This window comes from Streptomyces sp. NPDC088747, from assembly GCF_044751025.1.
GTDB lineage: Bacteria > Actinomycetota > Actinomycetes > Streptomycetales > Streptomycetaceae > Streptomyces.
The window spans coordinates 56,482-111,930 of the sequence record NZ_JBIVKZ010000018.1 but is presented as its reverse complement, the minus strand read 5'-3'; the positions used below and the strand labels follow the sequence as shown (position 1 = coordinate 111,930).

The 55,449-nt window shown below is 70.6% G+C and carries 54 protein-coding genes, 1 tRNA gene, 2 pseudogenes and 1 riboswitch (2 of these 58 cut by a window edge); of the genes and pseudogenes, 30 read left to right on the top strand and 27 right to left on the bottom strand.

Going from position 1 to position 55,449, the window contains the following annotated elements; all coding sequences use genetic code 11:
• Positions 1-426: the 5' portion of an AraC family transcriptional regulator gene (locus ACIP79_RS33725; protein ID WP_401229482.1), read on the bottom strand. Its footprint begins 387 nt before the window's first position; 426 of the gene's 813 nt are visible here — the first part of the coding sequence; it begins with the start codon at positions 424-426; its stop codon lies beyond the left edge, outside the window.
• Between ACIP79_RS33725 and ACIP79_RS33720 the strand changes: the two genes are divergently transcribed.
• Entirely contained in the window at positions 425-910 is a 486-nt protein-coding gene (locus ACIP79_RS33720) for a DUF2000 family protein (RefSeq protein ID WP_401229479.1), read from the top strand. The two genes, ACIP79_RS33725 and ACIP79_RS33720, sit on opposite strands and share 2 nt — an antisense overlap.
• 168 nt (positions 911-1,078) lie before the next feature.
• Here ACIP79_RS33720 and ACIP79_RS33715 read toward each other — a convergent pair whose 3' ends face one another.
• The 3 genes from ACIP79_RS33715 to ACIP79_RS33705 form a co-directional block, all read right to left on the bottom strand.
• A complete protein-coding gene (locus ACIP79_RS33715; protein WP_401229476.1) occupies positions 1,079-2,032 on the bottom strand; it encodes an N-acetylmuramoyl-L-alanine amidase in 954 nt (317 codons plus the stop codon).
• Positions 2,033-2,212: 180 nt separating this feature from the next.
• Complete coding sequence (locus ACIP79_RS33710) at positions 2,213-2,695, bottom strand: hypothetical protein (RefSeq protein ID WP_401229474.1); 483 nt, start codon at positions 2,693-2,695, stop codon at positions 2,213-2,215.
• Between the two features lie 189 nt (positions 2,696-2,884).
• Positions 2,885-4,198 (bottom strand): MDR family MFS transporter, encoded by a 1,314-nt coding sequence (locus ACIP79_RS33705; protein WP_401229471.1) that lies wholly within the window; start codon positions 4,196-4,198, stop codon positions 2,885-2,887.
• 172 nt (positions 4,199-4,370) lie between these two features.
• Here ACIP79_RS33705 and ACIP79_RS33700 point away from each other — a divergent pair, with 172 nt between their 5' ends.
• A complete protein-coding gene (locus ACIP79_RS33700; RefSeq protein ID WP_401229468.1) occupies positions 4,371-5,132 on the top strand; it encodes a phosphoglyceromutase in 762 nt (253 codons plus the stop codon).
• Positions 5,133-5,296: 164 nt separating this feature from the next.
• On the opposite strand, the gene ACIP79_RS33695 is transcribed toward ACIP79_RS33700, so the two are convergent.
• Positions 5,297-6,913 (bottom strand): serine/threonine protein kinase, encoded by a 1,617-nt coding sequence (locus tag ACIP79_RS33695; protein WP_401229466.1) that lies wholly within the window; start codon positions 6,911-6,913, stop codon positions 5,297-5,299.
• A 94-nt stretch (positions 6,914-7,007) separates the two neighbouring features.
• Positions 7,008-7,706 carry an SDR family NAD(P)-dependent oxidoreductase gene (locus tag ACIP79_RS33690; protein ID WP_401229463.1) on the bottom strand — a complete coding sequence of 233 codons (699 nt, stop codon included), beginning with the start codon at positions 7,704-7,706 and terminating at the stop codon, positions 7,008-7,010.
• 156 nt (positions 7,707-7,862) lie between these two features.
• On the opposite strand from ACIP79_RS33690, the gene ACIP79_RS33685 reads away from it, so the two are divergent.
• Positions 7,863-8,705: a helix-turn-helix transcriptional regulator gene (locus ACIP79_RS33685; protein ID WP_401229460.1), complete on the top strand. Its 843-nt coding sequence runs from the start codon at positions 7,863-7,865 to the stop codon at positions 8,703-8,705.
• Positions 8,706-8,834: 129 nt separating this feature from the next.
• Here the strand turns inward: ACIP79_RS33685 and ACIP79_RS33680 are convergent, their stop codons facing one another.
• The 4 genes from ACIP79_RS33680 to phoU form a co-directional block, all read right to left on the bottom strand.
• Positions 8,835-10,076 carry a serine hydrolase domain-containing protein gene (locus ACIP79_RS33680; RefSeq protein WP_401229457.1) on the bottom strand — a complete coding sequence of 414 codons (1,242 nt, stop codon included), beginning with the start codon at positions 10,074-10,076 and terminating at the stop codon, positions 8,835-8,837.
• A 133-nt stretch (positions 10,077-10,209) separates the two neighbouring features.
• Complete coding sequence (locus ACIP79_RS33675; RefSeq protein ID WP_401229454.1) at positions 10,210-11,211, bottom strand: SMP-30/gluconolactonase/LRE family protein; 1,002 nt, start codon at positions 11,209-11,211, stop codon at positions 10,210-10,212.
• A 222-nt stretch (positions 11,212-11,433) separates the two neighbouring features.
• A complete protein-coding gene (locus ACIP79_RS33670) occupies positions 11,434-11,586 on the bottom strand; it encodes a hypothetical protein (RefSeq protein ID WP_383680608.1) in 153 nt (50 codons plus the stop codon).
• Between the two features lie 208 nt (positions 11,587-11,794).
• Positions 11,795-12,484 carry a phosphate signaling complex protein PhoU gene (phoU, locus tag ACIP79_RS33665; protein ID WP_401229451.1) on the bottom strand — a complete coding sequence of 230 codons (690 nt, stop codon included), beginning with the start codon at positions 12,482-12,484 and terminating at the stop codon, positions 11,795-11,797.
• A gap of 237 nt (positions 12,485-12,721) precedes the next feature.
• On the opposite strand from phoU, the gene ACIP79_RS33660 reads away from it, so the two are divergent.
• Both ACIP79_RS33660 and ACIP79_RS33655 read left to right on the top strand, forming a co-directional pair.
• Positions 12,722-13,996 (top strand): sensor histidine kinase, encoded by a 1,275-nt coding sequence (locus tag ACIP79_RS33660; protein ID WP_383680605.1) that lies wholly within the window; start codon positions 12,722-12,724, stop codon positions 13,994-13,996.
• A complete protein-coding gene (locus ACIP79_RS33655) occupies positions 13,993-14,673 on the top strand; it encodes a response regulator transcription factor (protein ID WP_009340348.1) in 681 nt (226 codons plus the stop codon). The genes ACIP79_RS33660 and ACIP79_RS33655 overlap by 4 nt, the downstream gene beginning before the upstream one ends.
• Positions 14,674-14,804: 131 nt before the next feature.
• Here ACIP79_RS33655 and ACIP79_RS33650 read toward each other — a convergent pair whose 3' ends face one another.
• Positions 14,805-15,497 carry a DUF461 domain-containing protein gene (locus ACIP79_RS33650; protein ID WP_401229447.1) on the bottom strand — a complete coding sequence of 231 codons (693 nt, stop codon included), beginning with the start codon at positions 15,495-15,497 and terminating at the stop codon, positions 14,805-14,807.
• Between the two features lie 734 nt (positions 15,498-16,231).
• Here ACIP79_RS33650 and ACIP79_RS33645 point away from each other — a divergent pair.
• The 6 genes from ACIP79_RS33645 (at position 16,232) to ACIP79_RS33620 (ending at position 22,828) form a co-directional block, all read left to right on the top strand.
• Positions 16,232-16,714 carry a CarD family transcriptional regulator gene (locus ACIP79_RS33645; protein ID WP_003953493.1) on the top strand — a complete coding sequence of 161 codons (483 nt, stop codon included), beginning with the start codon at positions 16,232-16,234 and terminating at the stop codon, positions 16,712-16,714.
• 427 nt (positions 16,715-17,141) lie between these two features.
• Entirely contained in the window at positions 17,142-17,894 is a 753-nt protein-coding gene (ispD, locus tag ACIP79_RS33640) for a 2-C-methyl-D-erythritol 4-phosphate cytidylyltransferase (RefSeq protein ID WP_401229444.1), read from the top strand.
• Entirely contained in the window at positions 17,884-18,390 is a 507-nt protein-coding gene (gene ispF / locus ACIP79_RS33635) for a 2-C-methyl-D-erythritol 2,4-cyclodiphosphate synthase (RefSeq protein WP_401229442.1), read from the top strand. The genes ispD and ispF overlap by 11 nt, the downstream gene beginning before the upstream one ends.
• A gap of 183 nt (positions 18,391-18,573) precedes the next feature.
• Positions 18,574-19,974: a cysteine--tRNA ligase gene (gene cysS, locus ACIP79_RS33630; protein ID WP_401229439.1), complete on the top strand. Its 1,401-nt coding sequence runs from the start codon at positions 18,574-18,576 to the stop codon at positions 19,972-19,974.
• 121 nt (positions 19,975-20,095) lie between these two features.
• Entirely contained in the window at positions 20,096-21,040 is a 945-nt protein-coding gene (gene rlmB, locus ACIP79_RS33625; RefSeq protein WP_401229436.1) for a 23S rRNA (guanosine(2251)-2'-O)-methyltransferase RlmB, read from the top strand.
• A 117-nt stretch (positions 21,041-21,157) separates the two neighbouring features.
• The gene (locus ACIP79_RS33620) at positions 21,158-22,828 is read left to right on the top strand and encodes a DoxX family membrane protein (RefSeq protein ID WP_401229434.1); all 1,671 of its coding nucleotides are present in this window, start codon (positions 21,158-21,160) and stop codon (positions 22,826-22,828) included.
• A gap of 94 nt (positions 22,829-22,922) precedes the next feature.
• Here ACIP79_RS33620 and ACIP79_RS33615 read toward each other — a convergent pair whose 3' ends face one another.
• The 3 genes from ACIP79_RS33615 to ACIP79_RS33605 form a co-directional block, all read right to left on the bottom strand.
• Positions 22,923-23,654, bottom strand: a complete 732-nt coding sequence (locus ACIP79_RS33615; RefSeq protein ID WP_383680594.1) for an NDP-sugar synthase — start codon at positions 23,652-23,654, stop codon at positions 22,923-22,925.
• Between the two features lie 84 nt (positions 23,655-23,738).
• Entirely contained in the window at positions 23,739-24,197 is a 459-nt protein-coding gene (locus ACIP79_RS33610) for a hypothetical protein (RefSeq protein WP_383680592.1), read from the bottom strand.
• A 321-nt stretch (positions 24,198-24,518) separates the two neighbouring features.
• Complete coding sequence (locus tag ACIP79_RS33605; RefSeq protein WP_383680591.1) at positions 24,519-25,655, bottom strand: ABC transporter ATP-binding protein; 1,137 nt, start codon at positions 25,653-25,655, stop codon at positions 24,519-24,521.
• A 282-nt stretch (positions 25,656-25,937) separates the two neighbouring features.
• Here ACIP79_RS33605 and ACIP79_RS33600 point away from each other — a divergent pair.
• Positions 25,938-26,014 (top strand) — tRNA-Thr (locus ACIP79_RS33600).
• A 40-nt stretch (positions 26,015-26,054) separates the two neighbouring features.
• Here ACIP79_RS33600 and ACIP79_RS33595 read toward each other — a convergent pair.
• Complete coding sequence (locus tag ACIP79_RS33595; RefSeq protein ID WP_401229709.1) at positions 26,055-26,702, bottom strand: aminoglycoside phosphotransferase family protein; 648 nt, start codon at positions 26,700-26,702, stop codon at positions 26,055-26,057.
• On the opposite strand from ACIP79_RS33595, the gene ACIP79_RS33590 reads away from it, so the two are divergent.
• The 4 genes from ACIP79_RS33590 to ACIP79_RS33575 all read left to right on the top strand — a co-directional run bounded on the left by ACIP79_RS33590 (position 26,641) and on the right by ACIP79_RS33575 (position 29,223).
• Positions 26,641-26,832: a hypothetical protein gene (locus tag ACIP79_RS33590; RefSeq protein ID WP_401229430.1), complete on the top strand. Its 192-nt coding sequence runs from the start codon at positions 26,641-26,643 to the stop codon at positions 26,830-26,832. The genes ACIP79_RS33595 and ACIP79_RS33590 overlap by 62 nt on opposite strands.
• Before the next feature lie 100 nt (positions 26,833-26,932).
• Entirely contained in the window at positions 26,933-27,244 is a 312-nt protein-coding gene (locus ACIP79_RS33585) for a rhomboid-like protein (protein WP_401229427.1), read from the top strand.
• Between the two features lie 10 nt (positions 27,245-27,254).
• Complete coding sequence (locus tag ACIP79_RS33580; protein WP_401229425.1) at positions 27,255-28,652, top strand: NAD(P)/FAD-dependent oxidoreductase; 1,398 nt, start codon at positions 27,255-27,257, stop codon at positions 28,650-28,652.
• 43 nt (positions 28,653-28,695) lie between these two features.
• Positions 28,696-29,223 (top strand): GNAT family N-acetyltransferase, encoded by a 528-nt coding sequence (locus ACIP79_RS33575; RefSeq protein ID WP_401229422.1) that lies wholly within the window; start codon positions 28,696-28,698, stop codon positions 29,221-29,223.
• A gap of 19 nt (positions 29,224-29,242) precedes the next feature.
• Here ACIP79_RS33575 and ACIP79_RS33570 read toward each other — a convergent pair.
• Both ACIP79_RS33570 and ACIP79_RS33565 read right to left on the bottom strand, forming a co-directional pair.
• Positions 29,243-29,404: pseudogene (locus ACIP79_RS33570) on the bottom strand (MFS transporter); the annotation flags it as partial.
• A 24-nt stretch (positions 29,405-29,428) separates the two neighbouring features.
• Positions 29,429-30,415, bottom strand: coding sequence for a zinc-binding dehydrogenase (locus ACIP79_RS33565; RefSeq protein WP_401229419.1), 987 nt, complete (start codon positions 30,413-30,415; stop codon positions 29,429-29,431).
• Positions 30,416-30,606: 191 nt separating this feature from the next.
• Here ACIP79_RS33565 and ACIP79_RS33560 point away from each other — a divergent pair, with 191 nt between their 5' ends.
• Complete coding sequence (locus ACIP79_RS33560) at positions 30,607-31,296, top strand: pentapeptide repeat-containing protein (protein WP_401229416.1); 690 nt, start codon at positions 30,607-30,609, stop codon at positions 31,294-31,296.
• 141 nt (positions 31,297-31,437) lie between these two features.
• Here the strand turns inward: ACIP79_RS33560 and ACIP79_RS33555 are convergent, their stop codons facing one another.
• Positions 31,438-31,938: a hypothetical protein gene (locus ACIP79_RS33555; protein WP_401229414.1), complete on the bottom strand. Its 501-nt coding sequence runs from the start codon at positions 31,936-31,938 to the stop codon at positions 31,438-31,440.
• Positions 31,939-31,945: 7 nt separating this feature from the next.
• Here ACIP79_RS33555 and ACIP79_RS33550 point away from each other — a divergent pair, with 7 nt between their 5' ends.
• Entirely contained in the window at positions 31,946-33,460 is a 1,515-nt protein-coding gene (locus ACIP79_RS33550; protein WP_401229411.1) for a M1 family metallopeptidase, read from the top strand.
• An 83-nt stretch (positions 33,461-33,543) separates the two neighbouring features.
• Here the strand turns inward: ACIP79_RS33550 and ACIP79_RS33545 are convergent, their stop codons facing one another.
• Positions 33,544-34,119 (bottom strand): TerD family protein, encoded by a 576-nt coding sequence (locus ACIP79_RS33545; protein ID WP_306938732.1) that lies wholly within the window; start codon positions 34,117-34,119, stop codon positions 33,544-33,546.
• 207 nt (positions 34,120-34,326) lie between these two features.
• On the opposite strand from ACIP79_RS33545, the gene arfB reads away from it, so the two are divergent.
• Positions 34,327-34,764, top strand: a complete 438-nt coding sequence (gene arfB / locus ACIP79_RS33540; protein ID WP_401229407.1) for an alternative ribosome rescue aminoacyl-tRNA hydrolase ArfB — start codon at positions 34,327-34,329, stop codon at positions 34,762-34,764.
• Between the two features lie 46 nt (positions 34,765-34,810).
• On the opposite strand, the gene ACIP79_RS33535 is transcribed toward arfB, so the two are convergent.
• Positions 34,811-35,398, bottom strand: coding sequence for a flavin reductase family protein (locus ACIP79_RS33535; RefSeq protein ID WP_401229404.1), 588 nt, complete (start codon positions 35,396-35,398; stop codon positions 34,811-34,813).
• Between the two features lie 396 nt (positions 35,399-35,794).
• Here ACIP79_RS33535 and cdgB point away from each other — a divergent pair, with 396 nt between their 5' ends.
• Both cdgB and ACIP79_RS33525 read left to right on the top strand, forming a co-directional pair.
• Positions 35,795-37,504, top strand: coding sequence for a diguanylate cyclase CdgB (cdgB, locus tag ACIP79_RS33530; RefSeq protein WP_401229401.1), 1,710 nt, complete (start codon positions 35,795-35,797; stop codon positions 37,502-37,504).
• A gap of 115 nt (positions 37,505-37,619) precedes the next feature.
• A complete protein-coding gene (locus tag ACIP79_RS33525; RefSeq protein ID WP_401229398.1) occupies positions 37,620-38,636 on the top strand; it encodes a carbohydrate-binding protein in 1,017 nt (338 codons plus the stop codon).
• Here the strand turns inward: ACIP79_RS33525 and ACIP79_RS33520 are convergent.
• The 3 genes and pseudogenes from ACIP79_RS33520 to ACIP79_RS33510 all read right to left on the bottom strand — a co-directional run.
• Positions 38,626-38,964 (bottom strand): annotated as a pseudogene (locus ACIP79_RS33520) (PfkB family carbohydrate kinase); the annotation flags it as partial. The gene ACIP79_RS33525 and the pseudogene ACIP79_RS33520 overlap by 11 nt on opposite strands.
• Before the next feature lie 117 nt (positions 38,965-39,081).
• Entirely contained in the window at positions 39,082-40,227 is a 1,146-nt protein-coding gene (gene nagA, locus ACIP79_RS33515) for an N-acetylglucosamine-6-phosphate deacetylase (protein ID WP_401229395.1), read from the bottom strand.
• Positions 40,227-41,279 (bottom strand): ROK family protein, encoded by a 1,053-nt coding sequence (locus tag ACIP79_RS33510; RefSeq protein ID WP_401229392.1) that lies wholly within the window; start codon positions 41,277-41,279, stop codon positions 40,227-40,229. The genes nagA and ACIP79_RS33510 overlap by 1 nt, the downstream gene beginning before the upstream one ends.
• 128 nt (positions 41,280-41,407) lie before the next feature.
• Between ACIP79_RS33510 and ACIP79_RS33505 the strand changes: the two genes are divergently transcribed.
• From ACIP79_RS33505 to otsB, 3 genes are all read left to right on the top strand, one after another.
• Entirely contained in the window at positions 41,408-42,652 is a 1,245-nt protein-coding gene (locus tag ACIP79_RS33505; protein WP_401229706.1) for an extracellular solute-binding protein, read from the top strand.
• 32 nt (positions 42,653-42,684) lie between these two features.
• The gene (locus ACIP79_RS33500; RefSeq protein WP_401229389.1) at positions 42,685-42,927 is read left to right on the top strand and encodes a DUF3263 domain-containing protein; all 243 of its coding nucleotides are present in this window, start codon (positions 42,685-42,687) and stop codon (positions 42,925-42,927) included.
• 229 nt (positions 42,928-43,156) lie between these two features.
• A complete protein-coding gene (gene otsB / locus ACIP79_RS33495; RefSeq protein ID WP_401229386.1) occupies positions 43,157-44,002 on the top strand; it encodes a trehalose-phosphatase in 846 nt (281 codons plus the stop codon).
• Positions 44,003-44,020: 18 nt separating this feature from the next.
• On the opposite strand, the gene ACIP79_RS33490 is transcribed toward otsB, so the two are convergent.
• Together ACIP79_RS33490 and ACIP79_RS33485 are read right to left on the bottom strand one after the other, a co-directional pair.
• Entirely contained in the window at positions 44,021-45,433 is a 1,413-nt protein-coding gene (locus ACIP79_RS33490; RefSeq protein ID WP_401229383.1) for a trehalose-6-phosphate synthase, read from the bottom strand.
• A gap of 77 nt (positions 45,434-45,510) precedes the next feature.
• Positions 45,511-46,485 carry a glucosyl-3-phosphoglycerate synthase gene (locus ACIP79_RS33485; protein ID WP_401229381.1) on the bottom strand — a complete coding sequence of 325 codons (975 nt, stop codon included), beginning with the start codon at positions 46,483-46,485 and terminating at the stop codon, positions 45,511-45,513.
• A gap of 177 nt (positions 46,486-46,662) precedes the next feature.
• Positions 46,663-46,810: riboswitch (SAM riboswitch) on the top strand.
• Positions 46,811-46,827: 17 nt separating this feature from the next.
• On the opposite strand from ACIP79_RS33485, the gene thrC reads away from it, so the two are divergent.
• The 6 genes from thrC to ACIP79_RS33455 all read left to right on the top strand — a co-directional run bounded on the left by thrC (position 46,828) and on the right by ACIP79_RS33455 (position 53,876).
• Positions 46,828-48,156, top strand: a complete 1,329-nt coding sequence (gene thrC / locus ACIP79_RS33480) for a threonine synthase (RefSeq protein ID WP_401229379.1) — start codon at positions 46,828-46,830, stop codon at positions 48,154-48,156.
• A 72-nt stretch (positions 48,157-48,228) separates the two neighbouring features.
• The gene (locus tag ACIP79_RS33475; RefSeq protein WP_383682382.1) at positions 48,229-48,504 is read left to right on the top strand and encodes a MoaD/ThiS family protein; all 276 of its coding nucleotides are present in this window, start codon (positions 48,229-48,231) and stop codon (positions 48,502-48,504) included.
• Positions 48,505-48,967: 463 nt separating this feature from the next.
• The gene (locus tag ACIP79_RS33470) at positions 48,968-49,174 is read left to right on the top strand and encodes a cold-shock protein (RefSeq protein ID WP_164304865.1); all 207 of its coding nucleotides are present in this window, start codon (positions 48,968-48,970) and stop codon (positions 49,172-49,174) included.
• A gap of 333 nt (positions 49,175-49,507) precedes the next feature.
• Positions 49,508-51,133 (top strand): chaperonin GroEL, encoded by a 1,626-nt coding sequence (gene groL, locus ACIP79_RS33465; RefSeq protein WP_401229374.1) that lies wholly within the window; start codon positions 49,508-49,510, stop codon positions 51,131-51,133.
• Between the two features lie 284 nt (positions 51,134-51,417).
• Positions 51,418-52,536, top strand: coding sequence for an NADH:flavin oxidoreductase (locus tag ACIP79_RS33460; RefSeq protein WP_401229371.1), 1,119 nt, complete (start codon positions 51,418-51,420; stop codon positions 52,534-52,536).
• Positions 52,537-52,973: 437 nt separating this feature from the next.
• Positions 52,974-53,876 (top strand): metallophosphoesterase family protein, encoded by a 903-nt coding sequence (locus tag ACIP79_RS33455; protein WP_401229368.1) that lies wholly within the window; start codon positions 52,974-52,976, stop codon positions 53,874-53,876.
• A gap of 48 nt (positions 53,877-53,924) precedes the next feature.
• Here the strand turns inward: ACIP79_RS33455 and ACIP79_RS33450 are convergent, their stop codons facing one another.
• Positions 53,925-54,512: a hypothetical protein gene (locus ACIP79_RS33450; RefSeq protein WP_401229365.1), complete on the bottom strand. Its 588-nt coding sequence runs from the start codon at positions 54,510-54,512 to the stop codon at positions 53,925-53,927.
• Positions 54,509-55,449, bottom strand: the 3' portion of a protein-coding gene (locus tag ACIP79_RS33445; protein WP_401229363.1) for a PTS transporter subunit EIIC. 622 nt of this gene lie beyond the right edge of the window; the window shows 941 of its 1,563 coding nt (coding positions 623-1,563); its start codon lies off the right edge, out of view — the gene reads right to left on this strand; its stop codon occupies positions 54,509-54,511. Before ACIP79_RS33445 ends, ACIP79_RS33450 begins: the two co-directional genes overlap by 4 nt.

The following is a 55,449-nucleotide window of genomic DNA, read 5'->3' as shown; positions in this document are numbered from 1 at the left end:
CGTCAGCCTGCTCTCGGCCTCCAGTTCGTCCCCGGGGTGCGCGAGGGCCGCGTGCAGTTGCCCGACCCGCCGTCGCAGCACAGGATCCACCAGGTCCGGCCCGTCCACCGCGGGCCCGATGAGGCTCTCGTCGAGCCGGCTCAGGTCCAGATACAGGACGCGCTTGCGGAAACCGTGCTCGGTGACCGGGGAGCCGTTGTGCGGGACGTACGGCGGGAGCAGCGAGACCGTGTCGTGCGGCGTGCCGTGCTCGTGCCGGTCGAGGTCGTACCGTACGGCCCCGTCGTCGACGATCAGCAGCGTCCACGCGTCGTGCACGTGCATCGGGTACGCGTACTCCGTGTAGTGGGCGTGGAACACCTCCACGACGCCCGGGATGCCCGGGCGCCATGCGGAGATCTCCCGCTGGGGACGCACAGAGGCCATGCAAAGAACGTACAAGACGATGTCGTACCGCGGTCGGCAGTCTCGAGGCATGAACGACTCGACCCCTGAACCCATCCGCTTCGACACCAAGATCGCCGTCCTGCTGCGGGACGACCTGGAGCCCTGGCAACGACTCAATGTGACCGCGTTCCTGGTCAGCGGCCTGGGAACGGAGGTTCCCGAGGTGGTCGGCGAGCCGTACGTCGACGCGGACGACGTCGCCTACCTGCCGATGTTCCGCCAGCCGGTGCTGATCTTCGAGGGCTCGAAGGAGACCCTGACCGCCGCGCACGGCAAGGCCGTCGCACGGGCGCTGCCGCGGGCCCTCTTCACCTCGGACCTGTTCGCCACCGGCAACGACCGGGACAACCGCGCGGCCGTACGGGCCGTGCCGACCGGGCAGCTGGATCTCGTGGGCCTCGCGGTCCACGGGCCGCGGAACGCGGTGGACAAGGTGTTGAAGGGGGCATGGATGCATCCGTGACCAGGGTGTATCCGGGGGGCCAGGGCCGCGTACCGGGGGGGCTTGGGCCGCGTATCCGGGGGTGCCGGGCGGTCCCGCTCCGCCCGCCCCGCTGATTCCGCCCTCTGTCCTGCCCTGCTCTGCCCTGTGCTGTCCTGCCCTGTGCTGTTCAGCCCGCTCGGCTCCGCCTCAGGCGACGACCTCGAACAGCCCCGACTGGGAGCCGAGTTTGGCGAGGGAGATCTTGCCGGGGATGCCGTTGGCGTCGTCGCCCGCGTAGCCGAGGTGGCGCTGCCACTTGGCGTACGCGGCGATGGTCGTGGAGCCGAAGGACCCGTCGCCCGCGTAGGTCTTGGCGAGATAGCCGAGCTTGACCAGCGCGGCCTCGGTGAGGTTCGTGCCCGCCATGTAGCTGACGTGGCCCTGCTTGGCGGCGGGGTCCTTCTTCGCCGCGCCGATCAGCCGGGACAGATCGACGCGGGGCTTGGACGCGCTGCCGGTGCCGGGCTTGGTCGGCTTGGTGGTGCCCGGCTTGGCCGGGGTGGCCTTGACCGGCGTGTCCGCGAGCCGCTTCCGCACGTCGGCCCGGAAGTCGTCCATGTCGAAACTGGGGTCGATCTTGCCCGGCTGGACCTCCTTGTGCCCGGCGATCGACTTCTCCGTCCAGCCGTGCGCCCGGCACAGGGCCGCCGCCCACAGCACGGCCCTGCGGTACTGCGCGTCCGGGTAGGGGTCCTTGCCGTTGCCGAGGTTCTCGATCTCCAGGCCGTACAGGACGTCGTTGCCGTCGGCGTTGGCCTGGTTGTCGTGTGGAAGCGGGGTCTCCGCACGGAGCGCGTTGAGCACGTCGAGGTCGACGGAACCGGCGTGGTTGGCGCGGCCGTGGCCGATCAGCCACAGACCGTCGGTCTTGCCCAGCCAGGCGTGGCAGAGCGGGCCGGGGAGGTCGGACCTGCCCTTGTAGCAGAGCTCTTTGTCGTTGTGGCCCGCGGTGTGGTGGATCAGCACGCCGATCACGGGGCCGAACTTCTTGCCCGTCGCCGAGTCCCTGTTGTGGGTCTTCCATCCGGCGTGCTCATGGACGGTGAGACCTTCGGTCTTCAACGCGGCGAGGGTCGCGGCCGCGGTCAGAGGTGTGGCCATTGCTCTGGTCCTTTCGATCGGCGTGGTCAGCAGGCAGTAGGCGGTAGGCAGCAGGGGCCAGCCGGCGGTCGGCGGGTGCGGGCCTGCCTCCGAGCCGGCAATTGGTCGCCCTTCAAAGGGAGTTGAGGCACCTTTGCCTGCGACCAGGGCGGTGTCGCGCCCCGCTCAGCATGGCTGAACCTATGCGTTTCGCGGGGCGAAACCGGCCCACTGACCCTCCGTGGGGTGATGGGTCGCCAGCCACACACCGCGACCCGCGGCCCACAGCACCAGCCCGGCCACCGCCGGCGCCATGACGAGAATGACCAGCCCGGCACCGATGTTGGCGCCGACCACGCCGGCCGTCAGCACCCGCCAGCCCGCCCCGACCAGCAGCCCGGCCATGACCAGCGGCGTCAGCACTCCCCACCAGCGCTTGTCCAGGCCCCCGCCGGTCTGCGAGGCGCGTATCAGCAGCGCCGTGCAGACTCCCGCCAGCAGCAGCGCACCGGCGCCGAGCGCGGTCTCCACGCCGCTCGAAATGTCCAACGGCTGGTAGGCGTAGTCGAGTTGCGACGCCGGAACCTCTGTGGCGTCCTGCCGGCCCAGCAGGCCCCACGTGGCGACCGGTACGGCCGCGACCAGGGCGGTGGCGGCGGTCAGAAGCGTTCCTCGGTTTGTCATGGGTCCAGCGTGGCGGCACGGTGGGTGGCGGACATGAGCACGCGTACTCATCCCGCCGGGGGCGGCGGGCTCAGGTGCGGCGGTCGTACGTCGTACACCGTTGTCGCGGACGGTCGTACGCCGTTCTCGCGGACGGTCGTACGCCGTTCTCGCGGGTGTACGACGTGCAGGGCGGGCCCGTGACCGGGTTCAGGCGGGGCTGACCTTGGCGTCGATGCCGGTGCCGGTGCCGGTGCCGATGTCGGTGACGATGCCGGCGTCGGACTTGGTGGCGGCGGGCACCGGCGTGCCCCACGGCTCCTCCGCCGGAAGGCTTCGCATCAGCACCCCGTACCCGATCCCCGCCACCGTGCCCACCACCGCGCACAGCCCCCACAGCCACTCCGCGCCGAACCGGTCGATGACGACGCCGGACATCAGCGGCGCGATGAGCGCGGCGAGCGCCCAGGACAGGGTGTACATGCCCTGGTAACGGCCGCGGCCCCGCACGGGGGAGAGCCGCACGACGAGCCCCGTCTGGGTCGGGGCGTTGACGACCTCCGCCAGGGTCCACACGCACACGGTGAGCGCGAAGACGCCGATGGACCCGGCGAAGGCGGTGAGCCCGAAGCCGTAACCCGCCAGGAGCGAGGAGACGACGAGCAACCGCATCGGATCGCGGTGCTCGATGAACCGGGTGACGGGGATCTGGAGGACGACGATGAGTACGCCGTTGACGCCGATCGCGAAGCCGTAGTCGGCCGGGGTGAAGCCGGCCTCGCCCATCGCGACGGGGAGGCCCACGAACCCCTGCTGGAAGATGAGGGCGACGAGGAAGGACAGGCCGACGACGCTCATGAAACGCCGGTCGCGCAGTACGGTCCCGAGCCCGACCCCGTCTCCCTTCCGGGCCTCCTCGGGGGCCTGGACCGGCCTGGACTCCGGGAGCTTCGCGAAGACGACGAGCGCGCAGGCGAGGGTCATGCCGGCCTCGATGAGGAAGCCGGCGAGGTAGCTGAACTCGGCGATGAAACCGGCGGCCATGGAGGAGACGGCGAAGCCGAGGTTGATGGCCCAGTAGTTGAGCGAGAAGGCTCGTACGCGGTCCTCGGGCCGCACGATGTCGGCCATCATCGCCTGCACGGCGGGCCGCGAGGCGTTCGAGGTGGCGCCCACCAGGAAGGCGACGGCGGCGATGGCGACCGGGTCGTGCATGAACCCGAGCAGCGCGACGGAGAACGCCGTGGACACCTGGGCGATCAGCAGGGTGGGCCGCCGCCCGAGCCGGTCGGTCATCACCCCCGCGCCGAGCGAGGAGACGACCCCGCCGAGGCCGTGCAGGGAGGCGACGAGACCGGCGTACGAGGCGGAGTAGCCGCGGTCGAGGGTCAGATACAGCGCCATGAACGTGGCGACGAAGGCCCCGAGCCGGTTGACGAGGGTGCTGATCCACAGCCACCAGAACTCGCGGGGGAGCCCGGAGACGCTCTCACGGACGGCGCGTCTCATGACGGCGAATGGCATGGGGACCCCACGGAGGTAAGCGCGGATGTAGCGCAGATGTAAGCGGCTCGGCTGTTCAGTGCAACTTACGAACGACCGGCCCCGCGGGGCCACTCAATTAACAGATGCCGTCAACTGTCCGGCCTCCGGGCGGGCGCGCGAGGTGGTGAGGGCTTCCATTACGCTCGGACCCATGGCCGACGCACCGTACAAGCTGATCCTCCTCCGCCACGGCGAGAGCGAATGGAACGCGAAGAACCTGTTCACCGGCTGGGTGGACGTCAATCTCAACGAGAAGGGCGAGAAGGAGGCAGTGCGCGGCGGTGAGCTGCTCAAGGACGCCGGCCTGCTGCCCGACGTGGTCCACACCTCGCTCCAGAAGCGCGCGATCCGCACCGCGCAGCTCGCGCTGGAGTCTGCGGACCGCCTCTGGATCCCGGTCCACCGCTCCTGGCGCCTGAACGAGCGTCACTACGGCGCCCTCCAGGGCAAGGACAAGGCCCAGACGCTCGCCGAGTTCGGCGAGGAGCAGTTCATGCTCTGGCGCCGCTCGTACGACACGCCGCCGCCGCCGCTCGACCGCGACGCCGAGTACTCCCAGTTCGACGACCCGCGCTACGCGACGCTGCCGCCGGAGCTGCGCCCGCGGACGGAGTGCCTCAAGGACGTCGTCGTCCGCATGCTTCCGTACTGGTTCGACGCCATCGTCCCCGACCTCCTCACCGGCCGTACGGTCCTGGTCGCGGCCCACGGCAACAGCCTCCGCGCCCTGGTCAAGCACCTCGACGGCATCTCCGACGCCGACATCGCAGGCCTCAACATCCCCACCGGCATCCCCCTCTCCTACGAACTGGACGCCGACTTCAAGCCGACCAACCCGGGCGGCACGTACCTCGACCCGACCGCCGCCGCGGCGGCGATCGAGGCGGTCAAGAACCAGGGCAAGAAGAAGTAACCAGACGTCAAGGAAGCCCCCGACCTGCGAGTTCCTCGCGGGGCGGGGGCTTTTTGGTGGGGTGTGCGTATGGCTTCAAGCCCCACGCGTCCGACTGAGAGGTCGGACCGGGGTCGCAGGAACGCGGGCGTCGTCAAGGTGCGCACGGTTCCCGCGTCGGTCGTTCAGTCGTTGCGGTTCAGGGAGCCCACCACCGTGGCGGGGTCGGTGATCTCGTAGAAGAGCTGGTCGCTGCCGGAGCGGGTCAAGCGGATATCCACCTCGGTGATGCAGTTGGAGTTCTTGGTGATCTCCTCCCGGACCCGGACGCCACCGGGCGACTCCTCGGTGAGGATCCAGTGACCGCTACAGCCGAGGGACGGGTAGTCGACTGTCGCCACCCGCTCTCCGACCTTCCCATCGGTGTAGCTCGCCTTCACCGTGTACTCCTGCGAGCCGTCCTGCCGCAGCAGTCCGCTCCACTGTCCCTCGTAGGTGAACGACTTCCCCGACGGTGACTTCGTGGGTGACTCCGTGGGCTCCGGTGAGCTGCCGTCGCTCGGGGGCGACGACGCGGTGGCCGTTCCGGGATCCGCTGCCCGGTCGTCGTTCCGCCCGTTGTCACCCGGATTCACGAGCATCAGGACGACGGCCAAGACCACGATCGCGCCAGCGGTGAGCAGAACCGGTGCGAGCACGCGGTTACGGCCGCCTCCGCCGTTCGGCGGAACGACGGTCTGTCCCCATGGAGTTCGAACCGGAGTAGGCATCGGCATCGGCGCCAAGGTCGGCTTGGGGGGCGGCGTGGGCCATTGCCGGGGCTGACCGTATGCGGGAGCGTGCGTCGTCGGCATGGCGTGCAACCCCTGCGGAGTGTCGACCTGGGTCCGCGGCGGGGCCTGCGGGTCGTCGAGATCGAGCAGGCGGGCGCTCCTGCGCCCGATCTCCGCCGTCAAAGCCGGTGGGAGCCATGTGCTCCGCGGCTCACCGGCCGTCGCCGCGGCCGCCATCTCGGCGATCGCACGCAACGGCGGGCGCTGCCCGGGGTCCTTCGCCATGCAGCGTCGCACGAGATCAGCCAGCGTTTCCGGCAGTCCCTCCAGGTCCGGATCGTCCTCCACGACACGCATCATCAGCGCGTAGCTGCCGCTGTCGGAGTCGCCGAACGGATGCCGGCCCGTGGCGGAGAACGCGAGCACCGAACCGAGGCTGAAGACATCGCTGACCGCGGTGACATGCCTCCCCCTGACTTGCTCCGGGGACATGTAGCCCGGCGAGCCGATCACCGCTCCGGTCCGGGTGGCGACGCTGGCGTCGGCCGCCCGCGCCACCCCGAAGTCGATCACCCGGGGGCCGTCGAGGGTGAGCATCACGTTCGACGGCTTGAGATCCCGGTGCACCAGTCCGCTGCCGTGGATGTTCTGAAGCGCCCCGACCAGCCCGGCGGCCAACGACCACACCGACTTCTCCGGCAGCCGCCCGTCGTGCCCTGTCACCGCCTCGTGCAGGGTGAGACCGGGAACGTAGCCCGTGGCGAGCCAGGGAGTGGAGGACTCGGTGTCGAAGTCGAGGACGGGAGCCGTCCACGCACTGTCGACGCGCTGCGCCGACCGCACCTCGGCAAGGAACCGCCGCCGGAACTCCTGATCGTGGGCCAGCTGCGCATGGATCACCTTGACCGCGGCCATCCGCCCCTGGGCCCCGCGCCCCAGATACACCAGCCCCATGCCGCCCGCGCCGAGCCGGCCGAGTAGCAGGTAGTTGCCGATCCGGGACGGATCCTCGGCCCTGAGTGCTTCCACGCTGATCCGCCTCCCCCGAAGCAATCGATCAATGGGTACCCACATTCTGGACCGTTGACCGCCCCCGTGGAGCCGACTCGGCCATGCTCGTGTTTCACGACCAGGGCAGTGGGCCCTCGCGGTCGATGAGGCGGCCCGACGCTGCGTCGGGGCCCTCGGTCGCGAGGTGGACGATCGCGTCGGTGCCCTCGGTGACGGTCTGGGGGCCGGTGTGGGCGTTGAGGTCGGTGGCTGTGTAGCCGGGGTCGGCGGCGTTTACGCGGATGTCCTTCAGGGACTTGGCGTATTGAGTGGTCAGCATCGTGAGGGCCGCCTTCGAGGCGGTGTAGAGCGGGGCGATCACGGAGGACTCGATCCGGGCCGGGTCGTGGGTGATGGCGAGCGACCCCATGCCGCTGCTGACGTTGATGATGACCGGGTCCGGCGACCGGCGCAGCAGGGGGAGGAAGGCGGTGGTCGTGCGGACCACGCCGAAGACGTTGACGTCGAAGACACCGAGGGCGTCCGTGCCGGTCAGCTCGCCGGGATCGCCGTGCGGGCCGTGCACGCCGGCGTTATTGATCAGTACGTCGATGCCGCCCTCGTGCTCGGCGACATCGGCGGCCGCGGCGGCGACGGAGGCGTCGTCGGTGACGTCGATACGGACGAACCGCGCGCCGAGCGCCTCCGCGGCCGCTGCGCCCCGTTCCGGATCGCGGGCTCCCAGGATCACGGTGTGGCCGAGGGCGACGAGGCGGCGGGCGGTCTCATGGCCGAGCCCTTTGTTGGCTCCGGTGATGAACGTGGTGGTCATGACTCGATCGTCCGCACCGCACCAGTGCTCCGCCAGGGACGCATCGACCGTAGGAACCGCAGTACCAGGACCGGATACCGGATGGGGGACCGGCTACCAGGTGGGGGACCGGCTACCAGATGAGGGAGGGGGAGGGGATGGGGCACGATTGATGGCATGGCGACGAAGGAGAGGGCTGGGCTCGGTGCGACGATCCGGGCCTGGCGAGAGCGGCTGTCCCCACCGGCCGAAGGCCCGCCCTCCGGTCGGCCGCGCCGCGCGACCGGGCTGCGCCGCGAGGAACTCGCTGAACGTGCCGGTCTCTCGGTCGACTACATCGTGCGCCTGGAACAGGGACGCGCCACGGCACCGTCCGCCCAGGTTGTCGCCTCACTCGCGCGCGCCCTGCGGCTGACGGACGCCGAGCGCGACCACCTCTACCGCATGGCCGGACTGGTCCCCCCGAACGGCGAACCCATCCCCGATCACCTACCGCCGGGCGTTCACCGTGTGCTGAGCCGGCTCGGCGACGTCGCGGTCGCCGTGTTCGCCGCCGACTGGCAGCTGATCTGGTGGAACCCCGGCTGGGCGGCGCTGCTCGGTGACCCTTCGGTGAAGGCACCGGAACTGCGCAACTTCGCCCGGGAGCGTTTCCCGGTCGGCTCCGACGACGTACGCATCGCCGCTTGGCCGGTGTCCGTGCGGAACAGCGCCGACTCGGATCTCGCCGTCGTGTCCGACCTGCGCCGCGCGACCGGCCGTTTTCCCCATGACGCCCGCCTGGCGGAGCTGATCCGGGAGCTGACCGAGGGCAGCCCGGCCTTCGCCCGGCTGTGGGCGAGCGGCGGGGTGGGCGCCCACCGCGAGGACCGTAAGACCGTCGAGCATCCGACGGCCGGACCGGTCGAGGTGGACTGCGACGTCCTGACCGACGGTGACTCCGACCTCAAGATCGTGATCCTGTCCGCCCTGCCCGGCAGCGATGACGAGGCCAGGCTGCGGCGGGCCATGACGACCTAGGCCGCCGCCGTGACCAGGTGGTGGAAGCCCTGGGTCGTGCGCGGGTGGGCCGCGCCGCTCCCCCCGAACCCGCGGCCCCCAAACCCGCTCCCCCCGAACCCGCAGCCCCCGGAAGCGCAAACCGGCCCGCTATTCGCAGAGCGCCGTGTCCAGGGCAGCCTCGACGTGTTCCGCGGCGGGCAGCGACGTCGGGAGGGCGGTGACGGCGATGGTGGCCGCTCGGCCGTCGGGGGCCACGGCGTTGCGGGTGGTGTAGCCGGGGGCGTTGCCGCCGTGGGTCCAGGCGTAGCCGCCGCAGCTGAGTTTGAAGGTGGCCAGGCCGAGGCCGTAGTGCCCGTCACCGACCGTGTCGAGGCCGGGGGCGTCGACGGTCGTCCGCATCTCCTTGAGCTGCGCCGGCTTCAGCAGCTTGCCGCCGAGGAGGGCGACGAGGAAGCGGTTGAGATCACTCGGGGTGCCGATCAGCTGGCCCGCCGCCCAGCCCGCGGAGGGGTCGTTCTCCGTGACGTCCGTCATCGGAGCGTCCGGCGCGGTCGCGAAGTAGCCCCGCGGGTGCGGACCCTTGATCGTCTGGTCGCCGACGCCCGGCCAGGACGTGTGCCGCAGACCGGTCGGCCTGATGATCCGGTCGGTGATCTCCTCGCCGACAGGGCGGCCGGTGACCTTCTGGACGAGCAGCCCGGCCAGGACGTAGTTGGTGTTGCTGTAACTCCAGCCGGTGCCGGGGGCGAACAGCGCCTTCTTCGCCAGGGCCATGTCGAGTACCTCCCGCGGCTCGAAGTAGCGGTGCCGCTGCTTGGTGAGGTAGTCCTCCAGGACCTGCTCGTCGTAGTCGGGCAGTCCGCTGGTGTGCTGGAGCAACTGGCGGACGGTGATGACCCGGCCGTCCATGCCGTCGCCCCGTACCAGCCCCGGAAGGTAGTCCTCGATCGGCGCGTCAAGGTCGATCCGGCCCTCGCCGACCAGTTGCAGCACCACCGTGGCCGTGAACATCTTGGTGTTGCTTGCGATCCGCACCCGCCCGTCGACCGGGACCTTGGCGCCGGTCCTCAAGTCGCCCACCCCGGCGGTGTACTGGCGGGTCCGCCCGTCGGGCTCACGCACCGAGGCGAGCGCGCCGGGGAACCCGTCGACCTCGACCAGCGCGTCTAGGCTCTCCTGTACGGGACCCCCGCCCCGCCGCGCCGGATCGCTCTCCCGAACCGAGCCGTTCTCCCGGACCGAGCCGCTCTCCAGCGCGCTAGCTCCCGGTACGTCGAGCGCGGTCGTCGCGACGAGACCGGTCAGCACCGCGAGAACGGACACCGTCAGAGCGGGGCGCCGACGGCCGCGGGACCGCGGGGCGGGGGAGGGGGAGACGGACGAGTTCATGGGACAACTCCTTGCCGGAGGGCTGCTGTTGACTGCCTCCAGCCTGTCTCCGGCAAGGTCGCGCATCGATCCCGCGCACTGCCCGGTGCCGGTGGTGCAGGCACTACCCCCTGCCCCCCCGCCCGCCCTCGGATCAGAGGGGAACGGCCACCCCGTTGAACGTCGTGTCGGGCAACTGCGGGCTGGTGAAACGGGCGTTGACGAGGTACAGGCGGTCGCCGTAGCGGGCGGCGGTGGTGGGTACGTCGAAACGCGGGTCGGTGATCGTACGGCGCAGGGTGGCGGTGGTGGCCTTGGCGTCGAGCTCGAACACGGTGACTATGTTGAGGCGGTTCTGTACGACGTACAGGGTGCGGCCGATGCGGACGAGGCCGTCGCCGTTGACGACGTTCTCCGCGCCCACCAGCGTGATCCTGCTCGCGTAGCCGGTCCTGAGGCTCACGTTGTAGAGCTCGCCCGGGGTGCTCTTGACGACGATCAGGCCGCGTCCGTCGGGGGTGCCGACGATGCCGTTGGCGTTGTTCACGTTCGGGGTCTGGACCCAGTCGCCGGTGAGCGGCAGCGCGCGGACCGTGCCGCGGCAGCCGCGCGGTACGCCGTGGAGCACCGCGTCGCGCGAGTCGGTGAACCAGGCGCGGTCGCCGAGCAGGATGACGTCGTTGATGAAGTGGCCGGTGGCCTCGGTCAGTTGGTGGGTGGCCACCAGTTCGCCGGTACGGGAGTCGTGGATCCGCGCGACGCCCGTGCTTCCGGCGACGTAGAGCAGGCCGTCGTCGTCCAGCTTCAGGCCGACGGACACCAGGCCGGTGCCGCCCGCGAAGAGGACCTCGCCCTCGCCGGTGCGCAGGTCGGTGCGGAGGATGGCGCCGTTCGCGCGCGAACCCATGTAGGCGTACGGCCTTCTGCCGATGGTGATGCCCTCGGGGAGGAAGCCGTCGGGGAGCGGGAACTCGGTCGGCCACGCGGCTTTCGGGGCTGCGGCGTTCGCCGTGCCGGCACCTGCGGTGACCGTGTTCGCCGTACCGGCGCCTGCGGCGTTCGCGGTGCCGGCGCCCGCGGTGACCGCGAGCGCGGCGACGGCGGCACCGCCGAGAACGGTGCGCCGGGACGGCTGGGGACGGTGGTTCTGGGGCATGGTTCCAGGCCTCCGTGAAGAGTGGGGATGTGCCTCAGAAGCTCCAACTCACTCTGGAGTTCTATGAGTTCGCAACGGACCGCCCGCCCACCGGGTTCCCCGCCACCCCTCCGCACCCCGTAGCGGTTCCCCGCCCTCGCCCCTCCGAGCGCCCAGGACACGCGAAGGGGCCCCGTCACAAGGACGGAGCCCCTCGGCGTACGTATCCGCGCCGCTACGCGATCAGCCGCACTGGCAGGGATTGCCGGACTGGCATCCGCATCCGCATCCCGAGCCGCAGCCGCAGGCGCCGAACAGTGGGAGGTTCTTGATCTCGACGGGCTGCTGGGTGTCGAGGTCCTGTGTGGGGTCGGGCGTGCTGGGGGATTCGGCCATGGGTCCCTCCTTCAGGCACGAAGTGTGCGAGGCACGCTGCACCGCACAGCTCCTGTCGCCCATTCCATGCCCACTCCCGGGGGCGCAGCAACGGCGCAAGCTCGGCGCACCGAGGCTCGCGCGCGCCCCCGGAGTGCGGGGAGAACCGGGTCCACCGCCGCACGGCACCCCGGCACCTCCGCCGCACGGCAACCCGGACCCCCGCCGATCAGACCCCCTCGACGCCCGTCACCGGCTGGATGTCGGGCTGGAGCTCGTCCGCGTGCTCGCCAGTCACCAGGTACACGACGCGCTTGGCGACGGACACCGCGTGGTCGGCGAAGCGCTCGTAGTAACGGCCCAGCAGGGTGACGTCCACGGCGGTCTCTATGCCGTGCTTCCACTTGTCGTCCAGCAGGTGCTGGAAGAGCGTGCGGTGCAGGAGGTCCATCTCGTCGTCGTCCTGCTCCAGCTGCATCGCCAGGTCGACGTCCTTGGTGATGATGACCTCGGCCGCCTTGGCCATCAGGCGCTGGGCGAGCTGGCCCATCTCCAGGATCGTGGCGTGCAGGTCGTGCGGGATCGCCCGCTCGGGGAAACGCAGGCGGGCCAGCTTCGCGACGTGCTGGGCCAGGTCGCCGGAGCGCTCCAGGTCCGCGGACATACGGAGCGAGGTGACCACGATCCGCAGATCCGTGGCCACCGGCTGCTGGCGGGCCAGCAGAGCGATCGCGCGGGCCTCCAGCTCGTGCTGAAGATCGTCGACCTTCTCGTCGGCGGCGATCACGCTCTCGGCCAGTTTCAGGTCGGAGTCGAGGATCGACGTCGTGGCGCGTCCGATCGCCGACCCGACGAGCCGGGCCATCTCGACCAGGCCCTCGCCGATCGAGTCAAGTTCCTCGTGGTACGCGTCCCGCATCAGGATGTCCCTCTCTCACGTCAGGTTCGGGGGTCCGGGGGCTGGATCCTGACCATCGGAAATACCCGCCGAACAGGCCCCGTGAACCCCACGCTCCCACGTTCCGGCCTGTACGCGTCCGTTTCCGGCCCCCTAAATGAACCATCACTGGCTCCTGGGTGAACTCTGGGCGACGAGTGTTCGAGGTCGCACTCGGATGGCTGTGGCCTGGGCCGACGACATGCCTAACCTGGAGGCATGGACGTGAACGCGGCGGTCGCCGCAGCGGCAGCGATCGCCGGAGTGCTCACCGGTGTCATCGCCATGCTGGCGTTCCGCTGGAGCGAGCGCGACCAGAAACGGCCAACCCGCACCTCGCTTCATACGGATCCAGTACTTCCGCCCGGCGTGGACACGGTGCTGTCCGTGCTCCGCTCCTCCGCCGTCGTACTCGACGAGGCGGACGCCGTGGTCAAGGCCAGCTCGGCCGCGTACGCCCTCGGGCTGGTGCGCGGCGGCAAACTCGCCGTCGAACCGATGCTCCAGATGGCGCGTGACACCCGCCGGGACGGGGAGATACGACAGGTGGAGCTGGATCTGCCGAGGCGGGGGACGGGGCGCGGGGAAGCTCTCGCCGTCTCCGCCCGGGTGGCGCCGCTCGGCTCCCGGCTGGTCCTCCTGCTCGTGGAGGACCTCACCGAGGCCCGGCGCATCGAGGCGGTACGACGCGACTTCGTCGCGAACGTCAGCCATGAGCTCAAGACCCCCGTCGGCGCCCTCAGCCTGCTCTCCGAAGCTGTCATGGACGCCTCCGACGACCCGGAGGCGGTCGAACGCTTCGCCGGCCGGATGCAGATAGAGGCCACCCGGCTCACCAACCTCGTCCAGGAGCTCATCGACCTCTCCCGGGTCCAGAACGACGACCCGCTGGAGGACGCCGAGCCGGTCCGTGCCGACGATCTCGTCGCCGAGGCGATCGACCGCTGCCGCCACCAGGCCGGCACGAAGCAGATCACCATGGCCGCGGGCGGCACTGCCGACCTGAGGGTCTGGGGCAATCGGGGCCAGCTGGCCGCAGCCCTCGGCAACCTCGTGGAGAACGCCGTCAACTACTCGCCCGCCCGCACCCGGGTGGGCATAGCCGCGCGCCGGGTGACCGCGCCCGGCGGAGACCTCATCGAGATCGCCGTGACCGACCAGGGCATCGGCATCTCGGAGAAGGACAAGGAGCGCGTCTTCGAGCGCTTCTACCGCGTCGACCCGGCCCGTTCCCGTGCCACTGGTGGTACGGGGCTGGGGCTCGCGATCGTCAAACACGTGGCCGCCTCGCACGGCGGGGAGGTCACGGTGTGGAGTTCCGAGGGACAGGGCTCCACATTCACCCTGCGGCTGCCGGAGGCGGGTGCGGCCCGCGACCGCGTGACCGAACACCACATGCCCGGCCTCGACGAAGAGGACGAGCAGCCCACCGACGGGACGACCACCGTCACATCCCCGTATGACCCGCTTCCTGCCCCGGAGGTCCTTCCGTGACCCGTGTGCTCGTCGTCGAGGACGAGGAGTCCTTCTCCGACGCCCTGTCGTACATGCTCCGCAAGGAGGGCTTCGAGGTCGCCATCGCGACCACCGGGCCCGACGGACTCGACGAGTTCGAGCGCAACGGCGCCGACCTCGTCCTCCTCGACCTGATGCTGCCGGGCCTGCCCGGTACGGAGGTCTGCCGCCAGCTGCGCGGCCGCTCCAACGTTCCGGTGATCATGGTCACCGCCAAGGACAGCGAGATCGACAAGGTCGTCGGGCTGGAGATAGGGGCTGACGACTACGTCACCAAGCCCTTCTCCTCCCGTGAGCTGGTCGCCCGTATCCGTGCCGTGCTCCGCCGCCGCGGGGAGCCGGAGGAGGTCACGCCTGCCGCGCTGGAGGCCGGCCCCGTCCGGATGGACGTCGACCGCCACGTGGTCACCGTCTCCGGCTCCAAGGTCGACCTCCCGCTCAAGGAGTTCGACCTCCTGGAGATGCTGCTGCGCAACGCGGGCCGCGTGCTGACCCGCATGCAGCTCATCGACCGGGTGTGGGGCGCCGACTACGTCGGTGACACCAAGACGCTCGACGTCCACGTCAAGCGCCTGCGCGCCAAGATCGAGCCGGACCCGGGCGCGCCCAGGTACCTGGTCACCGTCCGCGGTCTCGGCTACAAGTTCGAGCCGTAAACCGACACCGACACCGACACCTGCACCGGCACCGGTCGCGTACGCCTGCTGCTACCGCGTACGCCTGCTGCTTACGCACGACGAAGGGCGGCACCCCTCGGGGTACCGCCCTTCGTGCATGACCGGAACGGTTACTCGGCGGCCGACTCCGAGGCCGACACGCTCGCCGAGGCCGCGTCGGTGGGCGTGCCCGACACGGACTCCGACGGCGAACCGGACGGCGACTGCGAGCCGGACGGCGACTGTGAGGACGAGGCGGACTCCGACGGCTCGGAGCCTGCGCCCGCCGAGGCGCTCGGCGTCGCGGGCACCTCGCTCGGGCCCCACCCGGTGAAGTAGCTGTCGGCCGGGACGACGAAGGCGCGCAGGCTCACGTCGCCCGTCTGGCTGAAGCCGAAGGTGACCTGCTGCGCGTTGCCGTCCTTGAGGGCGTCGCTGCCGCTGGTCAGTACCGCGGCGGCGTTGTCCTTGCCGCCGAGGATGACGTAGCCGCCGGCCGGGATCGTCAGCTTGCCGGAGCCCTTGGCGGGCTTGATCTCGGCGGACTTGCCGGTGCCGGCGACGGTGATCGAGTCGAGTGTCTGCGGGGTGTCACCGTTGTTGAACACGGTCGCGGAGATCGCGGCCGGACCCGCTGCCTCCAGGTCGGGCTGGGTGATGACGACAGCGTTCTGGATCTTGATGTCGCCGACCGAGGTCGCGGCGTTGTCCGGCTTCACTTCCAGGGTCTGTGCGTTGTTGCCGGCGGCGCACGCGGCGAGTGAGGCGATCGAGAACGCGAGGGAGGCGGCGGCGAGAGCGCCGCGTCGAAGGCTGCTGCTCACGGCTGCGGCAACTCCTTGAACGTGGGCGAAACAGAGCGGCTCAGTTGTAAAGCCGTCCTAAGGGTGTGTCAGCGGGCTTAGGTTACCGAGCCGTTCCCACGCCGCCGCACCCGACCCGCCCCTTCGCGCCGACGGGCTCCCGTGCGCCCTGCGCGCGCCCCGTCCGTCGCGCCCGGCACTTCCGTCACTTCCGCTACTTCGAGCGCGTACTCGTCCGGCATTCACATAACTTCCACGGACTGTCGCTCGCGGATTTCATACGGGGAATGTCCGGGCCCGAAAAAATTGATCACCGGTAGATCATCGGTAGATCCTCGCAACACCAATGGCGGATCATCGGTCGATGATCGGTGGGCCGTCGGTGGATCGCCGCTAAGGGCGCGCCATAGGCCGCCGGTAGATCATCGGCAGTTCACCCGCCGGTTGTGATCAATTCCGGAATCGCCCCGTACTCCACTCCGGTCACCGAACGGAGTAGCGGAAGTCGAGCCCTTGAGGGTGGACAAACCGGGATGTTCCACCCCTGGTCAGGTGCTTCCGGTGTGTGTAACGTACGCGTTTCTCTTTCCCTGGACAGCCGCTCCCACCTGCGAATACCCTCTTCCGCTCGCCTCTCGCAGCACGTTCCTGTCGCGGTTGTCAAGCCCCGAGATGCGCCCTGACCTGCGAAAACGCCATTCAGAAGACGCCGATTTCGTGTTACCCTGGATAGCCACGGAAGGGGTACCTGTCACATGACGTTCAAGGTTGGCGACACCGTGGTCTATCCCCATCACGGGGCCGCGCTGATCGAGGCTATCGAAACTCGCCAGATCAAAGGCGTGGACAAGACCTACTTGGTGCTGAAGGTCGCCCAGGGCGACCTGACGGTACGTGTGCCAGCGGACAATGCGGAGTTCGTCGGCGTGCGTGATGTGGTCGGTCAGGACGGACTGGACCGGGTCTTCGAGGTGCTGCGCGCGCCGTACGCCGAGGAGCCCACGAACTGGTCGCGTCGTTACAAGGCAAATCTGGAGAAGCTCGCCTCCGGCGATGTCATCAAGGTCGCGGAAGTCGTACGTGACCTGTGGCGTCGTGAGCGTGAGCGTGGACTCTCCGCCGGTGAGAAGCGCATGCTCGCCAAGGCCCGGCAGATCCTGGTGAGCGAACTCGCCCTCGCGGAGAACACGAACGAGGACAAGGCCGAAGCCCTGCTCGACGAGGTGCTCGCGTCCTGACGCCGGTAGTCGCCGAGACGGTGATCGTTGTGACGACGGTAATCGCCCCGACGTAACCCATCGCCGAGACGGCAGTCGTCTTGACGTACGCGTAATCCTGCGCAGCGCGATTGTGCAATGGAGACGCGCGCAAGCAATGAAATGCCGCGGTGCCCGATGACGCATTAGCTGTCGCCGGGCGCTGCGGCATGTTTGTACCCGCACCCTGTGATGGTCATGTACATACCCGCACCCAGTTCGAGACCTTGAACTGTGCGGTGCCAGAATTGCGGAGGCCCCGCTCACCTGCCTGGAGCCCGCCTACTAGGTGTGCCGGGCCCGGGCAGCTGCCTCGACCAGATGTCACGGAAGGGTCCGGTCCAGGCTCGCGCCCGGCACGCTGAGGCCATACCCACCTAGGCCGAGCACACAAACCTGACAGGAACCGATGTCTGACGATTCGCGCCTCTCGCCTCCGGGAGCACGTACCGCCGCCGTGATTCCCGCCGCCGGCCGGGGCGTGCGCCTCGGTCCGGGCGCCCCCAAAGCGCTCCGCGCACTGAACGGCACGCCGATGCTCGTTCACGCGGTCCGCGCGATGGCGGCGTCCCGCGCCGTCTCCCTGGTCGTCGTGGTGGCCCCGCCGGAGGGCGCCCCCGAGGTGAAGACCATGCTCGACGCGCACGCCCTGCCCGAGCGGACCGACTTCCTCGTCGTCCCCGGCGGTGAGAGCCGCCAGGAGTCCGTGAAGTACGGCCTCGACGCGCTGCCCCTCGGGATCGACATCGTCCTCGTGCACGACGCGGCCCGCCCGCTCGTACCCGTCGACACGGTGGACGCGGTCATCGAGGCCGTACGGGACGGCGCCCCCGCCGTCGTACCGGTCCTGCCGCTCGCCGACACCGTCAAGGAGGTCGAGCCCACGACCGTGCCGGGAACGCCCGAACCCGTGGTGGCCACGCCCGAGCGGGCACGGCTGCGGGCCGTGCAGACGCCGCAGGGATTCGACCGCGCCACTCTCGTACGGGCCCACGAGACCGTCACCGACAACGTGACCGACGACGCGAGCATGGTCGAACAGCTCGGGCTGCGGGTCGTCGCGGTACCCGGCCACGAGGAGGCGTTCAAGGTGACGCGGCCCCTGGACCTCGTACTGGCGGAGGCGGTTCTCGCGCGCAGGAGGGCCAACGATGGTTTCTGAGGCACCCGGTGGCGGTCCGCTGCTGCCCCAGGTCGGGATCGGCACCGACGTGCACGCCTTCGAGGACGGGCGCGAGCTGTGGTGCGCCGGACTGCTGTGGGAGGGGGAGGGGCCCGGCCTGGCCGGCCACTCCGACGCGGACGTCGTCGCGCACGCCGCCTGCAACGCGCTGTTCTCCGCCGCCGGACTCGGTGACCTCGGCGCCCACTTCGGCACCGGGCGCCCGGAGTGGTCCGGGGCCTCGGGCGTGACGCTGCTGACGGAGGCGTCCCGGATCGTCCGTGCGGCCGGGTTCGTCATCGGCAACGTCGCCGTGCAGGTCGTCGGGGACCGCCCGAAGATCGGCAGGCGGCGGGACGAGGCGCAGAAGATCCTGTCGGACGCGGTGGGGGCGCCGGTGTCGGTGTCCGGGGCCACGACCGACGGGCTCGGGTTTCCGGGGCGGGACGAGGGACTGATGGCGGTGGCCACGGCGTTGGTGGTGCGGGGCCGCTGAGGGTGGGGTTCGTTCGCCCCCTCCGCCCCTGCCCGTCCCGTATCCGGGGGCTGCGCCCCCGGACCCCCGCCGTCGCGCTTCGCGCTCGTCCTCAAACGCCGGACGGGCTGAGATGTCACGAATACGTGCCCCATGGCCCGGAAGGGTCGCGGGGCACTACCCACCGCCCACTACCCTGGAGTGGTGACGATTCGCCTGTACGACACCAGCGCCCGGCAGATCCGTGACTTCACCCCGCTCGTCGCGGGCTGCGTCTCGATCTACCTCTGTGGTGCCACCGTGCAGGCCGCACCGCACATCGGGCACATCCGCTCCGGCCTCAACTTCGACATCATGCGCCGCTGGTTCGAGTACCGCGGCTATGACGTGACCTTCATCCGGAACGTCACGGACATCGACGACAAGATCATCAACAAGTCGGCCGAGCAGGGCCGCCCCTGGTGGTCGATCGGCTACGAGAACGAGCGCGCCTTCAACGACGGCTACGACGTGCTCGGCTGCCTGCCGCCCAGTTACGAGCCGCGTGCCACCGGCCACATCACCGAGATGGTCGAGATGATGCGCGGCCTCATCGAGCGCGGGCACGCCTACGAGGCCGACGGCAACGTCTACTTCGACGTGCGCTCGTACGACGGCTATCTGGCGCTGTCCAACCAGGAGCTCGACAACCTGCTCCAGCCCGCCGGCGACGGCGAGACCGGCAAGCGGGACCCGCGCGACTTCGCCATGTGGAAGACCGCCAAACCGGGCGAGCCGACCTGGGAGACACCCTGGGGGCGCGGCCGGCCCGGCTGGCACCTCGAGTGCAGCGCCATGGCCCACAAGTACCTGGGCCCCGCCTTCGACATCCACGGCGGCGGGCTCGACCTGATCTTCCCGCACCACGAGAACGAGATCGCGCAGGCCAAGGCCTTCGGCGACGAGTTCGCCAAGTACTGGGTGCACAACGCCTGGGTCACCATGAGCGGCGAGAAGATGTCGAAGTCCCTCGGGAACTCGGTCCTCGTCAGCGAGATGGTCAAGAACTGGCGGCCCATCGTCCTGCGCTACTACCTCGGCACCCCGCACTACCGCTCGATGATCGAGTACAGCGAAGAGGCCCTGCGCGAGGCGGAGTCGGCGTTCGCGCGCATCGAGGGCTTCGTGCAGCGCGTGGTGGAGAAGGCCGGAGGCGTGGTGGAGCCCGCCGCCGAGGTCCCGCCCGCCTTCGCCGAGGCGATGGACGACGATCTGGGCGTGCCGCAGGCGCTCGCCGTCGTGCACACCACCGTCCGGCAGGGCAACAGCGCGCTGGCCGCCGACGACAAGGAGGCCGCCGTGGCGCGCCTCGCCGAGGTCCGGGCCATGCTCGGCGTCCTCGGGCTCGACCCCCTCGACCCGCACTGGGCCGGTGAGACCGAGCGCGGCGAGGACCTGCACGGCGTCGTCGACACCCTCGTACGGCTGGTTCTCCAGCAGCGCGAGGCCGCGCGCGGCCGCAAGGACTGGGCCACCGCCGACGCGATCCGCGACCAGCTCAACCAGTCCGGACTGGTCATCGAGGACGGCCCGCAGGGGCCACGCTGGACGCTCGGACCACGCTGAGAGCCACCGGCCGGCCCTCGCCGGCCTTGATCGATTGTGCCGTCCGGGCCTCCGGGCGGCACACTGCATATACGTATGTACGCACGCTTCACGCTTTTCGATGAGCAGAGACAGGTAGGTCATGGCCGCTAACAACCGCCGCATGTCCGGCAAGAAGGGCGCGCAGGTCGGCAGTGGCGGCCAGCGACGCAGGGGTCTGGAAGGCAAGGGCCCGACCCCGCCCGCCGAGGCGCGCAAGGGTCACAAGAAGAACCGCGTCGCCAACGCCCAGGCACGGCAGACCGTGCGCCGCCCCGCCATCAGCAAGGGACGCGGCGGCAAGGGCACGTCCGAGATGGTCGTCGGGCGCAACCCCGTCGTCGAGGCGCTGCGCGAGGGCGTTCCCGCGGTGACGCTGTACGTCCAGCAGTTCATCGACAACGACGAGCGGGTGCGCGAGGCGCTCCAGCTGGTCGCGGACCGCGGCGGCGTCCACCTCATGGAGGCGCCGCGCCCCGAGCTGGACCGGATGACCAACGGACTCAACCACCAGGGTCTGGTCCTCCAGGTCCCGCCGTACGAGTACGCGCACCCCGAGGACCTCGTCTCCGCCGCGTACGACGTCGGCCAGGACCCGCTGATCGTCGCCCTCGACGGCATCACGGACCCGCGGAACCTGGGCGCCATCGTCCGCTCCGCCACCGCCTTCGGCGGCCACGGCGTGGTCGTGCCCGAGCGGCGCGCGGCCGGCATGACCGCCGGTGCCTGGAAGACGTCCGCCGGCACCGCGGCTCGTACGCCCGTCGCCCGTGCCACGAACCTGACGCGCGCCCTGGAGGCGTACAAGAAGGCGGGCATCGCGATCGTCGGGCTGGCCGCCGACGGTGAGACCGAGATCGGGGAGCTGGCGGCGCTGGGCGGTCCCGTCGTCATCGTCGTCGGCAGCGAGGGCAAGGGGCTCTCCCGGCTGGTCGGGGAGACCTGCGACTACCGGGTGCGGATCCCGATGCCGGGTGGCGCGGAGTCGCTGAACGCCGGTGTCGCGGCGGGAGTCGTGCTGTACGAGGCGGCACGGCGCCGCGGCTGAACACCTGTGCGCGTAGTCACCCCCGTGGGGTAATCGGGTCGGTGCGGATGACCTTGACGCGGTCCGGACACATCGGCGAGGTCAAAGCAGTGTCCTAAACACACGTCACTCGGTTAGATGAGTGTGGACACCAGAACACCCCGCACACCCACGGGGGACCGCTCGTCGGGATTCGACGACGCTCCCGCGCTGAGCATGGTGAAGGTGCCGAGCGATCCGGCGCAGGTCATCGTCAATCATGCGAGCTTCCGCGTGCAGCTAGGCGCCCCGCCACGGACCCAATCCCCGCGTCTCGCGCGGCACTTGAGTTCCACCGACGACACCGCGCGGATCCCCGCCGTCGGTGGCGCGGGCAGAGCGGGCGCGGCCGGTACCGCAGCCGGCGCCCGCCGCCGCGCGCCCGTCGTCTGGAGCGGGAAGTCCGCGCCTGACGACACCGGCGCCCACCGCCTCCTCCAGGCCGTCCGCAGCGCCGGCGTCGGCCACGGCACCCCGGCCCCGGCCGGCGACGCCGGAGCGACCCAGGTCATCCCGCGCGTCGACGACGACCACGGCTACGACGGCGACATGACCGTCGAGACCGTGGAGACGCCCATCGTCGGCAGCCAGCGCAGTCACGAGGCTGCCGGGCCCCGCCTGCTGCCGAACATGCGGACCGTGGGCAGCGCGTACGACGAACCCCGCTACGCCGACGACGAGTTCGAGGACGACTCCCGCTTCGACGAGGGCGGCGCTCCCACCAGGCGGCACGGCGCCGACCCGGTGCGGCACGCGTACTACCCCGGCCGCCGGATGAACCTCGGCGTCGTCCTCCTCCCGCTGCGCGTCTTCCTCGGCTTCATCTCCATCTACGCCGGCATGGGCAAGCTCTGCGATCCCGTCTACTTCGACGGCGGCGAACGCGGCTCCATGGTCAAGTGGCTCAACACCCTGCACCCCTGGGAAGTCGCCGAGCCACTGCGCCAGTTCGCCCTCCAGCACCCCGTCGGCGCCGGGCTCGTCATCGCCTTCCTCCAGGTCATCGTGGGCGTCCTCACGGTGCTCGGACTCTGGCAGCGGGTCGCCGCCGTCGTCGGCGCGCTGCTGTCGGCCGCGCTCCTGCTCACCGTCAGCTGGAAGACGGTGCCCGCCTACGACGCGCCCGACATCATCTACCTCGCCGCCTGGTCCCCGCTGATCATCGCGGGCGCCCCCGTCTATTCCGTGGACGGACGTCTCGCGAGCGAGGCGTGGCGCACCCTCGGCCCGCGCGCCGAGATCTGGGACCTGCGCCTTCGCGTGCTGCGCAGGGGCGGGCTCATCGCGGCCCTCGCCATCGGCATCACGCTGCTCGTCGGCTCGCTCCTCGGCGGCGCCGTCCGCGACGCCGACCGCATCGTCGTTCCGGGACCCGGCGAGGCCCCGCGCAACGAACTGCCCGGCTCCGCGCTTCCGTCGGCGCCCGGCAAGCGCAGCGACAGGCCCTCCCCGTCGGCCTCCGCGGAGCCCACCCGGGGCACCGCCTCGGCCCCGCCCGAGGCGGCGGCCACCACACCGGGCGCCGCCCGCGACACGGGCACGGGCACCGTCACCAGCGGCCCCAGCCAGACGCAGGGCAGCACCGGCCAGGCGCCGCCCCAGCAGTCCTCACCGGTCGACCAGGTCCCGACCACCAGCGCGGGCCCGACGTCGACCGGCGGAGGCACCTCCAGCGGCGGCTCCACGGGCGGCTCGGGCTCGACGGGAGGCGGCTCCGACAGCGGGGGCTCCACCGGCCAGCCGGGGCTGGTGGGCGGCCTTCTGGGGTAACTCCCTTCGGACGGTACGAGGATGGGGCCCCGCACATCATCTGTGCGGGGCCCCATCCTCGTACCGTCGCCCTGGGCTCTGGGAAGGCGCGGGCTCAACGCCCCAGGGCCGCCAGTTCCTTCGCGGCCTCGGTGAGGTCCTTCGCGGTGTCGATGGCGCGCCAGTAGGCGCCCTGGGGGAGGGAGAAGCCGGCCAGGCGGCGTTCCCGGGCCAGGTGCGGGAAGGTGGTGCGCTCGTGGTCGCCGCGCTCGGGGAGCAGGTCGGTGAACTCGGCGGAGAAGACGTAGACGCCCGCGTTGATCTCGTACTGGGTCGGCGGGGACTCGATGAAGTCCGTGACGCGTCCGAAGCCGTCTGTCCTGACGGCGCCCCACGGGATGCGCGGGCGGGCCAGGGCGAGGGTCGCGACGGCGTCGCGCTCGGCGTGGAAGTCCGCCATGTCGCGCAGCGAGAAACGGGTCCAGATGTCACCGTTCGTCGCGAACCAGGGCCGGTCCGGGTGGGGGAGACGGGCGGCGGCGTACTTGAGGCCACCGCCGCGGCCGAGGGGTTCCGACTCGACGACCGTCGTGACGTTCACCGGGAGGTCGGCGGAGTCCAGCCACTTCTGCAGGACCTCGGCGAGGTGGCCGCAGCTGACCACCACGTCGGTCACGCCCTCTTCGGCGAGCCAGGTCAGCTGATGGCCGATGATCGGGGTCCCGGTGCCGGGAATCTCGACCATCGGCTTGGGCCGGTCGTCGGTGTAGGGACGCAGCCGGGAGCCCTGGCCGCCGGCCAGGACAACGGCTTGAACGGGGCGCGACGCGGCGTTCGGATCGGTCATGCCCGAACTGTACGTGGCGCCCCGCTCGCGGCTTTGGTCAGCAACCGTTCCGTAACCGGGCGTACTTGGATGACTTCGCTCGACTCAGAGGTGGGTGGCCGCGACCCCCGAGGCGAAGGAGGTGTCGCAGACCGGCCTCGCGAACGACTGGGCGCGCGTCGGGCCGTACGCACGGACCGCGGCACGGCCCAGTGCGCGGGCGATGGAGACGCAGTGCTTCGCGAGCGACGGGCGGCCGTTCACCGCCTCCTGGAGGTGGGTGAGGGCGACGCCCGGGTCCTTCTCCTGGAGTTCGAGCAGGAGTCTGTCGCGCAGGATGTCCTGCGGGGCGCGGGACACTGCGCGGGTGGAGACATCCGCGGAGGACGCTTCGGCGGCGGTGAGCACCGAGTTCGAGTTGGTCCCCGACCAGTTGACTCGGGTGACCGCGAGGGTCCCGGAGAGCACCAGGACGACAGGCAGAACGAGGGCGAGGGTGCGGCCGACCCGACGAGCGGGGCCACGGCCACGCCGGGTCCGTTGGTTAGTGGTGGAGTGCTTCACGCGAGTGAGGGTAGCGCGGGGTGATGATTTGGCGACATTTAGTCACCGGTTCGGGGGACGGGAATGCGGCGAATTCGCGGCGGCGCGTTGACGTACAGGTATCGAAATGACCGGTCTGCCGGGGTATTTGTCGACATGAAAGAAGGCCCCGCAGCCTGCTGCGGGGCCTTCTTCGTCAACTTGGGTGAATTAACCCTCGTACGGGGGTGTTGAACGCCCGTGGCTTGCCTCGGGGTTCGCCCGCGCGGGGCCCGGTTCGGCCGGATCGGCCGAACCGGTTCAGCGATCAGCCCGATCAGCCGGTTCAGTCGGTCAGCCGGTTCAGTCGGAGAGGCGCTCGCCCGTGGAGGTCGAGAACACGTGGGTCTCGCCCGGACGCGGTACGACGTGCAGGGTGGCGCCCTTCTCCGGGACCGCGCGGCCGCTGACGCGGACGACCAGGTCCGTGACGTTCTCGTCGACCTTCGCGCTGCCGTACACGTAACCGTCCGCGCCGAGCTCCTCGACGACGTTCACGGTGACGGCGAGGCCGGCGGGCGCGTCCTCGGTGTCCTTCGACAGGGACTTCGCGGCCTCGCCGTTGTGCTCGACGATGTCGAAGTGCTCGGGGCGGACGCCGACCGTGACGGTGCGGTCGCCGCGGTCCGCCGCCGCGGACAGCGCCTCACGGCTGACCGGCACGACGCTGTTGCCGAACTTCACGCCGCCGTCGGTGATCGGGACCTCGACGAGGTTCATGGCCGGGGAGCCGATGAAGCCGGCGACGAAGAGGTTCTTCGGACGGTCGTACATGTTGCGCGGCGAGTCGACCTGCTGGAGCAGCCCGTCCTTCAGTACGGCCACCCGGTCGCCCATGGTCATGGCCTCGACCTGGTCGTGGGTGACGTACACGGTGGTGATGCCGAGGCGGCGCTGGAGCGAGGCGATCTGCGTACGGGTGGAGACGCGGAGCTTGGCGTCCAGGTTCGACAGCGGCTCGTCCATGAGGAACACCTGGGGCTCACGCACGATGGCGCGACCCATGGCGACGCGCTGGCGCTGACCGCCGGAGAGCGCCTTCGGCTTGCGCGCGAGGTAGTCGGTGAGGTCGAGGATCTTCGCCGCGTCCTCGACCTTCTGCCGGATCTCCGCCTTGTTGACGCCCGCGATCTTGAGCGCGAAGCCCATGTTGTCGGCGACCGTCATGTGCGGGTACAGCGCGTAGTTCTGGAACACCATGGCGATGTCCCGGTCCTTCGGCGGCAGGTGCGTGACATCGCGGTCACCGATGTGGATCGAGCCGGCGTTGACGTCCTCAAGACCCGCGAGCATGCGCAGGGAGGTGGACTTTCCGCAGCCCGAGGGGCCGACGAGGACGAGGAACTCGCCGTCCGCGACGTCGAGTTCGAGCTGGTCGACGGCGGGCTTGTCGCCACCCGGGTAGATGCGGGTCGCTTTGTTGAACGAGACAGTGGCCATGGTGAGGGCCCCCTTCTACCGGCAGGAACGTGCCGGACGATCCGTTGTAGGAAGGTGGTGATGCACTACGGAGGGTGTTCGGGCGCGCTCAGCACGTCGAACGTTCCGTTGTGGTGTAGTCCACATGAGCGAACTGGTTCAGGACGCTACCCCGCGTTCACCGGATCTGTCAGTAGTCGGACGCCGATGAAGTTCAAGGAAATTTCCGACGGGCCCCGCCTGTGACGTGGGTACACTGCTCGGGCGCGCCTGCCCGTCCCCCGGACACCCGCACGCGCGCAGGCCTCCTTAGCTCAGCTGGCCAGAGCAACGCACTTGTAATGCGTAGGTCGTCGGTTCGAATCCGACAGGGGGCTCCAGTGGTCGGCTGTCGGGGCTTGGGGCGGTGTTGCCGTCCGCTCAGCCGCGTCTCCGTGGAGTCAGTAGCGTTCTGGCGATGGATGCCTGGTCCTGGTTCGGGGTGAGGTTTTCCTCCAGGCGCCAGAGGGCGTCCTGGAGGATTCGGGCCAGGGTCCAGGCGCGGGCGTGGGTGCGGTCGGCTTGCAGGGCCTCGGTCAGGAGGTCGAAGCGGCGTAGGAGGTGGCCCTCGTCGGCGCGGGCCCAGAGGGCGGGGAGGAGCTCGAAGCAGGGGTCGCCCGCGAGGGGTTTCGGGTCGATGGCCAGCCAGGGTTCGCGGCCGGCGGCCAGGACGTTCTCGAAGTGCAGGTCCCAGTGGAGGAGCCGGTCGCCGGGATCGTCCGCGACCTCGCGCAGCGCGGCGGCGCAGTCCCGCAGGAGGCGTCGGTCGTCCTCGTCCCGCACGATTTCCAGCACGGCCGGCAGCCGGGCGAGCATGTCCGTCGTCAGGTCGCCGAGCCTGCGCAGTCCGGCCGGTGCCGGCAAGGACGTCAGCCGGACGAGCAGGCCGGCGACGATCTCGGTCGCCTTCATCACGTCCGGTACGGCGGCCAGCGGGCGGTCCTCGTCGAGCCGTTCCAGGAGCAGCGTGCCGGTCGGCGGATCGTCGGCGAGGAGGCGTACGGCCCCGTCGCCGGCCCAGGTGCGCAGCGCGAGCCTCGCCCGCCGTCTCCTCGTCGAGGTGCTGGAGTTTCAGCGCGGCCCGGGTGCCGTCCTCGCGTACCACCGGCAGCACGACGGAGACCCGCCCGCTCATCGGGTGCCCCTCCTGCCGCAGTGACCACCGCTCCAGGAACTCCGTCCCCGTTATCTTCTTCGCGGTTCCGCAATGGGACTGCTGGCCTCCGCGCCCGGCATGACTGTTCCCCCCTGTCGAACGGATGACCCGGGGGTGGTGTCACCGGGCCCGAGAGGCGCCGTTGGAGACGCTGATCAGTGAGGGGGCGTTGTCGTCGGCGACCCGGCATGGCATGGCGCCGGAGTCGGCGGTCAACACCCTGGACGTTGGGGTGGGTTATGCGCTCGCGGGGGGCGGGCTCCTCGTCCACGGGGTGCCTCCGGCGGTCGGTCGTGGCTTCGCCGATCTCGGGCATTTCGGCTCGGTGGTGATCGATCTGGGGTGTTGTCCGCCGGTCGGAAGGCGTGGAAAAGCATGGAATCCGAAGGAGACAACGGCTGCCCACAGGGGTTAGCGTCCCGGCCATGAGCAGCAGCACGGTCAACGGCGGGATCTCCTTCTGGTACGCCGACGACGGCATCCCCGCCCCGCGGGAGCCCCTGCCCGGAGACGCCTCCGCGGACGTCGTCATCGTCGGCGGCGGCTACACGGGGCTGTGGACCGCCTACTACCTGAAGAAGGCAGCTCCCTTTCTCCGGATCACCGTCCTGGAGCAGAAGTTCTGCGGTTACGGCGCCTCGGGGCGCAACGGCGGCTGGCTCTACAACGGCATCGCGGGGCGCGACCGTTACGCGAAACTGCACGGCCGGGAAGCCGCCGTACGCTTGCAGAAAGCCATGAACGACACCGTCGACGAGGTGGTGCGCGTCGCGGCCGAGGAGGGTGTCGACGCCGACGTGCATCAGGGCGGCGTCCTCGAAGTGGCCTACACGCCCGCGCAGTTGGCCCGGCTGAAGGCCTTCCACGAGCACGAGCTGTCGTACGGGGAGAAGGACCGCGAGCTGTACGGCGCGCGGGAGACCGCCGAGCGGATCCGGGTCGTGGACGCGGTGGGGTCCGGCTGGACGCCGCACGGGGCGCGGCTGCATCCGGTGAAGCTGGTGAAGGGGCTGGCGGCCGTGGTCGAGGCGCTGGGGGTGACGATCCACGAGGGGACTCCGGTGACGGAGATCCGGCCGAAGCACGCGGTGACCCCGTACGGCACCGTGCGCGCGCCGTACGTGCTGCGCTGCACCGAGGGCTTCACGGCCTCGCTCAAGGGGCAGAAGCGCACCTGGCTGCCGATGAACTCGTCGATGATCGCGACGGAGCGGCTGACCGACGCGCAGTGGGAGTCCATCGGCTGGGAGGGGCGCGAGACCCTGGGCGACATGGCGCACGCGTACATGTACGCCCAGCGCACCGCCGACGGCCGGATCGCGCTCGGCGGCCGCGGAGTCCCCTACCGCTTCGGGTCACGCACCGACAACGACGGCCGTACGCAGCCGGCGACCGTCGAGGCGCTGCGCGAGATCCTCGTCCGTTTCTTCCCGTCGCTGACCGGGGTCGGGGTGGAGTACGCCTGGTCGGGGGTCCTCGGTGTGCCCCGCGACTGGTGCGCCACGGTGACCCTGGACCATTCGACGGGGCTCGGCTGGGCCGGCGGTTACGTCGGTTCGGGCGTCGCCACCACCAACCTCGCCGCCCGCACCCTGCGCGACCTCGTCCAGCAGGACTCGGGCCAGTCGGGTGAGACGGAGCTCACCGGCCTCCCGTGGGTGAACCACCAGGTGCGCAAGTGGGAGCCGGAGCCGTTCCGTTGGATCGGGGTGCACGGCATGTACGCCACCTACCGCACCGCCGACCGGCGTGAACTCACCACGCACAGCGCCGAGTCGTCCCGGCTGGCCCGGATGGCGGACCGGGTGGCGGGGCGCGGCTGACCTCGTACCGGCACGGCTTGTGCACGTATGTGACACTGCGCCCATGATCCGACCAGCGACTCCCGCCGATGTCCCTGTCATCCACGCCCTGGTGCGTGAACTCGCCGACTACGAGAAGGCCTTGGTGGAGGCGCGGGCCACCGAGGAGCAGTTGCGCGAGGCCCTGTTCGGGGAGCGCCCGGCGGCGTTCGCGCATGTCGCCGAGGACGTGCCGGGCGAGGTGGTGGGGTTCGCGCTGTGGTTCCTGAACTTCTCGACGTGGCGCGGGGTGCACGGCATCTACCTGGAGGATCTCTACGTACGGCCCCCGGCGCGCGGCGGCGGCCACGGGAAGGCGCTGCTGGCCGAGTTGGCGCGGATCTGCGTGGAGCGCGGCTACGAGCGGCTGGAGTGGTCGGTGCTCGACTGGAACCGGCCGTCCATCGAGTTCTACGAGGCGCGGGGCGCGCGACCGCAGGACGAGTGGACGGTGTACCGGCTGACGGACGAGCCGCTCAGGGAGCTGGGCGCGCCCTCGGGGGACGTGCCTTCGGGGGACGCGCCGTCGGGGGACACGCCCTCAGCGGACTGACTCGGTTACGGGCGTTCCCGACGCCCGCCGTGAAGAGGCCGAGGAACAGCGGGTCCGTCCAGCCGTTCGGTTCCACCTCGCTGAATCCGTAGCTGAATCCGTAGACGATCGCGACCAGTCCGCCGCGGCCGAGGATCACACCGGGTACGTCGGGACGGGCGCCGGTGTTGCCGGGGCGGTCACGCGCCTCGGGCCGGCCGGGAGCTCACGGTTCGAGGACGACCTTGCCGACGGTGGCCCGGTTCTCCAGGGCGCGGTGCGCGGCGGCGGCCTCGGCGAGCGGGAAGCGGGTGACGTCCGGTGTCAGCCGGCCCGCCGCGGCCTCCGCGAGGGCGCGCAGCTCCAGGGTGCGGACGGGGTTGGAGCTGCCGGTCCTGCGCATCATCTCCGGGCCGAGTACCTGCTCGGACACGCCTTCGACGATGAGCGGCCCGCCGTCTCGGATCCCCTCGCCCGACCAGCCGAAGACGAGGTGGCTGCCGCCGGGGCCGAGGAGTCCGACGGCGCCGCGGGCCACCTCGCCGCCGACTCCGTCGAAGACTACGGTCGCGCCCCTGCCGCCCAGGTACGCGCGGGCCTTCTCCGGCCAGTCCGGGTCCGTGTAGTCGAGGGCCAGGTCGGCGCCGTTCTCCTGCACCCGGGCCACCTTCTCCGGGCCGCCGGCGAGACCGATCACGGTGGCGCCGGCGTGCTTCGCGTACTGCACGAGAAGGGTGCCGATGCCGCCCGCCGCGGCGGGGACCACGGCGACGGACTCGGGGCCCAGGTCCGCGAACTGGAGGATCCCCATCGTCGTACGGCCTGTTCCGATCATGGCGACGGCCTGGGCGAAGTCCAGGTTCCGGGGGACCTCGTGGACGCGGTCGACGTCAGTGACCGCCAGCTCCGCGTAGCCGCCCGACGTGGGGGACTGGCCCAGGTGTGCCACGACGCGCTTTCCGAGCCAGAGCCGGGCCACGCCCTCGCCGAGGGACTCGACGGTGCCGGCGACCTCGCGGCCCGGGGTCATGGGCAGCGCGGGGGCTTCGGGGAGCGGGCCCTTGAAGCCCTCGCGGATCGCGGCGTCGAGGAGGTGCACGCCCGCCGCGACGACGGCGATACGGACCTGGCCCGGGCCCGGTTCGGGGTCCTCGGTCCGCTCGTAGGAGAGGTTCTCGGCGGGACCGAAGGCGTGCTGGCGGATGGCTTGCATGGTGGGCTCCTTCTTGTGGGTCGCGGCTCGTGGCAGGTGGTTCGTGGTTCGTGGTTCGGGGTCCGGGTGCGTTGCCTGCGCGACCAGCCTCCGACCTCAAGCGCGCTTGAGGTCAAGGTCCTGTGGAGGTGGAGGGCCAGGTCGGGTCGGGGAGGGGCGGGCCGTCGGCTTTGTCAGTGCGGGGGTGCACCATGGGGGGCATGGTGCGGAAAGTGGCCGGCGAGGCGAAGAGACTGGTCAAGGGGGCGCGGCGGCCCGAGGTGCGGTTGCCGCCCCTGGAGCCCTACGAGGGTGCGGGGCTTGAGCCCGACGGGGACTACGACGGCCTTGAGTTCAGGGACGTGGACTTCGCCGGGCAGGACGGCGGGGGCGCGCGCTTCATGGACTGCGCGCTGACCGGGTGCGCGCTGGACGAGGCGCGGCTGCGTCACGCGCGGCTGCTGGACTCGGTTCTGACGGGGATACGGGGTGTGGGCACCGACCTCTCCGAGTCGACGTTGCGTGATGTCGAGCTCGTGGACGCGCGGCTGGGCGGCGTGCAGTTGCACGGGTCCGTGCTGGAGCGGGTCCTGGTGCGGGGCGGGAAGATCGACTACCTCAACCTGCGCAGGGCGCGTCTCAGGGACGTCGTGTTCCAGGGGTGTGTGCTGGTGGAGCCGGACTTCGGGGGTGCGAGTCTGGAGCGGGTGGAGTTCGTCGACTGTGTGGTGAAGGGAGTGGATCTCACCGGGGTGGTTCTGACGGACGTGGATCTGCGGGGGGCGGATGAGTTCACCATCGCGCGGGGGGTGGACCGGCTGGCCGGGGCGGTCATCAGTCCGGCGCAACTGGTGAATCTGGCGGGGGTGTTGGCGGCGGAGATGGGGGTGCGGGTGGAGTAGGGGTGGGTTTTTCGCCCCCTCCGCCCCTTCCCGTCCCGTTCCTGGGGGCTGCCGCCCCCAGACCCCCGCTTCGCGCTGACGCGCTCGTCCTCAAACGCCGGACGGGCTGAAAATTCTAGCGCCGCCCGGCGAAGAAAACCCTCAGCCCACCCGAGGGAACCTCGCCTCCAGCGTCCACACCGCCGGGTTCTCCCGCAGGCCCTCGTGCATATCGCTGAGATCGGCGACGAGGTCGTGCAGGAAGTCCCGTGACTCACGGCGGAGTTCGGTGTGCGAGAAGGTGAGCGGCGGCTCCTCCACCGGCATCCAGTCGGCCTCGACATCCACCCACCCGAACCGCCGCTGGAAGAACATCCGGTCGGTCGACTCGGTGAAGTCGAGCTCGGCGTGCTGCGTGCGCGAGGCCCGGCTCCCGCGCGGATCCCGGTCGAGCCGCTCCACGATGTCGCACAGCGCCCACGCGAAGTCGAGGACGGCCACCCATCCCCAGGCTGTGGACAACTCCCGGTCCGCCTTGGTGTCGGCGAGGTAGACGTCTCCGCAGAACAGGTCGTGGCGCAGCGCGTGGACGTCCACGCGGCGGTAGTCGGTCTGCGGAGGGTCGGGGAAGCGGTTGGAGAGGGCGTAGCCGATGTCGAGCACGTAGGTGATGGTGTCACGCCCTCGTAGGATCACCGGCGTGCACCGATCCTCGCCCGCGCTGCCCTTCACCGTGCCCGTCGCAGTGCCCTTCACCCTCGCCGTCGCCCTGGTGCTCACCGCCTGCGGCGGGGACGGCGTACAAGGCAGGCCCGGAGCCTCCGGCGTACGCGACCCGTACTTCCCGAAGCTCGGCAACGGCGGCTACGACGTCATGCACTACGGCCTGAAGCTCGCCTACGACCCGGACACCGAGCACCTGACCGGGACGGCGGAGATCACCGCCAGGGCCACCCAGGACCTCAGCGCCTTCAACCTCGACCTCAAGGGCCTGGACGTCGAGGCCGTGTCGGTGGCGGCGTCGGTGGCGGCCATCGGGGAGGGGACCGGGGCAGCGGCGGAAGCGGGTGCGGGCGAGGACGCCCGCTGGAACCGTGCCGGTCACGAGCTCACCGTGCGCCCGCGCGACGGCCTCGACAAGGGCGAGACCTTCCGCACGACGGTCCGCTACTCCGGCGTCCCGAAGACCCTCACCGACCCCGACGGCTCCCAGGAGGGCTGGCTCCGCACGGCGGACGGCGCCCTCGCGCTCGGCGAGCCCACGGGTTCGATGACCTGGTTCCCCGGCAACCACCACCCCTCCGACAAGGCGTCCTACGACATCGTGATCACCGTTCCCGAAGGGCTCCGGGCCGTCTCCAACGGCGAGTTGACGGACGAGTCGACGCTGAACGGCCGCGCCGCCTTCACCTGGCACACCGCCGAGCCGATGGCGAGCTATGTGGCGACGGTCGCGATCGGCAGGTACGACCTCACGCGGACCGACACCAAGGACGGCCTGCCCGTGGTCGTCGCCGTCGACCCGACGCAGGCGGAGGCGAGCAGGGCGGCGCTCGCGGGCATCCCGGGGATCCTGGAGTGGGCGGAGGCCGCCTTCGGGCCGTACCCCTTCTCCTCGTCCGGCGCGATCGTCGACCGCGAGGACGACGTGGGCTACGCCCTGGAGACGCAGAACCGCCCGGTCTTCCCCGGCGCGCCCGACACCGGACTCCTCGTCCACGAGCTCGCCCACCAGTGGTTCGGCGACTCCGTCACCCCCGGTTCCTGGCGGGACATGTGGCTCAACGAGGGCTTCGCCACCTACGCGGAGTGGCTGTGGGAGGAGGACCACGGCGGCGACACCGCCGAGGAGATCTTCAACTCCCTCTACAACGGTGACTACTTCGACGATCCGGAGCTCGACGCGGCCGTCTGGGCCTTCCCGCCCGCCAAGCCATCCGGCGCCGCGAACATCTCCGACAGCCCCGTCTACGAACGCGGCGCGATGGTCCTCCACAAGATCCGCCGCGCCGTCGGCGACGTCGTTTTCCACGGCATCCTCCGTGGCTGGGCCGCCGCCCACCGCCACGGCAACGCGACCACCGCGGACTTCACGGCGTACGTGGAGAAGTCCGCGCCGGACAAGTACTTCGGCGAGATCTGGGACGACTGGCTGTACGGGGAGGGGAAGCCCGCGCGGCCGTGACCGGACCGGAGTGGACGGGAACGCCGGAGCCCCCGGCCGCCGCGCTCAGCGGGCCGGGGGCTCCGTCGGACGGACGGCGTACGTCAGACGTTGACGCCGAAGTCCTGGGCGATGCCCGTCAGGCCGGACGCGTAGCCCTGGCCGACCGCGCGGAACTTCCACTCGGCGCCGTTGCGGTAGAGCTCGCCGAAGACCATGGCGGTCTCGGTGGCGGCGTCTTCCGAGAGGTCGTAGCGGGCGATCTCGGTGCCGCCGGCCTGGTTGACGATGCGGATGTAGGCGTTGCGGACCTGGCCGAAGTTCTGCGAGCGGGTCTCCGCGTCGTAGATCGAGACCGGGAAGACGATCTTGTCGACGTCGGCGGGGAGGCCCGCCAGGTTGACGTTGATGGCCTCGTCGTCGCCCGCGCCCTCGCCCGTGCGGTTGTCACCGGTGTGGACGATGGTCTGGTCCGGCGTCTGCTTGTTGTTGAAGAAGACGAAGTGGGCGTCCGAGTACACCTTGCCCTCGGGGTTGACCGCGATCGCGGAGGCGTCGAGGTCGAAGTCGGTACCCGTGGTGGAGCGGACGTCCCAGCCGAGGCCCACGGTGACGGCGGTCAGGCCCGGAGCCTCCTTGGTGAGCGAGACGTTGCCACCCTTGGACAGGCTTACAGCCATTGTTGGGAGTCCCTTCCCTCGTTGCGTACGTGCACCGTGCTCGTACGTTTGGGCTTCGTACGGGCACGAAGCTACAGCTACCCCTAAGAACGCCACGAGGGGTACCGAAGGTTCCTGACGCTTTACTTTCTTTACCTTCCGCCGCGGACGGCCGCTGACCAGGTGTCGGCGAAAACATGGTGACGTGGACGTGCCATCCGCGCGACCATGTATCCCATGTCCGGTCCTTACGTCATTCGCGGCTCCGTCTCCCTTCCCGAGGCCGAGCTGATGTGGCGTTTCTCCAGGTCCGGCGGCCCCGGTGGACAGCACGTCAACACCAGTGACTCCCAGGTCGAACTGCGGTTCGACCTGGCGAAGACCGAGGCGCTGCCGCCCGTCTGGAAGGAGCGCGCCCTCGACAGGCTCGCGGGGCGGCTCGTCGACGGGGTCATCAGCGTGCGCGCCTCCGAGCACCGCTCGCAGTGGCGCAACCGTGAGACCGCCGCCGTACGGCTGGCCGCCCTCCTCGCCGAGGCCTCCGCGCCCCCGCCCAAGCCCCGCCGGGCCACCCGCATCCCCCGCGGTATCAACGAGCGGCGCCTGCGGGAGAAGAAGCAGCGCTCCGACACCAAGCGCGGGCGCGACGGCCGCGGCTGGGGATAGGCCGGTCCCCGGGGGCGGCGAACGGCCCGTCGGCCGCCCCGTGGGTTCAGCCCAACTGCCGGTATCTGCCCTTGAAGTACGCCAGCGGGCCGCCGTCCGCGCTCGGCACCCGCGCCGTCAGTACGCGGCCGATGACGAGGGTGTGGTCACCGGCGGGCACCCGCTGCTCCGTACGGACCTCCAGGGTCGCCAGGGAGCCGCCCACGAGCAGCGCGCCGGACGCCTGGCCGCGTACGTACGGGATGTCCTCGAAGAGGAGGCGGTCGCTGATGCGGCCCTTCATGGCGAAGCGGCCCGCGATGTGCCGCTGGCTCTCGGAGAGCACGGAGACGGCCCACAGGGGCTGTTCGGCGAGCAGGTCGTCCATGCGGGAGCCGTCGCGCAGGCTGACCATGACCAGCGGCGGGTCGAGCGAGACGGAGAGGAAGGCCGTCGCGGTCATGCCGACGTCCTCGCCGTCCGGCCCGTCCGGGTCCAGCGCGGGCTCGTGCGCGGTCACCAGGACCACACCCGCGGCCAGCCGGGACATGGCGGCGCGGAACTCGTCGTTGCTCACCCCCTCAGCATGCACGGGAGACGTGGGGGAGGCGGCGGCGGGAGCGACGGGGGAGGCCGCGGGGAAAGTGTTCGACACCCCGAAACGCTATTCTCCGACCCCGGGGCCGCACATCGGTCCCCGGCCCGAGCCGGGTCCTAGGACCACCGACCGACGAACCGGGCTCGCCGTTACACCCCAGCGGCAGCGGGCAGACATAATCGCGCACAGTACTTGCACAGCTCGCGGATATGCGCTCAATAGGCACACGGAGAAAGCGCGGAAACCCCACTCAATTGTTCACGTTCTGCTGTGACTTGAGTCACAGGAGCCATATTTTGTTGACCCTGTGTACCGAGTGGGCAGCGCGCTGTGATTCAGTGGCTGGGACGCTGAGCAAGAACCTACCAACCGGTAGGTGGAAGAGAACGTCGAAGAGAACCAGGACGCCGAAGAGAACCCTGGAGTTGCTGCGAGGTCTCGAGGGGAGGGCGAATGGAGACCGAGTCGGAGCCCTACGTCCGCCTTGCGACCCTGCGGCAACTGCACACGGTGATGGCGGACATGAACACCGCCCGCAGCCTGGCGGACACGCTGCAGACCGTCGCCGACGGAGTGGTCACCGGCCTCGGCTACGAGCTGGCGTGTGTCAACCTCGTACGCCCGGACGGCGACCTCGTCGTCGCCGCGTTCGCCGGCAACTCCGCCGCCGAGGCGCTCATCACCGGCCGCGTCGGCTCGCGCGCCTCCTGGGACCGCCGGCTGAACATGGGCGAGGCCTGGGGCGACCTGCGTTTCATACCCCACACCGAGGGCTGGGTCCTCGACGAGGACGACGTACCGCAGTGGTACACCGACGGTCCCGCGCCCCGCTTCGAGGACGAGTGGCACCCCTCCGACCGCCTGTTCGCGCCGATGTACACCCCCGGTGTCGCGGGCAACGGCCTCGGTGAGCTGATCGGTGTCCTGTCCGTGGACCGGCCGCGCAACGGCAGGCGGCCCGGCGCGTGGGGCCGCGAGGCGCTCCAGATGTACGCGTTCCAGGGCGCCATCGCCATCAGCAACGCGCGTCTTCGAGCGAACATGCAACGGGCACTCGTCCGCCTGGAGCGGGAGCAGCAGGCGCTGCGGGCCAGCGAGGAGAGCTTCCGGCAGGCCTTCGAGTACGCGCCCAGCGGCATGGCCATCGCCGAGATGGGCGGCGACCAGCACGGCCGGATCCTGCGGACCAACGACGCGCTCTGCCGCCTCCTCGGCCGCCCCGCCTCCGCGATGCGCCGCTACTCCTTCTCCGACCTCGTCCACCCCGAGGACATCGGCACGCTGCTGCGCACCTCGGCGGAGGGCGGCCGCGCCGAGCTGCGGCTCTGTCGCCGCGACAACACCTACGTCTGGGTGTCGCTGCGCAACTCCGTCGTCGCGGACGCCGCCGACGGCCCCCGGTTCCTGCTCACCCACGTCGAGGACATAGAGGACCGCAAGCGCCGCGAGCTCCAGCTCGCCCACCGCGCCTCCCACGACTCCCTCACCGGCCTGCCGAACTCCGCCGAGCTGCGCGCCCGGCTCAGCTCGCGCCTCTGCCAGCGCCCGCAGGCGCTGCCCCCGGGCGCGATCGAGTCCCTCGACGCCGCCTACGGCCACGGCCCGCAGCAGGCGGAGCTCGCGACCGGCGAGTACGACGGGAACGGCCGGAGCGGCTACGACGGCAACGGCCACGCCTTCGACCCGTGGCCCAGCTCCGAGGCGTTCGACGCCTTCGACCACCATGTGCACACCGTCGCGCCCGAGGGCGAGACGGACGACGGCGCCAAGGGGCTCGCGGTGCTCTTCTGCGACCTCGACGGCTTCAAGTCGATCAACGACCGGTTCGGGCACAACGCGGGTGACGAGGTTCTCATCGAGGTCGCTCGCCGGCTGACCCACGGTGTCCGGGACGGCGACACGGTCGCCCGGCTCGGCGGTGACGAGTTCGTGGTGCTCGCCGACGGGCTCGGCCGGGCCGACGCGCAGGACCTCGCGGTCCGGCTGCGGAACGCGATCATCCCGCCCATCAGGGTCGACGGCCGGGCCGTCCGGGTGGGCGCCAGCTTCGGCATCGGGTGGGCGCACTGCGGCATGACGGCGGACGAGGTGCTGAAGTCCGCGGACGAGCGGATGTACATAGAGAAACGGTCTCGTCCCAAAGCGCATCGGCGAGCCGGATAACCCGCAGGTCAGCGGGGTGAGCCTGTGAGGACCCCCGTTTGGCCCAGCTGGACCGGGTAGGCTCGCCATTCATTCACGTACCGCATCTGTACCGCACCCGCTAGGAGACCAAGGGATGACGCCCGGCAACAACGGCGCGAGCACGCCCGAGGACGATGACCCGTTCGGCTACCTGTACGCCGACGGCCAGGCCAACGGAGCCACCCCGCCCAGTGGAGGCGGCGGCTACGGCTACCCCGGCTCGGTGAACCGGGTGCGTGCGGTCGGCGAGCGCCGCAACGGACCGCAGCAGGGCGGGCAGCCCCAGGCCTCGTACGGCCAGGCCCCGACCGCCCAGTACGGCCAGCCGCAGGCCTACGGACAGACGGTTCCGCAGCAGCCCCAGGCCTACGGCCAGCAGGGCACCTACAACCAGCCGAACGCGAACTACGCGGCGCCCGAGACCGTGCCCGGCGGGCCGGTCACCGCGCGGCACGGCTCCGTCGGTGCCGGCGGCGGCCGTGGTCGCGGGCCGAACACCAAGGGCCTGCTCATCGGCGCGATCGCGGTGGTCGCCGTCGTGGTCGTCGGCATCAGCGTCGCCATGCTCAGCAGCGGCTCGGGCGACGACGACAAGGGCGCCAGCGACACGGTCGGCCCGACGCAGTCGGCCTCGCAGGAGGCGTCGCCGAGCGAATCCTCCGGCGAGCAGCCCGCCGCCGAACTGCCGACGATCGACGCGAAGGCGCTGAACCTCGGCACCGGCGTGGCGACGGCCGCGGACGTCGAGGGCGCGCAGTCCGACGGCGGTGTCTATGTCACGGGCCTCAACCAGGTCGGCGCCCAGGTCACCTGGACGGTCAACGGCATCCCCAAGGACGGCGCCTACACCCTCTTCGCCCGCTACAGCGTGGCCGGTTCCGACGCCAAGATGACGCTCACCGTCAACGGCAAGGAGTTCGGCAGCAAGCTGAACATGGGGAACTTCGCGGGCGCCAAGGACAACGAATTCGCCAAGGGCTGGACCCAGACCTACGCGTACCCCACCCTCACCAAGGGCACCAACACGATCTCCGTCTCCTGCCAGAACGGCGACAGCTGCAACGCCCTCCTCGACCAGCTGTGGCTGAAGGAAGGCCAGGTCAAGAGCTAGAACCTGACGGACCGGTGACCGTCACCCGGTCCAGCAGCTCCTGGTAGCCCCGGCGGTCGAACTCGCCCGCCACGGGGGCCAGTACGGTCGCCGCCGAGAGAGCCACGGCCCGGACCAGCCGGTCCGGCCGGCGCAGCCCGTCCACCAGGCCCGACAGCAGGCCCGCGACCGCCGAGTCACCCGCGCCCGTCGGATTGCCGCGCACGCGGCAGGGCGAAGCGGCCCGCCAGTGGCCCTCCGCGTTCACCGCGAGGAGACCCTCCGCGCCCAGCGAGGCCACCACCGTGCGGGCGCCGAGGCAGCGGACGTCGCGGCGGCACCCGACGGGTCGGACGTCGACGATCGGGGGCCGACCCGGGCGCGGAAGAGCCAGGTCGCGGACCAACCAGGTCGCGGAACAGCTCCGTCGCGGACCAGCCCGGTCGCGGACCAGCCCAGCAGGGGATCAGCCCAGCAGGGGATCCACCACCCACTCGCCCCCGCGCATCACGCCCTTGAGGTCGAAGGTGGAGTCGAGGACCACGAGGTCGGCCCGTTTGCCCGGCTCCAGGGAGCCCACCGTGTCGTAGAGGCCGAGCAGGCGGGCGGGGTTGGCGGAGAGGGCCGCCACGACGTCCTCGACCGGCAGCCTGTCGACGGTCACCGCACGCTTGAAAGCGCGGTCCAGGGTGAGGGTGGAGCCCGCGATCGAGCCGCCCTCCACCAGCCGCGCGACGCCGTCGGCGACCTCGACCTCCAGCGGGCCGAGCATGTAGCGGCCGTCGCCGAAGCCGGCCGCGTCCATGGCGTCGGTGATGAACGCGACCCGGGCCGCGCCCGCGTGATGGAACGCCAGCTCCAGGGAGGCGGGGTGCAGATGGGTGCCGTCGTTGATCAGCTCGACCGTGACCCGGTCGTCCTCCAGGAGAGCCGCGATGGGGCCCGGAGTGCGGTGACCGAGCGCGGGCATCGCGTTGAACAGGTGCGTCGCCACGGTCGCGCCCGCGTCGATGGCCTCCACCGTCTGCTCGTACGTCGCGTCCGTGTGGCCGATCGCCGCGATCACCCCGTGCTCGGCCAGCAGGCGTACGGAGTCGATGCCGCCCGGCAGTTCGGTGGCGAGGGTGACCATCCGGGCCTGTCCGCGCGCCGCGTCGATCAGCTTGCGGACCTCCGCCGGGTCCGGGTCGCGCAGCAGCTCCTCGGAGTGGGCGCCCTTGCGGCACGGCGAGATGAACGGGCCCTCGAAGTGGACGCCCGCGAGGTCGCCCTGCTCGGCCAGTTCGGAGAGCAGCCCGGCGCGCTGGGCGAGGCCGTCCATGTCGCCGGTGACGGTGGAGGCGACGGTCGTGGTCGTGCCGTGCAGACGGTGGGTGTGGATGCCCTTGAGGACGTCCTCGACGGTTCCCGAGGTGAAGGACGCGCCGCCACCGCCGTGGTTGTGGATGTCGACGAAGCCGGGGACCAACCAGTGACCTGACAGGTCGACCGTCTCGGCGTCCGCGGGAGCGCTCCCGGCGATCCGCGAGCCGTCGACGATCACCCGGCCGCCGTTCACGATTCCGGTGGGAAGTACCACCTGTGCACCGGCGAAAACCTTGCTAGTGGCCATCAGGCGGATACCTCCGGGGAGTCGGTGGGGTCGGTGGAGCGGGTGGAGTCGGTGGAGTCGGCGGAGTCGGCGGGATCGCCGCGGTCAGCGGATCCGGCCGGTCGGGCGGTGTCGGTGCGGGTGCCGGTGCCGGTCCTGGCCAGGAGGTCCCAGGCCAGCAGGCCGGCGCCGAGGCATCCGGCGGTGTCCCCGAGGGCGGCGGGGACGATGGAGGGCAGTTTCTGGAAGGTCACGCGCCGCTCGACCGCGGCCCGCAGTGGTGTGAACAAGGTTTCCCCGGCCTCGGCCAGACCGCCACCGATGATCAGCGTGCGCGGGTCCAGCAGGGTGAGGGCGGTGACGAGCCCGTCGGCGAGCGCGTCGACGGCGTCCTGCCAGACCCGCAGGGCCCGCTCGTCGCCGGACTCGACGGCCTTCGCGCAGTCGGCCGCCTCCGCGGCCGGGTCGCCGGAGGCCGCCGCCCAGGCCTGGCTGACGGCCGCGGCGGACGCGTACCGCTCCAGACAGCCGTGCTGGCCGCAGGGACACGGAACCCCGCCCGGCCGTACGACGATGTGGCCGATCTCGCCCGCGAAGCCGTGCGCGCCCGCCTCCACCCGGCCGCCGATGCCGATGGCGCCCGCGATGCCGGTGCCCAGCGGCACGAAGAAGAAGCGGTCCGCTCCCCGCCCCGCGCCGATCCGGCCCTCCGCGAGGCCGCCGGTGCGCACGTCGTGCCCGAGCGCCACCGGTACGCCGCCGAGGCGGGCGCCGAGCAGGTCGCGCAGGGGAACGTCGCGCCAGCCGAGGTTGGCCGCGTACACGGCGATGCCGAGGTCGGCGTCGACGATGCCGGGGACGGCGACCCCGGCGGCTGCGGCTCGCTCGCCGAGGTGCCGTTCGCCGTACGCGCGCAGCTCGGCCGCGAAGCCGAGGATGCCCTCGACGACGGCGTCCGGCCCGCGCTCCCGTCCGGTCGCCCGGCGTGCCTGATGGAGAAGCCCGCCGTCGGCGCCGACGAGGGCGGCCTTCATCCCGGTGCCGCCCACATCAAGGGCGATGACATGTCTCACGAGGACAGTGTGGCCCGTGAACCCGGAAGAGGTCTAGTCCACTTACGTGGTGTAGACCTTATGCCGGGATATCGAACATTGAGTCAACAGAGGGTTGAGGCGAAGCGGTGCGGCGGCGTACGACAGGAATGATCGCGATGATGTCCGCACTGGGCATGACAGCGACCCTCGGCGGCTGCGGAAGCTCCGAGGAGTCCGAGGACGTGACGCTGCGGCTGGTGGCCGCCGACTACGGGGACTCCGACGCCAACAGCTCCCAGAAGTACTGGGACAAGCTGGTCGACGAGTACGAGGCCGCCCACCCGGCGGTCAGGGTCGAGGTCAGCGTCTACTCCTGGACCGACGTCGACCGTGAGGTCAAGGAGATGGTCGCGGCCGGGAAGGCGCCCGACATGGCGCAGATCGGCGCGTACGCCGACTACGCGGCCAAGGGGCAGCTCTACACCGCCGACGAACTGCTCTCCATACCCGTGCAGGCCAACTTCGCCCTCCAGCTCACCGACGCGGGGGAGCAGCAGCGGGCGCAGTACGGCCTGCCGTTCGCCTCCTCCACCCGGCTGCTCTTCTACAACAAGACCCTCTTCGCCGAGTCCGGTCTCACCCCGCCGAAGACCTGGGACCAGCTCGCCGCCGACGCCGAGGTGCTCAAGGACGCCGGCGTGAAGTTCCCGTACGCGCTGCCGCTGGGGCCCGAGGAGGCGCAGGCCGAGACGATGCAGTGGATGCTGAGCGGCGGCGGTGGCTACACCGACAACGTCGGCACGTACGCCATCGACTCCGAGGCGAACGTCGACACGTTCACCTGGCTCAAGAACGAGCTGGTCGGCAAGGGGCTCACCGGGCCGACCGCGCCCGCGAAGCTCAACCGGGCGGACGCGTTCGCCGCGTTCACCCGCGGCGAGGTCGGGATGCTCAGCGGGCACCCCACGCTGATGAAGACGGCCGCCGCCAAGGGCGTGAAGTACGGCATGGTGCCGATGCCCGGGGCCGACGGACAGAGCAAGTCCACGCTCGGTGTCGCCGACTGGATGATGGCGTTCAAGCAGAACGGCCACGCCGAGCAGGTCGGTGACTTCCTCGACTTCGTCTACAGCGACGAGAACGTCCTCGCCTTCTCCCGTGAGTACGACCTGCTGCCGGTCACCACGTCCGCGTCCGAGGCGATGGCCGCCGACAGCGACGACCAGGATCTCGCCCCCTTCCTCGGCGAACTCCCCACCGCCGAGCTGTACCCCGTCGACAAGACCTCCTGGGCCGGTGTCAGCGCCGACATCAAGGAGCAGATCGGCAAGGCCGTGGGGGTGAACGGCAGTCCCGCCGGGGTGCTGGGGTCGCTTCAGGCGAAGGCCGGGGCGGCGGACAACGCGGCGTAGGGCTGTCGGTGGCGGGGGCTACCGTGCTGTCCATGGCCATGGAACCTGTCGAGGGGCTCGGTCCGCGGGAGCGGGGGATTCTCGCCCTTGAGGGGCGGGGGTTCTCCGGGCCCGGGGCGAAGGAGCGGGCGATACGGGAGCGGCTCGGGCTGGCGCCCGTGCGTTACTACCAGCTCCTGAACGCGCTGCTCGATGATCCTCGGGCTCTCGCCCATGATCCGGTGACGGTGAACCGGCTGCGGCGTGTACGCGACGCCCGCCGGGGCGAGCGCTGAGGTGTTTTTCGCCCCCTCCGCCCCTACCCGTCCCGTACTCGGGGGCTCCGCCCCCGAACCCCCGCTCCTCAAACGCCGGAGGGGCTGAAATTCTTCAGCCCGTCCGGCGTTTGAGGACGAGCGCGAAGCGCGACAGGGGGGTCTGGGGGCGCAGCCCCCAGGGACGGGACGGGAAGGGGCGGAGGGGGCGAGAAAACGTTCTGCCGGTGGGCGCGGATAGGGTCGCACCATGGCTGACCACGCGGCGAAGCTGCCGACCCCCGTCACTCCCGCCGGCCGCGCCGGGCTCGACGCCGTCCTCGCCCACCCGGGCCGGACGGTGATCGGCCTGGACTTCGACGGAACCCTCGCCCCGATCGTCGCGGACCCGGAGCAGGCCCGCGCCCACCCGGACGCGGTCCCGGCCCTGGCGGCCCTCGCCCCGAGGATCGCCTCGGTGGCGGTCATCACCGGCCGCCCGGCCACCGTGGCGGTCGAGCACGGCGGCTTCGCGGACGTGCCGGGCCTGGAGCACCTGGTCGTACTGGGGCACTACGGCGCCGAGCGGTGGGACGCGCGCAGCGGTGAGGTCAGCGCTCCCGCCCCGTACCCCGGGGTCGCCGCGGCCCGCGCCGAACTGCCCGGGATCCTCGCCGCGGTCGGCGCGGGGCCGGGAACCTGGACCGAGGAGAAGGGCCGGGCGGTCGCCGTACACACGCGCAGGGCGGCGGACCCGCAGGCGGCGTTCGAGGCGCTGCGGGGGCCGCTGACGGAGCTGGCGGCCCGGCACGGTCTGATCGTCGAGCCGGGCCGCATGGTCCTGGAGCTCCGCCCGCCGGGGATGGACAAGGGCGTCGCCCTGCTCGACCACGTCCGCGAGACGGGCGCCGAGGCCGTCCTGTACGCGGGCGACGACCTCGGCGACCTCCCCGCCTTCGCGGCCGTCGAGGTACTCCGCTCCGTGGGTGTTCCGGGCCTGCTGGTGTGCAGCGGCAGCTCCGAGGTGGCGGAACTGGCGGAGCGGGCCGACCTGGTCGTGGACGGCCCCGCGGGGGTCGTACAGCTGCTGAGGGCCCTGGCGGCGGAGCTCTCCTAGGCCACTCCTGGGCCACTCCTAGACCTTGTTCTCCAGCTCCCGGAGCTGTTCGAGGAACCACTGGGCCGGGGGCAGTGCCGTCGCCGCGGCGGCCAGGCGTTTCGTGCGTTCGGCCCGCTCGCCGGTGCCCATGGACAGTGCCTCGTGCAGTGCCCGCGCGGTGCCGACCACGTCGTACGGGTTCACCACGATCGCGTCGTCGCCCAGCTCCTCGTACGCCCCCGCCTCCCGGGACAGCACCAGCGCGCATCCCTCGTCGGAGACGACGGGCACCTCCTTGGCGACGAGGTTCATGCCGTCCCTGATGGGGTTGACGAGGGCGACGTCGGCGAGCCGGTAGGCGGCGAGGGAGCGGGCGAAGTCGTCCTTGACGTGCAGGACGACCGGGGTCCAGCCGGGCGTGCCGTAGGCGGAGTTGATGTCGTCGGCGACCCGCTGCACCTCGGCGGTGTAGTCGCGGTACACGGCGAGGTCCTGCCGCGAGGGGTAGGCGAAGGCGACGTGCACGACGCGCTCGCGCCAGGACGGCTGGTCCTCCAGGAGCTGCCGGTAGGCCCGCAGGCCGCGCACGATGTTCTTCGACAGCTCGGTGCGGTCGACCCGCACGATCGCCTTCCGGCCCTCGCCGATCTGCTCACGCAGTGTGACCATCCGTTCGGCGACGTCCGCCTCGTGCGAACGCTCGCGCAGGAAGTCGCCGTCCGCGCCGAGCCCGTGCACGCCGACGCGGGTGTCCCCGAGGCCGCCGACGACCTCCTCGGCGCACGCGGTGAACGCGGACGCCCAGCGGTGGGTGAGGAAGCCGAGGCGGTCGGCGCCGAGCATGCCGCGCAGCACCTGCTCGGCGATGTCGTCGGGGAGGAGGCGGAAGTAGTCGACCGGCGCCCACGGGGTGTGCGAGAAGTGGCCGATCCGCAGGTCGGGACGGAGCTCCCGGAGCATGCCGGGGACCAGCGTCAGGTGGTAGTCCTGCACGACGACCACGGCACCCTGCGCCGCCTCGTCGGCCAGGGCCTCGGCGAAGGCACGGTTGTAGGCCTCGTACGACGCCCACTGGCGCCGGAACTCCACGTCGAAGACCGGCTCCAGCGGCGTCTGGTAGAGCATGTGGTGGACGAACCACAGCACCGAGTTCGCGATGCCGTTGTAGGCGTCCGCGTGCGTGTCGGCGTCGATGTCCAGCATCCGTACGCCGTCCTCGCCGACCCCGCGCCGCACCGCCTCACGGTCCCCTTCGCCCAGCGCGGAGCACACCCACAGGGCGCCCGCGTCCGGGCCGATCGCCGACAGCCCCGAGACCAGCCCGCCGCCACCCCGCCTGGGGTGCAGCGAGCCGTCCTCGTGGACGTCGTAGGAGACGGGGCCGCGGTTGGACGCGACGAGGATCCGATGGGAACCCTGCGGAGATGCGGTGGAAGCCGTGGAAGCCATACGCCTCAACCTAGCCCGGCCCGGAAACGCTCAAACGTACGGACGGGGTACCGCGAGGACGTATTCGGCCCCCGGGATCACGCCGCTCTGCGCGCCTGGTACTCCGAGATCTCCGCCATCGGAGGCCGTTCCTCCGTATCGACGGAATAGGTGCGCGGCTCGAAGCCCGACTCGCCCCGTTCGAACTGGGTGAGGGCCGGACGGATGAGGTGGCCGCGGGCGAGCCGGAGCTGCGCGGTGCGGTAGATCGCGGCGGACATCCGGCCCAGCGCCTGGCCGTCCTGGTGCCGGTGCTTGCGGACGCCGACGTCGACCTGGGCGAGCGCGTCCAGGCCCACCAGGTGCAGGGCGTCGACGAGCATGCCCAGTTCCACGCCGTATCCGACGGGGAACGGCAGCTGTTCGAGGAGCGAGCGGCGGGCCGCGTACTCGCCGCCGAGCGGCTGGACGAATCCGGCCAGCTGCGGCCAGTGCATGTTCAGCAGGGGGCGGGCCATCAGTTCGGTGACACGGCCGCCCTGGCCGGCCGCCGTCCTGCCGGAGGAGGGCTCGCCCGGCAGGTTCAGCGGGCGGTCGTACATCGCCTTGACCAGATCCACGCCCGGATCGGTGAGGAGCGGCCCCACGATCCCGGTGACGAAGTCCGAGGAGAACTCCTTGAGGTCCGCGTCGATGAAACAGACGATGTCGCCGCTGGTCACGAGGAGTGACCGCCACAGGACCTCGCCCTTGCCGGGCACGGCCGGGATGCGGGGGAGTATGTCGTCCCTGTGGACGACCCGGGCGCCGGCCGCGGCGGCGACCTCGGAGGTGCGGTCCGTCGAGCCCGAGTCGATGACGACGATCTCGTCGACGAGGGGGACGTTCCGGGTCATCAGGTCGCGGCGGATGACGGAGACGATCTCCCCGACCGTCTTCTCCTCGTTGAGGGCGGGGAGGACCACGCTCACCGTGGAATGGGTGGAGCGTTTCGCGGCGATGAGTTTCTTGAGCGGGCGGTCACTCACGGACCAGGAGCGCGTGCTCAGCCAGCGCTCGACGTCTTCCAGCACGTGCGGCTCTCCCTTGCGTTCATTGGGATGCTTGTGCCCGTCGCCGCGCCGGCAGGGGGTGTCTCCGGCATCTCGCGGTTCGGACGGCTCTCTCCACCATCCAGGCCTTCGGTTACAGTCTTGAACAACGCTGATGACCATCGCATGTCGGGGGTCGTTGAGCGTACAACTGAATACCGCTCATCCAGAGGGGCAGAGGGATACGGCCCGTTGAAGCCCCGGCAACCCTCCAGCTGGTTCTTGTCACGTCGACGTGGTGAGGCTCCCGGCTCGGGAAGGTGCCAAATCCGTCTCACGGCGAAGTGCGTCGTGAGGAAGATGAGGAGAAAGGGCCTCGCCTCCATGGCTGCGCAGACTGTCGCAAGCACCACCGCGAACACCACGAACACCGTGACCTCCCCGGATTCCGCGAACTCCGTCGATCTGGGCCCCGCCGCCGCGCTTTCCTGCCGCGAGTGCGGCCACCGAGTGCCCCTCGGTCCGGTCTTCGCCTGCGAGGAGTGTTTCGGACCGCTGGAGATCGCGTACGACTTCTCCTCCTACGAGACCGAGGACCTCCGCAAGCGCATCGAAGCGGGCCCGGCAAACATCTGGCGTTACGCGCCGCTCCTGCCGGTACCGGCGGACGTCGCGGAGAAGCCGAACATCAACCCCGGCTGGACCAAGCTCGTCAAGGCCGACAACCTGGCGCGCGAGCTGGGCGTCAACCCGGGCAGGCTCTTCGTCAAGGACGACTCGGGCAACCCGACGCACTCCTTCAAGGACCGCGTCGTAGCCCAGGCCATCGAGGCCGCCCGCGCCTTCGGCTTCACCACCCTCTCCTGCTCCTCCACCGGCAACCTCGCCGGCGCCGTGGGCGCAGCGGCTGCCCGCGCCGGCTTCCGCTCCTGTGTGTTCATCCCGCACGACCTGGAGCAGGGCAAGATCGTCATGGCCGCGGTGTACGGCGGGGAGCTCGTCGGCATCGAGGGCAACTACGACGACGTGAACCGTTTCTGCTCCGAGCTGATCGGCGACCCGGCCGGCGAGGGCTGGGGCTTCGTCAACGTCAACCTGCGGCCGTACTACGCGGAGGGCTCCAAGACCCTCGCGTACGAGATCTGCGAGCAGCTCGGCTGGCGGCTGCCCGACCAGCTGGTGGTCCCGATCGCCTCCGGCTCCCAGCTCACGAAGATCGACAAGGGTCTGAAGGAGCTGATCGAGCTCGGCCTCGTCGAGGACAGGCCGTACAAGATCTTCGGTGCCCAGGCCGAGGGCTGCTCGCCGGTGTCCGTGGCCTACAAGGCCGGCCACGACGTCGTACGGCCCCAGAAGCCCGACACCATCGCCAAGTCGCTCGCCATCGGCAACCCGGCCGACGGGCCCTACGTGCTCGACATCGCGCGGCGCACGGGCGGTGCTGTGGAGGACGTGGACGACGAGCAGATCGTCGAGGCGATCAAGCTCCTCGCGCGGACCGAGGGGATCTTCGCCGAGACGGCGGGTGGCGTCACGGTGGGTGTGACGAAGAAGCTGATCGAGAACGGTCTGCTCGACCCGACCCTCACCACCGTCGTCCTCAACACCGGCGACGGTCTCAAGACCCTGGACGCGGTGGCCTCGGACACCGGGCTCACCGCGACCATCCGCCCGAACCTGGACTCCTTCCGCGAGGCCGGCCTCGCGTCCTGAGCGGGGGCGTTCCGCTGGAATGCCGTATCAGCACCGCGCCCATGGGCCCGTAAACCTGACCGGAGGTCAATCGTGAGCGTCAACGTCCGCATCCCCACCATCCTGCGCACCTACACCGGCGGCAAGGCCGAGGTGCCCGCCGAGGGCGGCACCCTCGGCGAGGTGATCGCCGACCTGGAGCAGAACCACACCGGCATCGCCGCGCGCGTCCTGGACGACCAGGGCAAGCTGCGCCGCTTCGTCAACGTGTACGTGAACGACGACGACGTCCGCTTCGAGCAGGGCCTGGAGACGGCGACGCCGGACGGCGCGGGCGTCTCGATCATCCCGGCCGTCGCGGGCGGCTGACCCCTGCTGACACTGAGTAATCGCCGTTACCTTCGGTAATGGTAATTACCGAGAGTTCATCGAATTGCCCCCTCCGTGAGAGAAGCGGAGGGGGCAATTCTGTATGATTGAGCGCGGTACAGTTGGGGAAGCTGCTTCGCTTTCGAGTCGGTTCCATGCCGGGTGCATATGAGTCCTCGCGTGACGCCCGACAAGAAGCAGCCAATGTACCCCGTATATTTGAGCCGTTTATGGCATTTATGGGGCCCGACTTGCCCGGAATCTTTGCGAATTCTCCGGATATTCCCGATCGGTCTTGCCCAGAATTCTCGTCCGATTGACCTGTTGCAGAGGGCAGTTGGACGGATACATTCAGCCGCGGTCGACGCGTTCCGGCGCACACCCCCAATCCTTGGGGGGTGAGGTCTGACCCGGGCCCGCGAAGTGCGGTCCTGTGCAAGGGCCAGTAATAGGGGAGTTAGGCATGGCTCAGGGCACCGTCAAATGGTTCAACGCGGAGAAGGGGTACGGCTTCATCGCGGTCGACGGTGGTGCGGATGTATTCGTCCACTACAGCGCGATTCAGATGGACGGCTACCGCACCCTTGAAGAGGGCCAGCGGGTCGAGTTCGAGATCTCGCAGGGCCAGAAAGGGCCGCAGGCGGACATGGTCCGGCTGGCGACCAGCTGAAGCACGCGCCGACTGATAGCTCTGTTCGACGTGACGAAGGGCTCGTGTCCCCGGCAGGGGGCACGAGCCCTTCGGTCTGTCCGGCCTCCGCCGCCCCTCGCGCCCGTGTGCGCCCCCCGCTCCACCTGCGGATCTTCCGGAGCCGCTTGCACTCGGTAGGGGCGAGTGCTAATCATTGGCGTTAGCACTCTGAAGGTGAGAGTGACAACGAGGACCGGGTCAGTGAGGCCCGCAGGCCAAGTGGGGCAAGGAACCACGCGGCACGCAGGCCGTCCGTCGCGGGCGCGGGCGCGGTCCGGAGCAATCCACCCCAGTCCGGGAGGACCACTTCACATGGCCAAGATCATCGCGTTCGACGAGGAGGCACGGCGCGGTCTCGAGCGCGGGATGAACCAGCTCGCCGACGCCGTCAAGGTCACCCTTGGCCCCAAGGGCCGCAACGTCGTCCTCGAGAAGAAGTGGGGCGCCCCCACGATCACCAACGATGGTGTTTCCATCGCCAAGGAGATCGAGCTCGAGGACCCGTACGAGAAGATCGGCGCCGAGCTGGTCAAGGAAGTCGCCAAGAAGACGGACGACGTCGCCGGCGACGGTACGACCACCGCGACCGTTCTGGCGCAGGCGCTGGTCCGCGAGGGCCTGCGCAACGTAGCCGCCGGTGCCAACCCGATGGCCCTCAAGCGTGGTATCGAGAAGGCCGTCGAGGCCGTCTCCGGTGCCCTCCTTGAGCAGGCCAAGGATGTCGAGACCAAGGAGCAGATCGCTTCCACGGCCTCCATCTCCGCCGCCGACACCCAGATCGGCGAGCTCATCGCCGAGGCGATGGACAAGGTCGGCAAGGAAGGCGTCATCACCGTCGAGGAGTCCCAGACCTTCGGTCTGGAGCTGGAACTCACCGAGGGTATGCGCTTCGACAAGGGCTACATCTCGGCGTACTTCGCCACCGACATGGAGCGTATGGAGTCCGTCCTGGACGACCCGTACATCCTGATCGCCAACTCGAAGATCGCCAGCGTCAAGGACCTGCTCCCGCTCCTGGAGAAGGTCATGCAGTCGGGCAAGCCGCTGCTGATCATCGCCGAGGACGTCGAGGGCGAGGCTCTGTCGACGCTGGTCGTCAACAAGATCCGTGGCACCTTCAAGTCCGTCGCCGTCAAGGCTCCGGGCTTCGGTGACCGCCGCAAGGCCATGCTCGGCGACATCGCCATCCTCACGGGCGGCGAGGTCATCTCCGAGGAGGTCGGCCTCAAGCTGGAGAACGCGGGTATCGACCTGCTGGGCCGTGCCCGCAAGGTCGTCATCACCAAGGACGAGACGACGATCGTCGACGGCTCCGGCTCCGCCGACCAGGTCGCCGGCCGGGTCAACCAGATCCGCGCCGAGATCGACAACTCCGACTCGGACTACGACCGCGAGAAGCTCCAGGAGCGTCTGGCGAAGCTGGCCGGCGGCGTGGCCGTCATCAAGGCCGGTGCCGCCACGGAGGTCGAGCTCAAGGAGCGCAAGCACCGCATCGAGGACGCCGTTCGCAACGCGAAGGCGGCCGTCGAGGAGGGCATCGTCGCCGGTGGTGGCGTGGCTCTCATCCAGGCTTCCTCGGTCTTCGAGAAGCTGGAGCTCACGGGTGACGAGGCGACCGGCGCCAACGCCGTGCGGCTCGCCCTGGAGGCCCCGCTCAAGCAGATCGCCGTCAACGGCGGTCTCGAGGGTGGCGTCATCGTCGAGAAGGTGCGCAACCTGCCCGTCGGCCACGGCCTCAACGCCGCGACCGGTGAGTACGTCGACATGATCGCCGAAGGCATCATCGACCCGGCGAAGGTCACGCGCTCTGCCCTGCAGAACGCCGCGTCCATCGCCGCGCTGTTCCTCACCACCGAGGCCGTCATCGCCGACAAGCCGGAGAAGGCCGCCGCGGGCGGCGCTCCGGGCGGCATGCCGGGCGGTGACATGGACTTCTGATCCACCTCGGGGCTCCGGCCCCCGGTAGATCACCGTCCTTCGTACCGAGGGCGGCACCCCTTCTCCCAAGGGGTGCCGCCCTCGGGCGTTTCCGTTTCCGTGATCACGTCGGGGAGTGACCTGGATCACATGACGGTTGCCCCGGGGTCGGAATGCGATGACGGGGGGACCGGTTGACGCTCTTGAAGCGAGTCAATGCACGTGCACATATCCATCACATGTACCTATGCACGAGCATCTCGCGCCGACCGGCTTCCGACCGACTCTCCCCCAGGAGTACTCACGTGACACTCGCCCCCTCGCGCGCGGCCCAGATCCTGTCCCGCCCCCTCGCCCTCAACGGCCTGACCGTCCCGAACCGGATCGTCATGGCGCCGATGACCCGCCAGTTCTCCCCGGGCGGCATCCCGGGCGAGGATGTCGTGTCGTACTACGCCCGCCGCGCCGCCGCGGGTGTGGGCCTCATCGTCACCGAGGGCACGTACATCGGCCACGAGTCGGCCGGGCAGAGCGACCGGATCCCGCGTTTCCACGGCGAGGAGCAGCTCGCGGGCTGGGCGAAGGTGGCGGAGGCCGTGCACGCGGCGGGCGGGAAGATCGTGCCGCAGCTCTGGCACATCGGCATGGTCCGCAGCGCGGGTGAGCCGCCCTTCGCGGAAGCCCCCGCGGTCGGCCCGTCCGGCCTGCGGATCAACGGCACCGCCGGTGAGGGCAGGGAGATGACCCAGGCGGACCTGGACGACGTCATCGCGGCGTTCGCCGAGGCCGCGGCGGACGCCGAGCGCATCGGCTTCGACGGTGTCGAACTGCACGGCGCGCACGGCTACCTGATCGACCAGTTCCTGTGGGAGGGCACCAACCGGCGCACCGACGCGTACGGCGGTGACCTCGTCGCCCGTACGAGGTTCGCGACCGAGATCGTCGCCGCGGTCCGCGCCGCGGTCTCCCCGTCCTTCCCTGTCCTCTTCCGGTACTCGCAGTGGAAGCAGGAGGCCTACGACGCCCGCCTCGCGGAGACGCCCGAGGAGCTCGGCGCCCTCCTGTTCCCGCTCGCCGAGGCCGGAGTGGACGCCTTCCACGCGTCGACGCGCCGCTACTGGCTCCCGGAGTTCGAGGGCTCGGACCTCAACCTGGCGGGCTGGACGAAGAAGCTGACGGGCAAGCCCGCCATCACCGTCGGGTCGGTCGGCCTCGACGGCGACTTCATCAGCGGCTTCGCGGGCGAGGGCGCCGCGGCGGCCGGCCTCGACAACCTGCTGGACCGCCTGGAGCGCGAGGAGTTCGACCTCGTGGCGGTCGGCCGCGCGCTGCTCCAGGACCCGGAGTGGGCGGCGAAGGTCCTGGACGGCCGACACGGCGAACTGACCGCGTTCGACCCGGCGGCCATGGGCTCGCTGAGCTGACTCCAAGGCTCCGCCGCTTCCGGCTCCGCCGACGCTCCCGACTCGTCCGGGGCCCGCCTTGTCCGGGGCCCGCCTCGTCCGGTTCTCCCGGCCCTTCCGGCGCCCCGGCACCGCCGGTTGTTCCAGCACCGCCGGTTCGCTTCCCGTGCTGCCGGTTCTGTCGGGGTCCCCGTTGCTCCCGGGGCTCTCAATTCCTCCAAGCGCCCCGGCGTTGCCGGTTCCCTTCCCGTGCTGCCGGTTCTGTCGGGGCCCCCGTTCCTCCCGGGGCCCTCAACGCCTCCGGGCACCCCGGCGCCGCCGGTTCCCTTCCCGTGCTGCCGGTTCTGCCGGCGCTCCCCGCTCCTCCCGTGCCCGCCCTCGGCTCATCCACCTCCTCCGGAGGGCAGGGGCGAGGGCGTGCTCTGGTTGCCCGGACCGGTGGCCGCTAGCTTCGGAGCATGCGGATACTGCATCTGTCGGACACCCACATAGAACGTACGGACGCTCCCAACGCGGCCGGCGTCAACGCGAGCGAGTCGTTGCGGCTGCTGCTCACCGATCTGCGGCACCAGCGGGGCGTCGACGCGATCGTCGTCAGCGGTGACGTGGCCAACGACGGTGCCCCGGAGGCGTACACGGCCGTCCGCGAGACGTTGAGCGAGTTCGCGCTCCGGGAACTCGGCGGGAACATCCCGGTCTTCTACAGCACCGGCAACCACGACGAGCGCCAGGCCTTCGGCAAGGTGCTGGGCAGCGGCCACCTGGACGCGGACGGCACGGACCGCGCCGAGGCGGTGATGGACTCCGCCGACTCCGAGCGGGCGGCGGTGAGCACCGTCGACGGTTACCGCTTCGTCACCCTCGACTCGCTGGTGCCTGGCATGGTGCACGGGCACCTCGGCGGCGCGCAGCTCGACTGGCTCCGTGAGGTCCTGCGGACACCGGCGCCACGGGGCACGGTCCTGGTCTTCCACCACCCGCCGATCACCCTGGACGTCCCCACCCAACGGGCCTTCGGCCTGCGCAACCCGGCCGAGCTGGCCGACGCGATCCGCGGCGCGGACGTCCTGGCCGTCCTCACCGGCCACTTCCATCTGCAGATCTTCGGCTTCCTGGAGGCCACGCCGGTGTGGGTGACACCGGGCGTCGTCAACCGCATCGACCTGACCACGCGCCCCGGCACGGAACGGGCGGTCCGTGGCGCGTCGGCGTCGCTGGTGGAGCTGGGCGGGCCGTCCGGCCCGATGTTCCACACCTTCCACGCACGCGATCCGCGGGCCCACGAGACGGTGTACGAGCTGGACGAGGAGCAGACGCGGTCGCTGATCGCGCGGATGGGGCCCGGAGCGGACCGGGCATAGGCGGGCGGCCCGTCAGTGGGGCTCCGTCCATGAACTCCGGCCGCTGGGCTACAGGTTTCCCATCGGTTCGATGTCGATCTTCACGGGGGTGCCCCAGATGCGCAGCACCTCGTAGTCCGTGAACTCGTGGATCAGGCGGTACGCCATGCCCGGTCGCGGGGTCTTGCGCTCGGCGGCGAGATAGCGCTCCGCCTCGATCCGGTCCCGGCGTGGGGTGCCGCAGAGCTGCCACGCCTGGCCGTTCCAGACCTCCGGGAGCCAGCGCTGCTGGGGCTGGGGACGGTCCTCGCGCACGCCGTAGCGCGACTTGGTGCGCTCGGGGGCCTCCTCCGGGCCGGGGGGACGGCCGTGCGAGTAGGAGTCGTTCACCCGGGAGCGGCGGGCGGCGCGGCGGCGGGTCTCGCAGAGCAGGCACAGGTCGTCGGCGGCCTTGTCGACCGGGCCGTTCGGATGCTCGGCGCAGCGGGTGGTGGGCGCGGCGGTGGTGACCGTCTCGTCCAGCAGGTCCAGCGCCCGCTTCAGGTCGGCCTTCACCTCGTGCAGCTTCGTGTCGGGCGTGTCGGAGTTCAGCGCGTCGCCGTGCTCGCCCAGCACGCGCAGGGCGCGGCCGAGAGCGGTGAGCTGTGCGTGGTTCACGGTGTTCCGGTCCCTCCCCGGGCGACTTCCTGACCCTTCGAAGAATCGCACACGCCACCGACAGTCGGCCCAAGGCCGAAGAAGTACGTCGCCGCGAAGCCCGCCGCGTAGCCCGTCAGCAGGCCGCCCGCGTAGATCGCGGCCGTCGTCGCCAGCCCTCCGCCCCCCGCCAGCAGCGGGAACAGCGCCCACCCCGAGGGCCCGATCGCCGTCGACCCCACCTGGTCGCCGAGCATCGCGAAGAAGCCGACGAACGCGCCGCCCGCCGCGCCGCCCGCGCAGGCGGTCAGGAAGGGGCGGCCCAGGGGCAGCGAGACCCCGTAGATCAGGGGTTCGCCGACGCCCAGCAGCCCCGCCGGGAGCGCCGACCTGATCGTCGTACGCATGGACTGGTCGTGGCGGAGCCGGACGTAGACCGCCAGGGCGGCGCCCACCTGGCCCGCGCCCGCCATCGCGAGGATGGGGAGCAGGACCGTGTGGCCCTGCTGTTCGATGAGTGTGGTGTGGATGGGGATCAGGGCCTGGTGCAGGCCGAGCATGACGAGGGGGAGGAAGAGGCCGCCCAGGATCAGGCCCGCGAAGGCACCGGTGGTGGTCAGCAGCCAGTTCGCGCCGGTGCCGATGGCCTCGGACAGTTCACCGGCCGCGTACATCAGGGCGTAGAGGGTCACCAGGCCGGTGAGCAGCACCGTGAGGGTGGGGGTGACCAGGACGTCCAGGGCCTCGGGGACCCAGCGGCGGCACCACTTCTCCACGTAGGTGCCCAGCAGCGCGGCGGCCAGTGCGCCGAGCACTCCGCCCTGGCCCGGCGCCAGCGTCGTCCCGAGGACCGTCACCTTCGCGACCCCCGCGTACACGATGACCGCCGCCACCGCGCCGCCCAGGATCGGGGTTCCGCCGAACTCCTTCGCCGTGTTGTAGCCGACGAACACGGCGA

Bases quoted from the DNA above. Each gene is read 5' to 3' on its own strand.
- ACIP79_RS33505 (WP_401229706.1), top strand. From the start codon at position 41,408: ATGATCGCGATGATGTCCGCACTGGGCATGACAGCGACCCTCGGCGGC.
- phoU (WP_401229451.1), bottom strand. From the start codon at position 12,484: ATGCGGGACGCGTACCACGAGGAACTTGACTCGATCGGCGAGGGCCTG.
- thrC (WP_401229379.1), top strand. From the start codon at position 46,828: ATGGCTGCGCAGACTGTCGCAAGCACCACCGCGAACACCACGAACACC.
- ACIP79_RS33575 (WP_401229422.1), top strand. From the start codon at position 28,696: ATGATCCGACCAGCGACTCCCGCCGATGTCCCTGTCATCCACGCCCTG.
- ACIP79_RS33660 (WP_383680605.1), top strand. From the start codon at position 12,722: ATGGACGTGAACGCGGCGGTCGCCGCAGCGGCAGCGATCGCCGGAGTG.
- ACIP79_RS33720 (WP_401229479.1), top strand. From the start codon at position 425: ATGCAAAGAACGTACAAGACGATGTCGTACCGCGGTCGGCAGTCTCGA.
- ACIP79_RS33585 (WP_401229427.1), top strand. From the start codon at position 26,933: ATGACCCGGGGGTGGTGTCACCGGGCCCGAGAGGCGCCGTTGGAGACG.
- nagA (WP_401229395.1), bottom strand. From the start codon at position 40,227: ATGGCCACTAGCAAGGTTTTCGCCGGTGCACAGGTGGTACTTCCCACC.
- ACIP79_RS33525 (WP_401229398.1), top strand. From the start codon at position 37,620: ATGACGCCCGGCAACAACGGCGCGAGCACGCCCGAGGACGATGACCCG.
- ACIP79_RS33670 (WP_383680608.1), bottom strand. From the start codon at position 11,586: ATGGCCGAATCCCCCAGCACGCCCGACCCCACACAGGACCTCGACACC.
- ACIP79_RS33470 (WP_164304865.1), top strand. From the start codon at position 48,968: ATGGCTCAGGGCACCGTCAAATGGTTCAACGCGGAGAAGGGGTACGGC.
- ACIP79_RS33715 (WP_401229476.1), bottom strand. From the start codon at position 2,032: ATGGCCACACCTCTGACCGCGGCCGCGACCCTCGCCGCGTTGAAGACC.
- ACIP79_RS33565 (WP_401229419.1), bottom strand. From the start codon at position 30,415: ATGCAAGCCATCCGCCAGCACGCCTTCGGTCCCGCCGAGAACCTCTCC.
- ispF (WP_401229442.1), top strand. From the start codon at position 17,884: ATGGTTTCTGAGGCACCCGGTGGCGGTCCGCTGCTGCCCCAGGTCGGG.
- ACIP79_RS33580 (WP_401229425.1), top strand. From the start codon at position 27,255: ATGAGCAGCAGCACGGTCAACGGCGGGATCTCCTTCTGGTACGCCGAC.
- ACIP79_RS33560 (WP_401229416.1), top strand. From the start codon at position 30,607: ATGGGGGGCATGGTGCGGAAAGTGGCCGGCGAGGCGAAGAGACTGGTC.
- ACIP79_RS33700 (WP_401229468.1), top strand. From the start codon at position 4,371: ATGGCCGACGCACCGTACAAGCTGATCCTCCTCCGCCACGGCGAGAGC.
- ACIP79_RS33645 (WP_003953493.1), top strand. From the start codon at position 16,232: ATGACGTTCAAGGTTGGCGACACCGTGGTCTATCCCCATCACGGGGCC.
- ACIP79_RS33500 (WP_401229389.1), top strand. From the start codon at position 42,685: ATGGCCATGGAACCTGTCGAGGGGCTCGGTCCGCGGGAGCGGGGGATT.
- groL (WP_401229374.1), top strand. From the start codon at position 49,508: ATGGCCAAGATCATCGCGTTCGACGAGGAGGCACGGCGCGGTCTCGAG.
- ACIP79_RS33605 (WP_383680591.1), bottom strand. From the start codon at position 25,655: ATGGCCACTGTCTCGTTCAACAAAGCGACCCGCATCTACCCGGGTGGC.
- ACIP79_RS33680 (WP_401229457.1), bottom strand. From the start codon at position 10,076: ATGAACTCGTCCGTCTCCCCCTCCCCCGCCCCGCGGTCCCGCGGCCGT.
- cdgB (WP_401229401.1), top strand. From the start codon at position 35,795: ATGGAGACCGAGTCGGAGCCCTACGTCCGCCTTGCGACCCTGCGGCAA.
- ACIP79_RS33455 (WP_401229368.1), top strand. From the start codon at position 52,974: ATGCGGATACTGCATCTGTCGGACACCCACATAGAACGTACGGACGCT.
- ACIP79_RS33490 (WP_401229383.1), bottom strand. From the start codon at position 45,433: ATGGCTTCCACGGCTTCCACCGCATCTCCGCAGGGTTCCCATCGGATC.
- ACIP79_RS33710 (WP_401229474.1), bottom strand. From the start codon at position 2,695: ATGACAAACCGAGGAACGCTTCTGACCGCCGCCACCGCCCTGGTCGCG.
- ACIP79_RS33675 (WP_401229454.1), bottom strand. From the start codon at position 11,211: ATGCCCCAGAACCACCGTCCCCAGCCGTCCCGGCGCACCGTTCTCGGC.
- ACIP79_RS33550 (WP_401229411.1), top strand. From the start codon at position 31,946: ATGGTGTCACGCCCTCGTAGGATCACCGGCGTGCACCGATCCTCGCCC.
- ACIP79_RS33685 (WP_401229460.1), top strand. From the start codon at position 7,863: ATGGCGACGAAGGAGAGGGCTGGGCTCGGTGCGACGATCCGGGCCTGG.
- rlmB (WP_401229436.1), top strand. From the start codon at position 20,096: ATGGCCGCTAACAACCGCCGCATGTCCGGCAAGAAGGGCGCGCAGGTC.
- ACIP79_RS33690 (WP_401229463.1), bottom strand. From the start codon at position 7,706: ATGACCACCACGTTCATCACCGGAGCCAACAAAGGGCTCGGCCATGAG.
- ispD (WP_401229444.1), top strand. From the start codon at position 17,142: ATGTCTGACGATTCGCGCCTCTCGCCTCCGGGAGCACGTACCGCCGCC.
- ACIP79_RS33620 (WP_401229434.1), top strand. From the start codon at position 21,158: ATGAGTGTGGACACCAGAACACCCCGCACACCCACGGGGGACCGCTCG.
- ACIP79_RS33705 (WP_401229471.1), bottom strand. From the start codon at position 4,198: ATGCCATTCGCCGTCATGAGACGCGCCGTCCGTGAGAGCGTCTCCGGG.
- ACIP79_RS33545 (WP_306938732.1), bottom strand. From the start codon at position 34,119: ATGGCTGTAAGCCTGTCCAAGGGTGGCAACGTCTCGCTCACCAAGGAG.
- otsB (WP_401229386.1), top strand. From the start codon at position 43,157: ATGGCTGACCACGCGGCGAAGCTGCCGACCCCCGTCACTCCCGCCGGC.
- arfB (WP_401229407.1), top strand. From the start codon at position 34,327: ATGTATCCCATGTCCGGTCCTTACGTCATTCGCGGCTCCGTCTCCCTT.
- ACIP79_RS33615 (WP_383680594.1), bottom strand. From the start codon at position 23,654: ATGACCGATCCGAACGCCGCGTCGCGCCCCGTTCAAGCCGTTGTCCTG.